The 53,949-nt window shown below is 61.5% G+C and carries 60 protein-coding genes and 1 pseudogene (1 of these 61 only partly in view); 27 read left to right on the forward strand and 34 right to left on the reverse strand.

Annotated features, from left to right (window positions below; all coding sequences use genetic code 11):
- The first annotated feature begins 403 nt into the window (after nt 1-403).
- Nucleotides 404-1,162, forward strand: coding sequence for an SDR family oxidoreductase (locus AA309_RS06705; protein WP_047188243.1), 759 nt, complete (start codon nt 404-406; stop codon nt 1,160-1,162).
- On the opposite strand, the gene pgeF is transcribed toward AA309_RS06705, so the two are convergent.
- The 3 genes from pgeF to lgt are packed head-to-tail and all read right to left on the reverse strand — an operon-like array spanning nt 1,152 to nt 3,862.
- Entirely contained in the window at nt 1,152-1,919 is a 768-nt protein-coding gene (gene pgeF / locus AA309_RS06710) for a peptidoglycan editing factor PgeF (protein WP_047188244.1), read from the reverse strand. The genes AA309_RS06705 and pgeF overlap by 11 nt on opposite strands.
- A gap of 12 nt (nt 1,920-1,931) precedes the next feature.
- Nucleotides 1,932-3,008 (reverse strand): class I SAM-dependent methyltransferase, encoded by a 1,077-nt coding sequence (locus tag AA309_RS06715; protein WP_047188245.1) that lies wholly within the window; start codon nt 3,006-3,008, stop codon nt 1,932-1,934.
- Nucleotides 3,005-3,862, reverse strand: a complete 858-nt coding sequence (gene lgt, locus AA309_RS06720; protein WP_047188246.1) for a prolipoprotein diacylglyceryl transferase — start codon at nt 3,860-3,862, stop codon at nt 3,005-3,007. Before lgt ends, AA309_RS06715 begins: the two co-directional genes overlap by 4 nt.
- Nucleotides 3,863-3,997: 135 nt before the next feature.
- Here lgt and AA309_RS06725 point away from each other — a divergent pair, with 135 nt between their 5' ends.
- From AA309_RS06725 to AA309_RS06745, 5 genes are all read left to right on the forward strand, one after another.
- On the forward strand, nt 3,998-4,276 hold the full coding sequence (locus AA309_RS06725) for an accessory factor UbiK family protein (RefSeq protein ID WP_047188247.1): 279 nt from the start codon (nt 3,998-4,000) through the stop codon (nt 4,274-4,276).
- Nucleotides 4,277-4,523: 247 nt separating this feature from the next.
- Nucleotides 4,524-5,024 carry a type III secretion system chaperone family protein gene (locus AA309_RS06730; protein WP_047188248.1) on the forward strand — a complete coding sequence of 167 codons (501 nt, stop codon included), beginning with the start codon at nt 4,524-4,526 and terminating at the stop codon, nt 5,022-5,024.
- Nucleotides 5,025-5,112: 88 nt separating this feature from the next.
- On the forward strand, nt 5,113-5,940 hold the full coding sequence (proC, locus tag AA309_RS06735; protein WP_047188249.1) for a pyrroline-5-carboxylate reductase: 828 nt from the start codon (nt 5,113-5,115) through the stop codon (nt 5,938-5,940).
- A 55-nt stretch (nt 5,941-5,995) separates the two neighbouring features.
- Nucleotides 5,996-6,697 (forward strand): TetR family transcriptional regulator, encoded by a 702-nt coding sequence (locus AA309_RS06740; protein ID WP_047188250.1) that lies wholly within the window; start codon nt 5,996-5,998, stop codon nt 6,695-6,697.
- A gap of 19 nt (nt 6,698-6,716) precedes the next feature.
- The gene (locus tag AA309_RS06745; RefSeq protein WP_047188251.1) at nt 6,717-7,076 is read left to right on the forward strand and encodes a tRNA-binding protein; all 360 of its coding nucleotides are present in this window, start codon (nt 6,717-6,719) and stop codon (nt 7,074-7,076) included.
- A gap of 132 nt (nt 7,077-7,208) precedes the next feature.
- Here AA309_RS06745 and AA309_RS06750 read toward each other — a convergent pair whose 3' ends face one another.
- The 3 genes from AA309_RS06750 to AA309_RS06760 are packed head-to-tail and all read right to left on the reverse strand — an operon-like array spanning nt 7,209 to nt 9,860.
- Complete coding sequence (locus tag AA309_RS06750; RefSeq protein ID WP_047188252.1) at nt 7,209-8,576, reverse strand: ATP-binding protein; 1,368 nt, start codon at nt 8,574-8,576, stop codon at nt 7,209-7,211.
- Nucleotides 8,573-9,292 (reverse strand): response regulator, encoded by a 720-nt coding sequence (locus tag AA309_RS06755; RefSeq protein ID WP_047188253.1) that lies wholly within the window; start codon nt 9,290-9,292, stop codon nt 8,573-8,575. Before AA309_RS06755 ends, AA309_RS06750 begins: the two co-directional genes overlap by 4 nt.
- A gap of 37 nt (nt 9,293-9,329) precedes the next feature.
- Nucleotides 9,330-9,860, reverse strand: a complete 531-nt coding sequence (locus AA309_RS06760; RefSeq protein WP_425286854.1) for a MarR family winged helix-turn-helix transcriptional regulator — start codon at nt 9,858-9,860, stop codon at nt 9,330-9,332.
- 160 nt (nt 9,861-10,020) lie between these two features.
- Between AA309_RS06760 and AA309_RS06765 the strand changes: the two genes are divergently transcribed.
- Nucleotides 10,021-10,908, forward strand: a complete 888-nt coding sequence (locus AA309_RS06765) for a branched-chain amino acid aminotransferase (protein WP_047188255.1) — start codon at nt 10,021-10,023, stop codon at nt 10,906-10,908.
- A gap of 97 nt (nt 10,909-11,005) precedes the next feature.
- Here AA309_RS06765 and AA309_RS06770 read toward each other — a convergent pair whose 3' ends face one another.
- Nucleotides 11,006-12,250, reverse strand: coding sequence for a Y-family DNA polymerase (locus AA309_RS06770; protein ID WP_047188256.1), 1,245 nt, complete (start codon nt 12,248-12,250; stop codon nt 11,006-11,008).
- 184 nt (nt 12,251-12,434) lie between these two features.
- On the opposite strand from AA309_RS06770, the gene AA309_RS06775 reads away from it, so the two are divergent.
- Nucleotides 12,435-12,710 carry a DUF3072 domain-containing protein gene (locus AA309_RS06775; protein WP_047188257.1) on the forward strand — a complete coding sequence of 92 codons (276 nt, stop codon included), beginning with the start codon at nt 12,435-12,437 and terminating at the stop codon, nt 12,708-12,710.
- 122 nt (nt 12,711-12,832) lie between these two features.
- Complete coding sequence (locus AA309_RS06780) at nt 12,833-13,864, forward strand: Tim44 domain-containing protein (protein WP_047188258.1); 1,032 nt, start codon at nt 12,833-12,835, stop codon at nt 13,862-13,864.
- 74 nt (nt 13,865-13,938) lie between these two features.
- Here the strand turns inward: AA309_RS06780 and AA309_RS06785 are convergent, their stop codons facing one another.
- Entirely contained in the window at nt 13,939-14,520 is a 582-nt protein-coding gene (locus AA309_RS06785) for a type 1 glutamine amidotransferase domain-containing protein (RefSeq protein WP_047188259.1), read from the reverse strand.
- Between the two features lie 137 nt (nt 14,521-14,657).
- Between AA309_RS06785 and AA309_RS06790 the strand changes: the two genes are divergently transcribed.
- Nucleotides 14,658-14,879: a hypothetical protein gene (locus AA309_RS06790; protein ID WP_047188260.1), complete on the forward strand. Its 222-nt coding sequence runs from the start codon at nt 14,658-14,660 to the stop codon at nt 14,877-14,879.
- A gap of 13 nt (nt 14,880-14,892) precedes the next feature.
- Here the strand turns inward: AA309_RS06790 and AA309_RS06795 are convergent, their stop codons facing one another.
- The 4 genes from AA309_RS06795 to AA309_RS06810 form a co-directional block, all read right to left on the reverse strand.
- Nucleotides 14,893-15,615 (reverse strand): metallophosphoesterase family protein, encoded by a 723-nt coding sequence (locus tag AA309_RS06795; protein ID WP_047188337.1) that lies wholly within the window; start codon nt 15,613-15,615, stop codon nt 14,893-14,895.
- Nucleotides 15,608-16,423 (reverse strand): nucleotidyltransferase family protein, encoded by an 816-nt coding sequence (locus AA309_RS06800; RefSeq protein WP_047188261.1) that lies wholly within the window; start codon nt 16,421-16,423, stop codon nt 15,608-15,610. Before AA309_RS06800 ends, AA309_RS06795 begins: the two co-directional genes overlap by 8 nt.
- Before the next feature lie 143 nt (nt 16,424-16,566).
- The gene (locus AA309_RS06805; protein ID WP_047188262.1) at nt 16,567-16,941 is read right to left on the reverse strand and encodes a hypothetical protein; all 375 of its coding nucleotides are present in this window, start codon (nt 16,939-16,941) and stop codon (nt 16,567-16,569) included.
- A gap of 166 nt (nt 16,942-17,107) precedes the next feature.
- Nucleotides 17,108-17,929: a BON domain-containing protein gene (locus AA309_RS06810; RefSeq protein ID WP_047188263.1), complete on the reverse strand. Its 822-nt coding sequence runs from the start codon at nt 17,927-17,929 to the stop codon at nt 17,108-17,110.
- Nucleotides 17,930-18,106: 177 nt separating this feature from the next.
- Here AA309_RS06810 and AA309_RS06815 point away from each other — a divergent pair, with 177 nt between their 5' ends.
- The 3 genes from AA309_RS06815 (at nt 18,107) to infA (ending at nt 19,145) form a co-directional block, all read left to right on the forward strand.
- Complete coding sequence (locus AA309_RS06815; RefSeq protein WP_047188338.1) at nt 18,107-18,367, forward strand: hypothetical protein; 261 nt, start codon at nt 18,107-18,109, stop codon at nt 18,365-18,367.
- Between the two features lie 194 nt (nt 18,368-18,561).
- Nucleotides 18,562-18,771: a cold-shock protein gene (locus tag AA309_RS06820; protein ID WP_047188264.1), complete on the forward strand. Its 210-nt coding sequence runs from the start codon at nt 18,562-18,564 to the stop codon at nt 18,769-18,771.
- A gap of 92 nt (nt 18,772-18,863) precedes the next feature.
- Nucleotides 18,864-19,145, forward strand: coding sequence for a translation initiation factor IF-1 (gene infA / locus AA309_RS06825; RefSeq protein ID WP_047188265.1), 282 nt, complete (start codon nt 18,864-18,866; stop codon nt 19,143-19,145).
- Nucleotides 19,146-19,256: 111 nt separating this feature from the next.
- Here the strand turns inward: infA and AA309_RS06830 are convergent, their stop codons facing one another.
- Both AA309_RS06830 and AA309_RS06835 read right to left on the reverse strand, forming a co-directional pair.
- Nucleotides 19,257-19,805 carry a sigma-70 family RNA polymerase sigma factor gene (locus AA309_RS06830; protein ID WP_047188266.1) on the reverse strand — a complete coding sequence of 183 codons (549 nt, stop codon included), beginning with the start codon at nt 19,803-19,805 and terminating at the stop codon, nt 19,257-19,259.
- On the reverse strand, nt 19,802-20,029 hold the full coding sequence (locus AA309_RS06835; protein ID WP_047188267.1) for a NepR family anti-sigma factor: 228 nt from the start codon (nt 20,027-20,029) through the stop codon (nt 19,802-19,804). The genes AA309_RS06830 and AA309_RS06835 overlap by 4 nt, the downstream gene beginning before the upstream one ends.
- Before the next feature lie 277 nt (nt 20,030-20,306).
- On the opposite strand from AA309_RS06835, the gene AA309_RS32885 reads away from it, so the two are divergent.
- Both AA309_RS32885 and AA309_RS06845 read left to right on the forward strand, forming a co-directional pair.
- Nucleotides 20,307-20,465 (forward strand): DUF3309 family protein, encoded by a 159-nt coding sequence (locus AA309_RS32885; protein WP_047188268.1) that lies wholly within the window; start codon nt 20,307-20,309, stop codon nt 20,463-20,465.
- Between the two features lie 456 nt (nt 20,466-20,921).
- Nucleotides 20,922-21,734 (forward strand): nickel-binding protein, encoded by an 813-nt coding sequence (locus tag AA309_RS06845; RefSeq protein ID WP_047188269.1) that lies wholly within the window; start codon nt 20,922-20,924, stop codon nt 21,732-21,734.
- 23 nt (nt 21,735-21,757) lie between these two features.
- On the opposite strand, the gene uvrB is transcribed toward AA309_RS06845, so the two are convergent.
- Entirely contained in the window at nt 21,758-24,463 is a 2,706-nt protein-coding gene (gene uvrB / locus AA309_RS06850) for an excinuclease ABC subunit UvrB (RefSeq protein WP_047188339.1), read from the reverse strand.
- A gap of 449 nt (nt 24,464-24,912) precedes the next feature.
- Between uvrB and AA309_RS35765 the strand changes: the two genes are divergently transcribed.
- On the forward strand, nt 24,913-25,299 hold the full coding sequence (locus AA309_RS35765) for a hypothetical protein (protein WP_052954517.1): 387 nt from the start codon (nt 24,913-24,915) through the stop codon (nt 25,297-25,299).
- Nucleotides 25,300-25,471: 172 nt separating this feature from the next.
- Here the strand turns inward: AA309_RS35765 and AA309_RS06860 are convergent, their stop codons facing one another.
- From AA309_RS06860 to AA309_RS06880, 6 genes are all read right to left on the reverse strand, one after another.
- Nucleotides 25,472-26,521, reverse strand: coding sequence for a DUF808 domain-containing protein (locus tag AA309_RS06860; protein ID WP_047188270.1), 1,050 nt, complete (start codon nt 26,519-26,521; stop codon nt 25,472-25,474).
- A 117-nt stretch (nt 26,522-26,638) separates the two neighbouring features.
- The gene (locus tag AA309_RS06865; RefSeq protein WP_047188271.1) at nt 26,639-27,451 is read right to left on the reverse strand and encodes a class I SAM-dependent methyltransferase; all 813 of its coding nucleotides are present in this window, start codon (nt 27,449-27,451) and stop codon (nt 26,639-26,641) included.
- A gap of 145 nt (nt 27,452-27,596) precedes the next feature.
- Nucleotides 27,597-27,764: a fasciclin domain-containing protein gene (locus tag AA309_RS37390; protein WP_084730952.1), complete on the reverse strand. Its 168-nt coding sequence runs from the start codon at nt 27,762-27,764 to the stop codon at nt 27,597-27,599.
- Nucleotides 27,765-27,774: 10 nt separating this feature from the next.
- Nucleotides 27,775-27,996 carry a hypothetical protein gene (locus AA309_RS06870; protein ID WP_047188272.1) on the reverse strand — a complete coding sequence of 74 codons (222 nt, stop codon included), beginning with the start codon at nt 27,994-27,996 and terminating at the stop codon, nt 27,775-27,777.
- A 127-nt stretch (nt 27,997-28,123) separates the two neighbouring features.
- Nucleotides 28,124-28,366, reverse strand: a complete 243-nt coding sequence (locus AA309_RS06875) for a hypothetical protein (RefSeq protein WP_047188273.1) — start codon at nt 28,364-28,366, stop codon at nt 28,124-28,126.
- A gap of 138 nt (nt 28,367-28,504) precedes the next feature.
- Nucleotides 28,505-28,894, reverse strand: coding sequence for a DUF3775 domain-containing protein (locus AA309_RS06880; RefSeq protein WP_047188274.1), 390 nt, complete (start codon nt 28,892-28,894; stop codon nt 28,505-28,507).
- Between the two features lie 229 nt (nt 28,895-29,123).
- Between AA309_RS06880 and AA309_RS06885 the strand changes: the two genes are divergently transcribed.
- The gene (locus AA309_RS06885) at nt 29,124-29,951 is read left to right on the forward strand and encodes a C13 family peptidase (RefSeq protein WP_084730922.1); all 828 of its coding nucleotides are present in this window, start codon (nt 29,124-29,126) and stop codon (nt 29,949-29,951) included.
- Between the two features lie 22 nt (nt 29,952-29,973).
- Here AA309_RS06885 and AA309_RS37580 read toward each other — a convergent pair.
- Nucleotides 29,974-30,306 (reverse strand): annotated as a pseudogene (locus AA309_RS37580) (DUF1499 domain-containing protein); the annotation flags it as partial.
- Nucleotides 30,307-30,476: 170 nt separating this feature from the next.
- On the opposite strand from AA309_RS37580, the gene AA309_RS06890 reads away from it, so the two are divergent.
- Nucleotides 30,477-30,818: a DMT family protein gene (locus AA309_RS06890; RefSeq protein WP_047188340.1), complete on the forward strand. Its 342-nt coding sequence runs from the start codon at nt 30,477-30,479 to the stop codon at nt 30,816-30,818.
- A gap of 9 nt (nt 30,819-30,827) precedes the next feature.
- Here the strand turns inward: AA309_RS06890 and AA309_RS06895 are convergent, their stop codons facing one another.
- Together AA309_RS06895 and AA309_RS06900 are read right to left on the reverse strand one after the other, a co-directional pair.
- Entirely contained in the window at nt 30,828-31,967 is a 1,140-nt protein-coding gene (locus tag AA309_RS06895; RefSeq protein ID WP_047188276.1) for a PQQ-dependent sugar dehydrogenase, read from the reverse strand.
- A 495-nt stretch (nt 31,968-32,462) separates the two neighbouring features.
- Nucleotides 32,463-33,443 (reverse strand): Bug family tripartite tricarboxylate transporter substrate binding protein, encoded by a 981-nt coding sequence (locus AA309_RS06900; RefSeq protein WP_047188277.1) that lies wholly within the window; start codon nt 33,441-33,443, stop codon nt 32,463-32,465.
- 121 nt (nt 33,444-33,564) lie between these two features.
- Between AA309_RS06900 and AA309_RS06905 the strand changes: the two genes are divergently transcribed.
- From AA309_RS06905 to AA309_RS06925, 5 genes are all read left to right on the forward strand, one after another.
- Nucleotides 33,565-34,767 (forward strand): pyridoxal phosphate-dependent aminotransferase, encoded by a 1,203-nt coding sequence (locus AA309_RS06905; protein WP_047188278.1) that lies wholly within the window; start codon nt 33,565-33,567, stop codon nt 34,765-34,767.
- A complete protein-coding gene (locus AA309_RS06910) occupies nt 34,767-35,060 on the forward strand; it encodes a hypothetical protein (protein ID WP_052954518.1) in 294 nt (97 codons plus the stop codon). The genes AA309_RS06905 and AA309_RS06910 overlap by 1 nt, the downstream gene beginning before the upstream one ends.
- A 73-nt stretch (nt 35,061-35,133) precedes the next feature.
- Nucleotides 35,134-35,607, forward strand: coding sequence for a DUF992 domain-containing protein (locus AA309_RS06915; RefSeq protein ID WP_047188279.1), 474 nt, complete (start codon nt 35,134-35,136; stop codon nt 35,605-35,607).
- 152 nt (nt 35,608-35,759) lie between these two features.
- Nucleotides 35,760-37,799, forward strand: a complete 2,040-nt coding sequence (locus AA309_RS06920) for an elongation factor G (RefSeq protein ID WP_047188280.1) — start codon at nt 35,760-35,762, stop codon at nt 37,797-37,799.
- 144 nt (nt 37,800-37,943) lie between these two features.
- Entirely contained in the window at nt 37,944-39,668 is a 1,725-nt protein-coding gene (locus tag AA309_RS06925; protein ID WP_047188281.1) for an AMP-binding protein, read from the forward strand.
- 304 nt (nt 39,669-39,972) lie between these two features.
- On the opposite strand, the gene AA309_RS06930 is transcribed toward AA309_RS06925, so the two are convergent.
- The 3 genes from AA309_RS06930 to AA309_RS06940 form a co-directional block, all read right to left on the reverse strand.
- Entirely contained in the window at nt 39,973-40,863 is an 891-nt protein-coding gene (locus AA309_RS06930; protein WP_047188282.1) for a LysR family transcriptional regulator, read from the reverse strand.
- A 114-nt stretch (nt 40,864-40,977) separates the two neighbouring features.
- Nucleotides 40,978-41,940, reverse strand: a complete 963-nt coding sequence (trxB, locus tag AA309_RS06935) for a thioredoxin-disulfide reductase (RefSeq protein WP_047188283.1) — start codon at nt 41,938-41,940, stop codon at nt 40,978-40,980.
- Nucleotides 41,940-42,953: a mitochondrial fission ELM1 family protein gene (locus AA309_RS06940; RefSeq protein ID WP_047188284.1), complete on the reverse strand. Its 1,014-nt coding sequence runs from the start codon at nt 42,951-42,953 to the stop codon at nt 41,940-41,942. Before AA309_RS06940 ends, trxB begins: the two co-directional genes overlap by 1 nt.
- A gap of 151 nt (nt 42,954-43,104) precedes the next feature.
- Between AA309_RS06940 and AA309_RS06945 the strand changes: the two genes are divergently transcribed.
- Nucleotides 43,105-43,611, forward strand: coding sequence for an Lrp/AsnC family transcriptional regulator (locus AA309_RS06945; protein ID WP_047188285.1), 507 nt, complete (start codon nt 43,105-43,107; stop codon nt 43,609-43,611).
- An 18-nt stretch (nt 43,612-43,629) separates the two neighbouring features.
- Here the strand turns inward: AA309_RS06945 and AA309_RS06950 are convergent, their stop codons facing one another.
- The 3 genes from AA309_RS06950 to carB form a co-directional block, all read right to left on the reverse strand.
- On the reverse strand, nt 43,630-44,160 hold the full coding sequence (locus AA309_RS06950) for a twin-arginine translocation signal domain-containing protein (protein WP_052954519.1): 531 nt from the start codon (nt 44,158-44,160) through the stop codon (nt 43,630-43,632).
- A gap of 16 nt (nt 44,161-44,176) precedes the next feature.
- Nucleotides 44,177-44,653 (reverse strand): transcription elongation factor GreA, encoded by a 477-nt coding sequence (gene greA, locus AA309_RS06955; RefSeq protein WP_047188286.1) that lies wholly within the window; start codon nt 44,651-44,653, stop codon nt 44,177-44,179.
- Between the two features lie 108 nt (nt 44,654-44,761).
- Nucleotides 44,762-48,232 (reverse strand): carbamoyl-phosphate synthase large subunit, encoded by a 3,471-nt coding sequence (gene carB / locus AA309_RS06960; protein ID WP_047188287.1) that lies wholly within the window; start codon nt 48,230-48,232, stop codon nt 44,762-44,764.
- Nucleotides 48,233-48,433: 201 nt separating this feature from the next.
- Here carB and AA309_RS06965 point away from each other — a divergent pair, with 201 nt between their 5' ends.
- The 3 genes from AA309_RS06965 to AA309_RS06975 all read left to right on the forward strand — a co-directional run bounded on the left by AA309_RS06965 (nt 48,434) and on the right by AA309_RS06975 (nt 51,044).
- Nucleotides 48,434-49,249: an SDR family NAD(P)-dependent oxidoreductase gene (locus tag AA309_RS06965; RefSeq protein ID WP_047188288.1), complete on the forward strand. Its 816-nt coding sequence runs from the start codon at nt 48,434-48,436 to the stop codon at nt 49,247-49,249.
- 2 nt (nt 49,250-49,251) lie between these two features.
- Nucleotides 49,252-49,647: a GtrA family protein gene (locus tag AA309_RS06970; RefSeq protein WP_047188289.1), complete on the forward strand. Its 396-nt coding sequence runs from the start codon at nt 49,252-49,254 to the stop codon at nt 49,645-49,647.
- Nucleotides 49,648-49,784: 137 nt separating this feature from the next.
- Entirely contained in the window at nt 49,785-51,044 is a 1,260-nt protein-coding gene (locus AA309_RS06975) for an MFS transporter (protein ID WP_047188290.1), read from the forward strand.
- Here the strand turns inward: AA309_RS06975 and AA309_RS06980 are convergent.
- From AA309_RS06980 to carA, 4 genes are all read right to left on the reverse strand, one after another.
- Nucleotides 51,025-51,717 carry a class I SAM-dependent methyltransferase gene (locus tag AA309_RS06980; protein ID WP_047188291.1) on the reverse strand — a complete coding sequence of 231 codons (693 nt, stop codon included), beginning with the start codon at nt 51,715-51,717 and terminating at the stop codon, nt 51,025-51,027. The two genes, AA309_RS06975 and AA309_RS06980, sit on opposite strands and share 20 nt — an antisense overlap.
- Nucleotides 51,718-51,753: 36 nt before the next feature.
- Nucleotides 51,754-52,308 (reverse strand): cupin domain-containing protein, encoded by a 555-nt coding sequence (locus tag AA309_RS06985; protein WP_047188292.1) that lies wholly within the window; start codon nt 52,306-52,308, stop codon nt 51,754-51,756.
- Nucleotides 52,309-52,392: 84 nt separating this feature from the next.
- Nucleotides 52,393-52,767: a hypothetical protein gene (locus tag AA309_RS06990; protein ID WP_047188293.1), complete on the reverse strand. Its 375-nt coding sequence runs from the start codon at nt 52,765-52,767 to the stop codon at nt 52,393-52,395.
- Nucleotides 52,768-52,980: 213 nt separating this feature from the next.
- On the reverse strand, nt 52,981-53,949 hold the 3' portion of the coding sequence (gene carA / locus AA309_RS06995; protein ID WP_047188343.1) for a glutamine-hydrolyzing carbamoyl-phosphate synthase small subunit. It continues 249 nt past the right edge of the window; 969 of the gene's 1,218 nt are visible here — the last part of the coding sequence; its start codon lies beyond the right edge, outside the window; it ends in the stop codon at nt 52,981-52,983.

Below are 53,949 nucleotides of genomic sequence, written 5' to 3' on the forward strand. Positions count from 1 at the left end.
CGCCGCCACGATCGGAGCCGGAGGAGCAGCGCGGACGGGAAGGTCCGCGGCCGAAGCAGCACCGGCGAAGCCGAAGAGAGCGACGCTGGCGAGAAGAATCTTCTTCATGGTTTCTCTTTCCTTATCGATGTCATGCCCCGTCCGAATCAGGGATCCCCTGAATCAAACTGAGCACTATCCATTTATAGAGCGACAACCTGACGAGGGCTGTGACATGACAACCACAGCGACCCAAAGGCACTGTGGCAGCAATGTGGCGTTGAATTTGAGCTTTCCCCTTATGGCCTCGCTGGACTCCAGAACGTACAACTTGGCCGTTTGTTCGCGACGGCGGTCGAAAAATGTCATTTTCGGGGCAACGACCTCAACTGGCGCTACATCTTATCGTTTCAAGAGGTGAATAATGATTAAGAATGTCCTCGTCACCGGCGGTGCGCAGAGAATCGGTCGGAGCATTGTCGAGCGCCTCGCCCGGGAGGGTTATGGCGTTGCCATTCACTGCCGGAGGTCAACCGATGCTGCCGATGACATTGCCGCACGGATAAGATCCGCAGGAGGACTTGCTGCCGTGGTGCAGGGCGATCTTGCGGATGCTTCAGCCGTCGAGCGCTTGATAGACGATGCCGTGAAGGCACTCGGCTCTCCGCTGACCCTTCTCGTCAACAATGCCTCGGAATTCGAGCCCGACGAGATCGAAACCCTCTCGCAGGATCGATGGGATCGGCATTTCGCCGTGAACCTTCGCGCCCCCGCCTTCCTTGCTCGTGATTTCGCGCGCCAATTGCCGCCTGATCGCGAGGGTTCCATCGTCAATATCGTCGATCAGCGGGTCTGGAAACCGACGCCGCAATTCTTCTCCTATACGTTGACGAAGGCTGCCCTGTTCACCGCCACGCAGACGATGGCGCAGGCGCTTGCGCCCCGCATCCGCGTGAACGCCATCGGACCCGGTCCGACCCTCGCCAATGAGCGTCAGGGAGATGGGGATTTCGCCAAGCAGGCGGGCGCTGTGCTCCTCGGTCATGGCGGCACGCCAGAGGAAATTGCGGATGCTGTCGTTTATCTGGCAGGAGCGCGCAGCGTGACGGGCCAGATGATCGCCGTCGACGGCGGCCAGCATCTCGCCTGGGAAACGCCGGACGTAGCCGGCATCAAGGAGTGAGCGTGATCGCCGAGATCAGGCGGCCGTAATCGGGCTCACTGCGATGCGTGGTGCGGCGATAGCTGAAGAACCGCTCTTCGTCGGAATAGGTGCAGAGCCCGAGATCGGTGAAGTCGCCGATCCCGGCTGCGTTCAGGCGCGCGCCGATGAAGCCTGGAAGATTGAACATCGCGTGATCCGGCTTCTCGGAGGGGCGGAAGAAGTGTTCATGCCCAGGAGCTTCTTCCGCAAAGCGCCGCACGAATTCCGGACCGACCTCATAAGCCTCTTGGCTGATTGTGGGGCCGAGCACCGCAACGATCCGGCTGCGCTCTGCGCCGAGCCTCTCCATGGCTTCGATGGTGGATTCGAGAACCCCCGTCACTGCCCCGCGCCAACCTGCATGGGCCGCGCCAATCACGCCGCCCTCAGTATCGGCAAACAGCACCGGGCCGCAATCCGCCGTGGTGATGGCAAGCGCCAATCCCGGCACCTTCGTTACCATGGCGTCGGCTTTCGGGCGCTCGGGCCCCCAAGGGCCTTCCACGAGCACCGCGTCGGGCGAGTGCACCTGATACACGCTGATCAGCGTATCGGGCGTCACATTCAGTGTGTCTGCCATGCGACGGCGGTTTTCCCTCACCCGGTCCGGCTCGTCCGATGAGCCGATGCCCCCGTTGAGAGAGGCATAGATGCCCTCCGACACGCCGCCCTGACGCGTGAAGAATGCGTGGCGGATGTTGGGAAGCGCGGAAAGGGAAGGGGCTTGGATGAACATGGTGCAGAAACTTTAGGAGACTGAAGACAGGGGCGGCAGTCCGGGAACGGCTTGAAGGCTCTTATGAGTAACGGCCAAAACCTTAAAGAGCTCTCCCATGCCTTTCTCCCCGCGCTCCGTCAGGCGAGAGAGTGACGCGTCGATCGCGACGGCTTGAGCCGGCGTGGCGCGCCTTTTCAGTGAGGATGCGCGCGCATCGATGCCGAGCGCCTGAAGGAAATCTCCTTGAGTGCCGAGGCCATGCACTTGGAGGCCCTGGGCCGAGGCGGCCTGCGCCAGCCGGTGAAAATCCACATGGGTCGTCAGGTCAGCTTCGCCCGGTTCCTCCAGCGGATCGACATAGGTGTGCTGCTTCAATGCTTGCAGTGTATCGCCGAAGGCAGGACCCCAGTAGCCGTAATCGATAATGAGCGCCGTGCCATTATCGCGCGCGAGCCTGCGGGAGAGATCCTGCATGATGTCTATGGACAGGACTGGCCATTCGAGCACGTCGCCGATGTGCAGCGGGTTGCCGAGCGATTGTTCGGCCTCGGCGCGTAGGCCGAAGATCAAGCGATTATCTTCAAGCCCAACGAGGCGTTCGCACCAGCCGCGCTCCGTGGCGAGGAACTGGCGGATGGGGAGCGCATCGAAGAACTCGTTGGCGATGAGGAGCATCGGGCCTTCGGGCACATCCTCCAGCCGCTCATGCCAATGGAGGGGCAGGTTTGATGAAGCGAGCGTCGCCTGCTGTCGCTGCTTCAGGACGGGGCTCGTTTCCACGAGGTGTACTTGCGCGGCGCTTCCGAAATCCGGCAGCAGCTTCGTGGCACGCAGGAGATCCGCCATCAGCGTGCCGCGTCCCGGTCCGAGCTCGACGAGATGAACGGGAGCAGGGCGGCCCATGGCATTCCACACCTCCAGCATCCAGAGGCCGATCAGCTCTCCGAACATCTGGCTGATCTCAGGTGCCGTGGTGAAATCGCCTGCCGATCCCAGCGGGTCGCGCGTGGCATAGTAATGCTGCAGGCACAGGCTCATGTAGCGCTCGACCGTGATCGGGCCTTCGAGGGAGATCAGCTCGCGTACATGTTGGCCTAGCGACTTCATGCAGCCTCGACGGTCTTCGCCGGCCGGGTGTAGCCGCGCGCTGCCATGACGATGAAGGCTGCGCCGACAACCGCCATCGGCACGGAAAGCAGCATGCCCATGGTGATGCCGCCTCCCAAGCCCTCGACGGACGAGCCGAAGAGGAAGCCGAGCTGCGCATCGGGCTCGCGGAAGAATTCGCAGACGATACGGGCAACGGCGTAACCCAGCACGAAGATGCCGCCGAGGAGACCCGGACGCTTGAAGCCGAATTTGCGGGCAGCGACCGCCATGACGATGAATAGGATCAGGCCCTCGCCGAGCGCTTCATAGAGCTGGCTCGGATGCCGGGGTTCAGGACCAGCATGGGGGAACACCACGGCATAAGGAAAATCAGGAGCAGGGCGGCCCCACAATTCACCGTTGATGAAGTTGGCAATGCGCCCGAAGAACAGGCCGATGGGCGTTACCACGGCAGCCATGTCGAGTAGCGCAAGCGCATTGAGGCCGCGCGAGCGGGCGAACAGAACGAGCGCCAGCACCGCGCCGAGGAAGCCGCCATGGAACGACATGCCGCCATGCCAGACAGCGAATATCTCGAGCGGGTTCTGAAGATAGGCGCTAAAGTTATAGAATAGCACATAGCCCGTGCGACCGCCGAGGACGACGCCGAGCGCCACCCAGACAATGAGATCGTCGATCTCCGTGGGTTTCGGCTGACGTAAAGTGCCCCAGAGGTCGGCCTTGGCTGCAAGACGCTTGGCATAGAGCCAGCCGCCGAGAAGGCCCGCCACATAGGCAAGCGCATACCAGCGGATCGCGAAGGGGCCGATGGTGAAGGCGACGGGGTCGAGAATGGGAAATGACAGAGGCATGGCAGGCCTTGGATAATCGGTTCGCCATTGGACCCTGTGGGGACGGATCGTCAACCCTGTTGCAGTTTCCCGCAAATGCGCCCACATCTGGCTTTCCTGGGCTTATAGGCCTCTCGAATGGTGTGGACTTCAATCATGACTCAATCCTCCAACCGGATTTTCGATGAACTCGCCCGTCTGGCCACCGATGCTGCAGGCGCCGCGCAGGGTGTCCGGCGAGAGGTCGAAACCGTTGTCCGCAGCCAGTTCGAGCGTTTGATCAAGGACATGGATGTCGCTACCCGCGAGGAGGTGGAGGTGTTGCGCGAGATGGTGCTCGCCGCCCGCGCCGAGAACGAACGCATGGAAGCTCGTCTGAAGGTCCTGGAAGAAAAACTCGCCCAATCCGGCGCAGACACCCCCTCCGTCACCTAACCTTTGGGGGTAGACACCCCCTGCTTCAGGCGCATCCCTCCTGTTGTGGACAGGTCTGGGAAGCGCATTGTGAGCAAGCCCAAAATCTAAGACTGTGATTCATGAGCTGATTCGGGCCTGACGTGACAAGAATCCTGAGTGCCTTCATGTATTCAGGAAGGTCTTCTCAAATATTGCTCGAGTTAACGCAATGATATTGCCTGGTTGTGTTTGCCATAATTCAGGCGTTCAAGCTTTTTGGATCGACATGTCTCAGCATCACATCGAAATCGATCGCCTGGAGCATCCTCTCGACGTGGTTGAGCGGCTTGCTTCCCTGCGCCATTGGATTTTCGATCGTGCGGATGCTGATGAAATGTCGGTCTCGGTCGCCGGGCGCTGGGCCGATTACGATATCGCCTTCACCTGGATCGAGGATGTGGAGGCGCTCCACGTTGCCTGCGCCTTCGACCTGAAGGTGCCGGAGCGTCGGCGCCAGGATGTGCTGCAGCTCATCTCCTTCATCAACGAGCAGCTCTGGGTCGGCCATTTCGATCTGTGGAGCACGGAAAACGTCGTGATGTTCCGCCACTCCCTGCTGCTGGCAGGCGGCGCGGACCCGACCCAGGGCCAGTGCGAGACCATGCTGCGCGTGGCGGTGGAAGCCTGCGAGCGGTATTTCCAGGCCTTCCAGTTCGTGATCTGGGCCGGCAAGTCCGCGCGCGAGGCTCTCGACAGTGTTCTGTTCGAAACCGAAGGCGAGGCTTGAGCCTGAAACAACAGACCAGCCTCGACAGGGCAGGGGGCCTTGTGAATAGTAGCGGCCTTCGCTTCATTCACATGCCGGAAGATATCCTATGCCCACTCATGCTCAGTACCTGCCTTCGTCCCTCATTCTCGTCGGTGCCGGCAAGATGGGCGGCTCCATGTTGGAGGGTTGGCTTAAAGTCGGCATGAAGCCTTCGGGCGTGACGGTCATCGATCCGCGACCGTCGGAAGAGATGACGCGCTTCTGCTCAGAGAAGGGCATTGCGCTCAATCCCGCCAATCCGTCGCCTGCCGATGTGCTCGTGCTCGCCATCAAGCCGCAGATGCTGGAAGACGCCGCACCTGCGCTCAACGGCTATCTTGGGCCCCGGACGCTCATCATCTCCATTCTCGCGGGCAAGACGACCGGGAATTTGAAAGCACGGCTCCCCACTGCTTCCGCTATCGTGCGCGCCATGCCGAACCTGCCCGCCAGCATCGGGCGTGGCGCAACGGGGGCGGCCATCAATGCGGAAGTGAGCGAGGAGCAGCGCCTGATGGCCGATGCGCTGCTGTCCAGCAACGGTATCGTCGAATGGTTGTCCTCCGAGGATCTGATCGATGCCGTGACCGCCGTGTCCGGTTCAGGCCCGGCTTACGTGTTTCATCTCGTCGAGTGCCTGGCGGAAGCGGGTGCCGCGGCCGGCTTGCCGCCCGATCTCGCGCAGCGCCTTGCACGCGCCACGGTGACGGGGGCGGGCGAGTTGCTGTTCCAGAGCGACCTGCCCCCCGCAACGCTGCGCCAGAACGTGACCTCGCCCGGCGGTACTACGGCTGCGGCGCTCGAAGTGCTCATGCGCGATCCCGGCGGCCTCAAAGCACTCATGCGCGAGGCCGTGGCTGCGGCGAAGCGCCGGGCGGAAGAACTCGCGGGCTGACAGATCGAGTAAGGCGCCTAGATCAATCGGCAGATTGAAAGTTCAGGAGAGTGTCATGACGACGGATGCCCCGGTCGATAAACGCAAGGCCATCATCGATGCGTTGATGAGGCTCGCCGCCACGCGCGCCTGGAGCGAGATCGAGATCACCGATATCGCGCAGGAAGCAGGCGTGTCGCTCGCCGAATTCCGTGACCTCTTCCCTTCCAAGGGGGCGGTTCTTGGCGGCCTCTCCCGCCGGATTGATCGCAAGGTGCTGGAGGAGACAACAGACGATCTTGCCGGAGAGCCCGCGCGCGAGCGAATCTTCGATGTCATCATGCGCCGCTTCGATGCGCTTGAGCCCTACAAGGCAGCGCTCCGGCGGATCTATCGTGATCTTCAATACGATCCGCTTCCCCTTGCCGCGCTCCATCAGGTGACCGTCAACTCGATGCGCTTCATGCTGGCGGCCGCCGGCGTAAGTACGGAAGGGCCGCTTGGTACCCTGAAGCTCCAGGGTGCGGTGCTCGTTTACGCCAACACGATGCGCACATGGCTCGAGGACGATGATCCGGCTCTCGCCAAGACCATGGCGCGTCTCGATCGCGAATTGCGGCGCGGCGAGCGCGTGCTGGAGGGAGCCGACGATCTGCGTCGCCTCACAGCGCCGTTTCGCGCTCTCGGACGGGCGCTCATGGAAGGTCGCCGCTCGGTGCGTCGTGAACGGCGGGACACCAACGAGGGCGATGCGGATAATCCTGCAGCCGCGATCTAATTGAAAAACGGGGAATTATATGGATCAGGCACAATCGCTTACTCCGAAGATTACGTTCGACGACTTTCTGAAAGTCGATATTCGCGTCGGCCGCATCGTCACTGCGGAGCCGTTCCCGCAGGCCCGCAAGCCTGCCTTCAGGCTCACCATCGATTTCGGCCCCGAGATCGGTACCAAGCGCTCGTCCGCGCAGATCACGGTGAACCACAAGATCGAGGAGCTCGTGGGCTCGCTGGTGCTCGCAGTGGTCAATTTCCCGCCGCGTCAGATCGGGCCTTTCATATCGGAGGTTCTAACGCTTGGCGTGCCTGATGCGAACGGCGACGTGATGCTCATTCGGCCAGACAGGGAAGTGCCGATCGGTGGGCGGCTTTATTGAAGGCTCGGCATCCAGGACGACACCATCTTCGTCATTACCGGCCTTGTGCCGGTGATCTCGATTGAGAGAAGCGCAGTGCTCTTCTAGATTGAGATGGCCGGGACAAGCCCGGCCATGACAAGGTGGGTGTCGTCAGGCCGGCAGCCGAACCGTCGCTCGCAGACCCCCGAGAGGACTGTCGCCAAGCGTGATATCGCCGCCATGAGAGCGGGCGATATCACGCGCAATTGCAAGGCCTAGACCTGAGCCGCCCTCATCCTGGTTGCGTGCTTCGTCGAGACGAACGAAAGGTTTGAATACTTCCTCGCGCATGGCGGGTGGAATGCCTGGGCCATCATCGTCCACATGCAGAATAAGCCAGCGCGTTTCATGATTGGCGGTGATCGCGATCCGCTCACCGTGGCGTGCGGCGTTGGAGACGAGATTGAAGAGGAGGCGGCGGAAGGCATCGGGGCGAACGATGATGATCGGATCGCCGACGATATCGAGCTCCGTCACATGACCTTGGCGCTCGGCATCGGATTGCGCCTCTTCGAGAAGCTGGCGCAGATCCGTCTCGCTAGCCTGCTCACCCGCATCACCTCCTTCGCCACGCGCAAAGGCAAGATAACCCTCGAGCATGCGGCTCATCTCGTCGATATCGCGCTTGAGGTCCTCGACCTCGGGCGTTTGCTGCATGAGCGCAAGCGATAGCTTGAAGCGCGTGAGGATCGTGCGCAGATCGTGGCTGACGCCGTTGAGCATCGTCGTGCGCTGTTCGATGTTGCGCTCGATGCGCCGCTTCATCTCAAGGAAGGAGTATCCGGCCTGGCGCACCTCGCGTGCGCCGCGCGGACGGAACTCGATCTCACGTCCCATGCCAAGCGCTTCCGCCGCTTCTGCAAGGCGTAGGATCGGCCTGATCTGATTGCGCAGGAACAGGATGGCGATTCCGAGCAGCACGAAGGATGAGCCGCCCATCCACACGAGGAAGATGTGCGAGTTCGAGGCATAGGCCTGGCTGCGCCGTGCGAGCACCCGCATGACGGTATTCTGGTTGAGCTTGATGCGGATTTCCACGTAGTTCGAGCGTCCGACCGTATCGAGCCAATAGGGCCGGTCGATCTGGCGGCGCAGCTCGTTGGAGAGGGTCTCGTCCAGAATAGAGAAGAAGGGCTTCGGGCCAGGTGGCGGCAAATCGGTGTTGTGCAGGATATCCACGTCGAGCTGCAGGCTGTCAGATGCGATGCGCGTAAGCGTCGTTGCTTCCTTGTCCTGCGGATAACTTTCGTAGATCTGAATGAGGGCTGCGATGTCTGCTGTGACGGCCGAGGAGAGACGGCGCGTCACCAGCTCGTAATGCCGCTCCATGAACACGTAAGCGACGACGGATTGAAGCAGGATCACCGGAGCGATGATGATGATGAGCGCGCGCGCATAAAGCCCCTTCGGCAGTAATCGGCCGAACCAGCGTGCCGCGCGATCCAGCGGCGTGTAATGAAGGGCCGCGCCAATCTTCATCGGTCGATCACGAGACGATAGCCGATGCCACGCACGGTCTGCAGGAAGATCGGATTGGCCGGATCGTCCTCGATCTTGCGGCGCAGGCGGTTGATCTGCACGTCCACAGTGCGCTCGTTCGCGGCTGCGCCATTGCCGGCCAGCGCTTCGCGCGGAACGTTGTCGCCGGTTGCTGATCCTAAGATTGTCAGGATCTCGCGCTCGCGCTCGGTGATGCGCACGATGTCATCGCCGCGCCGCAGTTCGCCACGATCGAATCGGTACGAGAACGGACCGAAATAAATGAGTTCAGGCACATTGCCGCTCGGCGCACCCGCCGCAGGCCAGGCGCGCTTGAGGATGTTGCCGAGGCGCAAGAGCAGTTCTCGCGGCTCGAAGGGTTTGGGCAAGTAGTCGTCCGCGCCGATTTCGAGGCCTTTGACCCGGTCGGACGTGTCGGACCGGGCCGTGAGCATCAGGATTGGGATCTGCGAGTTTTCCCGGATGCTGCGCGCGTAGTCGAAGCCCGACTCACCCGGCATCATCACGTCGAGCACGAGGGCGTCGAACAGAAAGCTCTCGGCCTTGGAGCGCGCTTCCGCCGCGCTGGCCGCTGCCGTCACGCGATAGCCGTTCTCGGTCAAGAACCGGGTAAGGAGGTCGCGCAGGCGCCGGTCGTCGTCCACCACGAGAACGTGGGGGGCGTGGTCGGGAATGTCGATGCGGGGTGCTTCCATGGGCTCCGGGGCGCTTGTTCAAGGGCCCCCTGCTTTATCAGGTTTTGTCCGGCCCGAATACGAGGTGCTTCACATGCTCGCGGTCGTCCGGGTCGATGAGGCACAGGAGGTATTGGCTGATCGCCTCCTTGGCTTGCGGTTCCGCACCCGATAGCGCGCGCATGATGCGGCGGGTCTGGAGCTTGGCGAGCTTCAAGGCGAGATCATGACCTTGCGGCGTGGCATGGAGCAGCCGCTGGCGCCGGTCGGCGGTCCCCGTGCGGCTCTCGATGAAATTCTTCTCGATCAGCTCCTTGAGGACGCGATTGAGGCTCTGCTTCGTGATCCTTAAGATATCCAGAAGCTCGGCAATTGTCAGGCCTGGCTGACGGCTGACGAAATGCAGGACCCGGTGATGCGCCCGGCCAAAGCCATATTCGTCCAGGATCCTGTCCGGATCGCTGACGAAGTCGCGATAGGCAAAGAAAAACAGCTCGATCAGGTCATAGGCCGGCATCTCGGCCAGGATGTCCTTGTCGAGGCTCTGTTCGGGGGCTTGGGGTTTGAAAGCCGGGATCGCGTCTGGCACCGTCCTTATCCAATTTTATGTCAGCCTTGTTGACATATCTCAGGACGATTGTTACTCGTCAAGCCGCTTTCGTGAAATGAATGAAACTGAAATGACACGGAAGCGACCGGAAATTACACGGCCCCGGTTGCCACAAAGGTCGACAGTTAAGGAGAAAACGATGTCCGCGACCCCCTTCGATCAACGTGATGGTTGGATTTGGTACGACGGGCAGCTCGTACCCTGGAAGGATGCCAAGCTCCACGTCCTCTCGCACGGCCTCCACTACGGCTCGAGCGTGTTCGAGGGTGAGCGCGCCTATGGGGGCGAGATCTTCAAGTCGACCGAGCATTCCGAGCGCCTGAAGAAGTCCGCTCAGATTCTCGATTTCGAAATTCCCTACACGGTGGCCGAGATCGATGCCGCCAAGCGCCTCGTTCTGGAGAAGAACGGCCAGACGGATGCCTATCTGCGTCCGGTTGCCTGGCGCGGCTCGGAGATGATGGGCGTGGCCGCTCAGACCAACAAGATCCACCTCGCCATCGCCTCCTGGGAATGGCCGAGCTATTTCGATCCGGCCCAGAAGATGAAGGGCATCCGCATCGACATGGCGGAATACCGCCGTCCCGATCCGGCGACCGCCCCGTCGGCTGCGAAGGCTGCTGGTCTCTACATGATCTGCACCATTTCGAAGCATAAAGCGGAGCGCAAAGGCTATGCCGATGCCCTCATGCTCGACTGGCAGGGCCGCATTGCCGAATGCACGGGCGCCAACGTGTTCTTCGTGAAAGACGGTGTGGTCCACACCCCCATCGCCGATTGCTTCCTCGATGGCATCACCCGCAAGACGGTGATCGAACTCGCCAAGCGCCGCGGCCTCGAAGTGGCCGAGCGCCGGATCATGCCGGAGGAGCTCTCGAGCTTCCAGGAATGCTTCATCACCGGCACGGCGGCGGAAGTCACACCCGTGTCCGAGGTCGGCCCCTATACCTACACGCCGGGCAACATCACCAAGGCGCTCATGGACGACTACACGGCCGAGGTGCAGCCCAAGGCTAAGGCTGCCTAAAGCCCCTCATATCGATGCGACTCGTGATGCCCGGCCTCGTGCCGGGCATCCACGTTTCTAAGCCTTGCTGCCCAAAAGACGTGGCTGGCCGTGCTTGTTAAAAATCCTCCGCGTCGGGAATGCGGTTGAAGGCGATCTTCGCTCCCGCATAGCCGCCAGGGATGTCGACCCACGGCCCGAAGTGCAGAAGCGTCTGTCCATGGTTGGTGTTGAGCCGGTCGGCGATGGCGGACAGATATTCCATCCGGCGTTTGAGCTGTGCTTCGGCCGTGTCTCCGAACAGATCCTCCTCAATCTCCTGCAACGGCACGAGATCATGCAGCGCCACATGAACGCTGCGGCTGCGGCGCATGTCCTCACGGTCGGCATGGAGAAAAAGGCGGCTTAGAGCTGCAAGCAGCGAGGGATCATCCCAGGTCGGGGCAAAACGCTCCTCGCCGTACCAACCGGCGCTGTTCTTGTCGGTAAGCCAGAGAGCCAGCGCCTTTGTCGAAAAGCCCGCGCGACGCATGCGCCGTGAGGCTTTCACCAAGAGAACGCGGGCAGCCGCATAGGCGCCGTTCAAGTGCCGCCAATCGGCCGGCAGCACGCGTCCATGGCCGAACATACGCCGCTGGGTCTCAGGCCGCTCGACGGTGTAGCCATGCAGGCCCATCCAGAGCCGCTCGCCCTCGACGCTCCCCCAGAGGCGGCGCAATTCTTTCGGCTGAAGTCGCCAGAGGGCGGCCATGTCGGTGATTCCGGCGCGGGCGAGGCGGGCCGCATTGCCGCGCGCGATACCAGGAATGTCAGTGAGGTCGAGCGAGAGCAGGGGGCCGGGCAGATCCTCCGGATCGATAGCCACAAGCCCGTCCGGCTTGTTCATCTCGGCGGCGATCTTCGCCAGGAGGTCGTTGGGGCCAAGGCCCACGGAGCAGGTGAGGGTGTGGCCGATCCTCGTGGCAATGGCCTCCTTCACGCGCCTGCCAAGGGCCAGCCCCTCGGCCTGCTCGGAGGGCAGGAGAGCGCAGACCGCCTCGTCGATGGAGCACACGGCCTTGACCGGCACGATGCTCTCGATGATGTCGATGATCCTGCGATGAAGCTCCACATAGCGCTCATGCCGCGCATTCACGAAAACAAAATCGGGGAACTGCCGCCGCACGTTGCGCACATAGGCTCCGCGCTTGATGCCGAGCGCCTTCGCTTCGCGGCTGACGGCGATCAGCCCCGTATGCTCGGAATCGACGGGAATAACCCCCATGGGCCTGCCGCGAAGATGCGGCTGCAGGTGCTGCTCGGCGCTGGCGAAGAAGGAATCGAAATCGACATAAAGCCGTTCGAGGCCTGCCGGTTTGCGCATGGCTGCTTACCTGTCTTTGTGTGCATGAACAAACAGAGAACATAAGCTAAGCCGTGAGTCGAGCGCCCGACCTGTGGATAACGGGGACGAGTCGCCGGGAGTAGCTCTTCTTTCCGCAAGGGAACCAAGGACCTGATTCCGATGTTCTCATTTCGGAACAGAAAGAGAACATTAGGAGTCTCACATGACGCCGAAAAACAGCACCTCTCACCATGGCGCTCATGAGCGAAAGCACGCGACCGAGCCCGACAATCCGAAGGTCAATCCTGCTGCGTCCGATAACCGGGTTAAGGATCCGGAGGATTGGGTGACAGGCCATGAGCCCATGACAGGCGCGCAGGCGTCCTATCTCAAAACGCTTTCCGAGCAGGCGCACGATCCGAAGGCCTTCGACCCTGATCTCGACAAGGCAGAAGCCTCGAAGCGGATCGACCAGCTTAAGAAAGGAAAGGGTCATTAAGCATCAGGGACCCATTCGATCCGAATAGCGTTAGGATCAGTGGCCAAGCCCTTCCGCAAGGGCTTGGCCATCCCCACATTAAGGCCTGGAGCGTCGTGCTCCTTTGGGATGAAAACGAAACGATGATGAAATTTGCTTCTCGCCGAAGCCGCGTCATGGTCGCTCTGGCTGCCGCTTTGGTTCTGGCCGGCAGCGCCGCCGAAGCACGCGTCGGCGGGGGACGAGGCAGCTTCGGATCGCGCGGTGCGCGCACCTATACGCCTCCTCCGGCAACCCGAACGGCGCCTGAAGCTGCTGCGCCCATTCAGCGCTCGCAGACCCCGAACCAGGGTCCGACCTACAATAACCCGGGTCTGCAGGGTCCGAACGTGGCGCAGCCGCGCCGGTTCGGCTTCGGCACGGGCCTGATGGCTGGCCTCTTCGGTGCGGGCCTGCTCGGCATGCTCATGGGCAACGGCTTCTTCGGTGGTCTCGCAGGTCTGGCCTCGGTCGTGGGGCTTCTGCTCCAGATCGGCCTGCTCGTGCTGCTGATCTCGTTCGCAATGAAGTGGTTCCGCCGACGCCAGGAGCCGTCCTATGCGGGTCCGCAGGGCTACCAGCGAACCACCACGGGCGGCAGCGTGCCGCCGGCCGGCGGTCGCCCCATGGCGGGTGGCTTGGGCGGTTTGGGTGGTGGCGCTCTTGGTGGGACTCTCGGCGGTGCATTGGGTGGCATGAACCAGTATCGCCGCCGCACCGACGTGCGCGATGAGATCGGCATCGGCGAGAAGGATTATGCTGCCTTCGAGCGCTCGCTTGTCGAACTGCAGGATGCCTATTCGCGCCAGGACATCGAAAAGCTCTGGACATTGGCTACGCCTGAAATGGCGGGCTACATCCAGGAGGAGCTCAACGACAACGCTGCGCGCGGTGTCGTGAACAAGGTCTCGAATGTGCGCTTGGACCAGGGCGATCTCTCCGAAGCCTGGCGTGAGGGCACGGCGGAATATGCGACCGTTGCCATGCGCTTCTCGCTGATCGACGTGCTGACCGACAAGGCAACCGGCCGGGTGTTGGAGGGAGATCCCTCGAAGCCTGAGGAAGCCAGGGAGGTGTGGACCTTCCGTCGCGACCAGGGCGGTCCATGGAAGATCTCCGCGATCCAGCAGGCGTAACGTTTCGATACTGATCAACATCAAAGCGGCCGGTGGGAACCGGCCGCTTTTTTGTTGTCGCGATTGCCCTGCAATCACTCCGCGGCTTGGCGGCGACCGGCGTGAGACCCTTCGCGGACCTCTTCGATGATCTTGCTCACGAAGGCGTCGAGATCGCCTGGGTTGCGGCTCGTGATCACGCCTTGATCTGTCACGACTGTCTCATCGCGCCACTGACCACCGGCATTCATCACATCTGTCTTGATGGAGTGATAGGAGGTGCATCGCTTGCCCTTGATGACGCCTGCTTCGACAAGCAGCCACGGCGCGTGGCAGATGGCGGCAATCACTTTGCCGGATGAGTAGAAGGCGCGGATGATCTCGATGGCCTTCGGCTCAACGCGCAGCTTGTCGGGATTGATCTGTCCGCCTGGCAGCACGAGCGCGTCGCAGGCAGAGGCATCGATCGTCTCGATGTCTTTGTCGACCGTCACGCTCTTGCCCCAATCCCTCTCGTTCCACCCGCGGATCTCGGCTGAATCCATGCGTGATTTGGGCGCTGCGACTTCAACTGTCGCACCAGCTTCCGAGAGTTTCTGCTGCGGAACCATGAGTTCCGACTGCTCGAAACCATCAGTCGCCATAATGAGAATCTTGGCCTGTTTAAGATCCGGCATGACACACTCTCCATCGTCTCACGGGATGGCGGTGGAACGGGTGAGGAGGGCAGGGGTTCCGAAATGTCGCGCATGCGGAACCCGATTTGCATGGGCCGGTTGATCCGATCACGGACAATTCGACAAGGATGAAAAGAATGGTCAATCCAGGAGTGCCGACGAAGGATCCGCTTCCTGGCGGAAACATTCCAAGCGAGGTACCGCCCGGCACGGATCCTGACGATCTGCCGGATACGGGGCCGACAGGTCCGCGCACGCCTTACCCCGTGAACGATCCGGGGATCACCGATCCGAGAGGGCCGGGCTCAGAACCTGATTACCTGCCCGGCAATCCGACCGATCCGGGAACGCGGTTCTGATATTGGCGGAGAGTTAGATTTCGAGAATGGCGTAGGATTTGCCCGTCGGCTTCTCGATGTGTCTGGCCACGTTGTAGACCGGCTGCCCGCCGGGCGTGCGCCCTTCGAAGCGGCCGCGATGCGCGTGGCCGTGCACAATGGCGCTCACCTTGAACCGGTCGATGGTCTCAGCCAAGCGTGAGGAACCTAGGAAGGGATAGATCTCCAGCGGCTCGCTTTCGATGGTATCAACGACCGGCGCATAGTGGAGAATGACCACGGATCGCTTGGCTTTGACATGCCGCATGGCATTCTCGAGCCTCAATGTTTCGTTCATGGTCTCGTTGACGAACTGCTTCATGGCAGGCTCGCCGAAGTAGCCCAGCATGCGTCGTCCAAAACCACCGGCAAATCCCTTCACGCCGACGAAGCCGACGCCGTCGATCTCGACGGATTGCCCGTCGAGCAGTTTCATGCCCGCCTCGCGAAGAATGTGCGCCACCTCTTCATGGGCTCCGCACTCGTAATCGTGGTTGCCGAGCACGCCGACAACGGGGATCGAGCAGGCCTTGAGGTCCTGCGCGAGGAGCTCGGCTTCCTTTGGCTTGCCGAGATCCGTGAGGTCGCCTGCAAGGACGAGGACATCTGCCTCCCGCGAGATTTCGCCAAACAGTTCGCGATAGGATTCCGCATTGTCTTCACGCACGTGAAGGTCGCCCATGGCTGCGACCTTCAGGGTCTTCTCAATGTCACTCATTCCGCCATTCACCTTCGCCACCGACATCGGCGAAACCCCATTGTTTCACGTCAATCTCATAATCGATGCGAGAGAACATCCGTCCCCGGCACACCTTCATCTGCGGCGGCGGAAGATCGAGCTGCTTTGCCAATCTGTCGAGCAGCTCGTCCATGACCCAGCGCGGAACCTTGTCGCGCTCGGACGGATAAATCCAGCGGAAGTTGAGAAGGTGCATGAGCATCACCTCCCAATGCACTTCCATGTAGGCGAGCAGGCCATGCCAGTCGATTTGATCGTGCGCCTTGAGAATGGTGTGCGCTACATCTGCGCCGTCATAGCGGTGGCGAAGCTGGATGAAGCATTTGGACCAGACGAGTTCGGTCGGCCCTACGATGCGGACGGGCGAGCCGAATACCTCGATCTGTCGCGCATTCTCGAACCATTGATCACCAATGGGCATCGTGCCGTTCGAGGAGGCGAAGATCACGTCGAAGAAGTACTGCCCCTTAAAAACTTTACCGAGCCAGCGATCGTCTTCGATCTCGACGGAATATCCGAGATTCTTGAAATGCGATAGCACGCGCGTGTAGTCGCCCGCCTTGCAGAAGATGTCGAGATCCTTCGTGGGGCGCGTGATGCCGGTATAGGCCGAGAGAGCGTAGGTGCCGGCGAGCAGGAAGGGTAGGCCGAGTTGGTTCAGCTCCCGCAGAGCCTCGGCGTAGAACGCCTCCGATTCCGGGTATTTCAGCGTCGGCTCCGCTTTGGCATCCATGATCGGGACGCTCTGGGGAGGATGGGAGGTGAGGTCTGGGTCGTGAGCTACCATAGGCTTTGTCCAAAGCGGAGCCGATGATGACCCGCGTTCGACAACCGTATGGCCGTAATGAAGTTCCGCAGCGGCTCAGCTTAAGCTGGGAGAGCCCGGGTGCTCCCCTGAGCATGCCCGCATCACGATGGACATCGATGTGGCTAATGATCCCCGTGAGATGTGCGGACGTCCCGCGGGCTGTTGAGAATTTCCAGGAGGCTGGTTGCGATGTGCCTGGCCTCGTCATCCTTGAGGCGCAGCAGGAAGGGGGGCATCAGGCCGGCCTGCAGGCCCACCACCGCCAGTCCGTGCTCATCCGTGCCGACATCGATGGTTGAGGAGGTGACCTCCACCAGTTCTTCCGGAGCGTCATCGCCAGTCTCGCCGCTTTCGCCGATGGCGATGAGGAGTTGGCTCAGGGCCTTGACGAGCGAGCGCGCGGCATGCGGGTCCATGACGACCGCCGTTGATTGTTCGCCCTTCTGGAAAGCGAGCTGGATGTTGTCGCCCTCGAGCGTGACGGAAATGCCTGCCATTGCTTGTCCTCATCCTTCCCAATGGCATATGGGGTCCGTGCGCATTCGGGAAAAGGTAAGGCCTTGGTACGACAGATGCGCCTTGTCCCCAAGAGGTAGAGGCGCATCAATGTTAGCAGGGGGCGGCTTTTCAGGGGAAATCTTCCCTCTTGAAAAGCCTCAGAGGTCAGGTGCTGTCCTTGCGCCCCGACGATCCGCCTTCACCTGTTCCTGTCGTGCTCATTTCAGGCTGCCCGACCGTTCCGGCGCCCGCTGCGCCCGCGCCGGAGAGCATGCTGCCGCCCATGCCCATATCGGCATATTGCTGGATGCGCAGGTTGTTCTGCACATGGGTGACACCCGAGACGGTTTCCGCGATGTCCTCCGCATGGCGCTTCTCGAAGCGGCTGTTTACCGTGCCGCTCAAGGTAACCTCGCGATTGGAGACCGACACCTCGATCTCGGAAGCATCGATATGCGGATCGTCCGTCAGGCGATCGTTCACGTCTTCCATGATCCGCGCGTCTGAGCGCTGATAGCCCTTCGGCCCGCGGCCGCGATGGTGGCTTGCCTGGCGCACGTCCTGTTCGCGGCGGCGCTCGGCTTCCTCATCTCCGAACCAGGAGCGGACCTCGTCTCCGGCGCGCTCGAAGAAGCCTCTGTCCTCATGATAATCGCGGGAACCGCGACCGAAGGTGGCCGAGCTGTAGCGGTCCTGGTCCCGGCCATAGACACCTACGGTGCGGGGACGATAGCCCCGATCACGGTCCCAGCTTTTGCCGGAGCTGAAGATCGATGAAGGGTCGTAGTCACGGTCCTCGCCGACGACATCCCGCCAGTCGCGGGCCGAGCCACCCGTGCCGTAGCCGGTGGAATCCCCGTAATCGCGCCTGGGCGTCCTCTCATAGCTGGCGTCCCGGTTGCGGTCAGGGGCATAGCCGGCACGTTCATTGCCGAAGCCTCGACGGGCGATGTAGCCGTCCTCGTCGCGATAACGATCATTGGCCATGGGAGCGCTCCTTCCATTGTTTTTGGGGATAGGCCCGCCATTGAGCGAAAGCCTTGCTCCATCAACGTGAGGCCGCAAAAGCCGTTCCTCACGGTACCTTTTGAGAGGTTGTGCTTGAACGCCTTTGCCGGGATCGCCTTGACGGGGTGGTGCAATCATCCGAAGCCGAGGTTTCCCGTGGCGGATCTATCAGACTTGAGCGACGAGGCTTTGGCGGTCTTCGCCTTTGCGGCCTATCACCAGCTCTCCAGCGGACAGGTGGTGAGGAGCGTAGTCCGGCGCGACGGAGCAGGCCACAAAGCCAGCGACGAGGCCGTTTCCGAGTTGCAGGGCAGGGGGCTTATCGAGGCCGATGGAGATGAGATCCGCTTCACGGGCGAGGGCGAGAAAGCTCTCCAAGCCCTTGTCTCGAGCTTCAGAGGCGCTCGGGCTACCTAACATGGCTTAGCCGTCCTGCCTTGCAATTGCCCTATCCTTACCCTACCTTCTCGCCATCGACATTTGGCCGGACGACTGGGCTACTTCGCTTTGGCACTGCCGGGCGCACGTTCCTTCTCTCTACCAATATCGACTAACGGGCGAATTGGCTTTGAGCCCCCGCCCACGTGCAAGCGACAGTGAAAGGATTTCCCATGGAACAGGGAACCGTGAAGTGGTACAATGAAACCAAGGGTTATGGTTTCATCCAGCCCGACAATGGCGGCAAGGACGTATTCGTGCATGCGACCGCGCTTGAGCGCGCCGGTATGCGCGGTCTGCGCGAAGGTCAGAAGATCTCCTACGAGCTTCAGACTGACCAGCGCACCGGCCGCACCTCTGCAGTGAACCTGCAGAACGCGTAAGGTTTGATACTTGAGAGCGTGTCCGGCACGCTCTCTTGCCTATCGGCCGTTCCGCTTGAGGGGCGGCTTTTTTATTATGAGAAAGGCTTTGCATGGCAAAGGAAGAACTGATCACCTTCGAAGGACTTGTGACCGAGATTCTGCCGGATGCGCGCTACCGCGTGCAGCTCGACAATGGCCATGAGGTCATCGCTTACACGGCCGGCAAGATGAAGAAGAACCGCATCAAGACGCTCGCGGGTGACCGCGTCACCGTCGAGATGTCGCCCTACGATCTCGAAAAGGGCCGGCTCATCTTCCGCCACAAGGACTCGGGTGCATCGTCCGGCCCGCGTCCACCGCAGCGCGGCGGCCAGCAGTTCCGGCGCCGGTAAGCCGATTGCGCGCGCCTTAAGCGGCGCAATTCCTGTCTCGTCGTTCGATGAATGAAAGCCCGGGAGCGGTCTTCCGCTTCGCCGGGCTTTGGCGTTTGGAATCGACGGGGATCAGGCCACCGCGTGCATGACCGAGAGGGTGACGCGATCGGGGCCGATATCCTCATCCATATCCTCGAAGTGCATGAGTTCTGCGAGGCGATTGCGCGCACGGTTCACGCGGCTCTTGATGGTGCCAACGGCGCAGCCGCAGATCTCCGCCGCCTGCTCGTAGGAGAATCCCGAAGCGCCGACCAGCAGCAGCGCCTCGCGTTGATCATGCGGCAGACGTGCGAGAGCCTTCTGCAGATCCTCGAAATCGAGGTGGGGCATCTGGTCCGGCTGCACGGAAAGGGCGGCTGCGTACTTGCCGTCAGCATCCTCCACCTCGCGCCGCCGCTTGCGGTATTCGGAGTGGAAGAGATTGCGCAGGATGGTGAAGAGCCACGCCTGCATGTTGGTGCCAGGCTGGAAGCGATCGATATTGGCGATCGCGCGCATCAATGTTTCCTGAACGAGATCGTCCGCACGGTCCACGTTGTTCGTCAGAGAAATGGCGAAGGCGCGCAGGTTGGGCGTCGCCTTGAGCATGGAATCGCGAAGATCGGTATCGATGCTCATGATTGCTGTTTCTCCGGCTTCCGTTCGTCCAAACGATTGATGATCTCGATGAAACGATCCGGAACCGGCTGCTCTCCGAGCGCTAGTGCTTCATAAAATTGACGCAGACGCTGACCGAGCTGGGACTGAACCGAACGGCTGAGCGCTGGCGACGAGGACTTTCTGAGGCCCGGAACAGGCTCTGGATCGTAGTGGGGCATGTGACTTGGATTCTTTTTCTGCATCGGGTCGTCCTGATCCGTAGAGAGCGGCGACCTCCCGCAGGGGTCGCGCTACACGGCGGCACCCAATCGCCGTGAGTGTAACGCCAAGCCATCTTGATCGTTCCTTTACGGCAGAGATTCATTCCGCGTGATTCCGCGCGGTATTCGGGAACCAAATTCCAACGGCCAAGTTTCCCTGCAACAGCTCAGTTTCGGTTGAGGTCCGCGAACTCTGTTGCGTGGTCGTCCGCGCAGGAAGAAGTGCTCCTCCAGCCGAAGCCAAGATTGGAGGCACATCATGGCCGTCAGCACCATCCTGCTTATTCTCGTTATTCTTCTGCTCATCGGCGCCGTGCCGGCGTGGCCCTACAGCCGCGGCTGGGGCTACGGCCCGAGCGGCCTTCTCGGCGTGATCCTGCTGATCCTCATCATCCTGCTGCTGATGGGACGGCTCTGACGGGCAACGGCGACGATGATAAAAAGGCGGCCTTCGAGCCGCCTTTTGCTTTTGCGCCTAGATCTGTTCTGGCGTCGGGTTGCTCAGCTTGTATCCATCCGCAGATTCCCATCGGCCGTCGCATCATAGTTACAATTCTGCCACCGGCATTCGAGAGCTCGCCTCTGGCGGCAGGCATCGCGTCCCTCGAGCGGTGCAGGCTTCTTGAATGGCAGGGCCGACTCTCATCAAGTCATTGTGCTGAGAAAGAATCCCGTCATTTGCCATCTTGGCGATTAAGGGGGCGCTCTCGAATTCATGCGAGGGGCAGCCGATATGCAACGAGATCTCGCTGTTCATGTCTGGCCAATCCACGCAAGCGCGAGGCATCGCAGGCCCGACCGGTCGCTAAGAGCAAAAGACATTCCGGGTTCTCGCCCAACAGTGTAGATTAGGTCAGGGGCTTCGGAGAAAGCGATGCCCATTTTCCTGGATCGTCATGACCTGAAGGGTTTGACAGCCGCGGATATCGCCGAGGCTCACCGGAAGGATTTGGAAGTGCAGGGGCGCTACGGAGTGCGCTTCCTGACTTATTGGTTCGATGACACCCGCGGCACGGCATTTTGCCTCATCGACGCTCCCGATATTGAGACGGCCATGCGGGTTCATGACGAGGCACATGGAGCGATCGCACGGGACGTTATCGAGGTCGATCTCTCTGCCGTAGAAGCTTTCTTGGGCCGTGTTTCTGATCCGACACCGGCGGCGCGAGGCTCCAAGCCGCTGATCGATCCGGCCATGCGCACCATCATGTTCACGGACATTGTCGATTCGACCGGAATGACGGCTCGTCTAGGCGATGTGCGAGCGGTTGAGATGGTGCGGGCTCATGATGCACTGGTGCGTCGAGCCCTGAACGACAAGGGCGGGCGTGAGGTCAAGCATACCGGCGACGGCATTATGGCGTCATTCGACGATGTGGTCGCAGGCGTGGAATGCGCCCGCGCGATTCAACAGGCCTTCGATGCCTTCAATCTTGCGAGCCGGGAGAAGCTCCAAGTGCGGATAGGGCTCGATGCCGGCGAGCCGGTGGCCGATCATAACGATTTGTTCGGAGCGACCGTTCAGATGGCGGCCCGGCTCTGCCAAAGTGCCGAGCCTGACACCATCGTGGTTTCCGAAGTCGTGTCCGGACTGTTGCCGGATCGGGTCAAGCTCATGAACCTCGGTCAAAAAGCCTTGAAAGGTTTTGCGCGGCCTGTTGCTGCATTCGAAGTGGCTTGGCGCTGACACGCGGGTGGCAGGGGGCAATGTTACCGCCCCTTGCGCCCTTTGTACTTCGGCTTCTGCCCTGCGAACCCTTGCGTCGAACGGCCCGTTGGACGCTCGCGGAAGTTCAGCGGAATCTCGCGGTCGGTGCCGGGGCCCATTTCGTCGAGGCCGGGCTTGCGGATGCGCGTGCCTTCATCCGAGCGGCCCTTGCCGAGCGGACCATAAGTCTCGGAATCCTCGTCGCCCTCGCTCGCATCTTCCGATGAAGCGGGAAGACCTTTCGGCGGCAGGTTGGCGTTGCGGCCGTATTTGCGCGAGCCGCCATACTTGCCGGCATCGCGCTCCACATCGCTCTGGCGCGCCATCGGATCGTCGCTGATAGCAAGCTCCGTCGCCTGAAGACGCTTGAGTTCGTCGCGCAACCGTGCGGCTTCCTCGAACTCCAGGTTCGCGGCGGCTTCGCGCATGCGCTTTTCCATATCCGCGATGACGGCCTTGAGGTTGTGACCCACGGTCTTGTCGGCAAGCCCCGTATCGACGGAAACGTGATCGCGCTCGTAGACGCTCTCCAGAATGTCCGCGATGTTCTTCTTCACCGATTGCGGGGTGATGCCGTGCTCGGCGTTGTAGGCGAGCTGCTTCTCGCGACGGCGGTTGGTTTCCGCAATCGCGCGCTCCATGGATCCGGTGATCTGGTCCGCATAGAGGATTGCCTTGCCTTCCACGTTACGCGCCGCGCGGCCGATGGTCTGCACGAGCGAGGTCTCAGAACGCAGGAAGCCTTCCTTGTCCGCATCGAGAATAGCGACGAGCGCACATTCCGGAATGTCCAGCCCCTCGCGCAGCAGGTTGATGCCGATGAGCACGTCGAACGCGCCAAGACGCAGGTCGCGGATGATCTCAATGCGCTCCAGCGTGTCGATGTCCGAGTGCATGTAGCGCACGCGCACGCCGTTCTCGTGGAGGTATTCCGTGAGGTCTTCCGCCATGCGCTTGGTGAGCGTGGTCACAAGCGTGCGGTAGCCCTTCGCGGAAAGTTCCTTCACCTCGTGCAGCAGATCGTCCACCTGCGAACGGGCGGGGCGGATCTCCACCACCGGGTCCACGAGACCTGTCGGGCGAATGACCTGCTCGACAAAGACGCCGCCGGTCTGCTCCATCTCCCACTTGCCGGGTGTGGCCGACACGTGGATCGATTGCGGGCGCATGGCATCCCATTCCTCGAAACGCAAGGGGCGGTTATCGAGGCAGGAGGGAAGGCGGAAGCCGTATTCGGCAAGCGTCGCCTTGCGGCGGAAGTCGCCGCGATACATGCCGCCGATCTGCGGCACGGTCACGTGGCTCTCGTCGGTGAAGACGAGCGCATTATCGGGCAGGTATTCGAACAGCGTCGGCGGCGGCTCGCCGGGCTTGCGACCCGTGAGATAGCGCGAATAGTTCTCGATACCGTTGCACACGCCGGTGGCCTCGATCATCTCGAGGTCGAACTGCGTACGCTGTTCCAGCCGCTGCGCTTCGAGCAGGCGGCCCATGCGGGCGAGTTCCTGCAGGCGGTGCTGCAACTCGTCCTGAATGCCCTTCACGGCCTGCTGCAAGGTCGGGCGCGGCGTCACATAATGCGAGTTCGCGTAGACCTTCACGAAGGAAAGATCGTTGGTCTTCTTGCCGGTGAGAGGATCGAACTCGACGATGCTCTCGATCTCGTCGCCGAAGAGGCCGATGCGCCAGGCGCGGTCTTCCAAGTGGGCCGGAAAGAGTTCAATGACATCGCCGCGCACACGAAATGTGCCGCGCGCGAAATCGCTCTGGATGCGCTTGTACTGCAATGCCACGAGATCCGCGATGAGCTGGCGCTGCTCGATGCGCTCGCCCACCTTCACGGAGAAGGTCATTGCCGTATAGGTTTCGACCGAACCGATACCGTAGATGCACGATACTGACGCCACGATGATCACGTCGTCGCGCTCCAGCAGCGCACGCGTCGCAGAGTGGCGCATGCGGTCGATCTGTTCGTTGATGGACGATTCCTTCTCGATGAAGGTGTCCGAGCGAGGCACATAGGCCTCGGGCTGGTAGTAGTCGTAATACGAGACGAAGTATTCCACCGCGTTGTCGGGAAAGAACGACTTGAACTCGCCGTAGAGCTGCGCGGCCAGCGTCTTGTTGGGCGCGAGGATGAGGGCGGGGCGCTGCGTCTCCTCGATCACCTTCGCCATGGTGAAGGTTTTGCCCGAGCCGGTGACACCGAGCAGCACCTGATCGCGCTCGGTGCGCCGCACGCCGTCCACGAGTTCGCGGATCGCCTGCGGCTGGTCGCCGGAGGGCGTGAAATCGGATTTGATCTTGAACGGAATGCCGCCTTCCGACTTCTCGGGACGCGGCGGGCGGTGCGGCACCCAGGGCTTGCCGTTCTTGAAGCGGGGATCGCCTTCGGTCAGCAGCTTCGTGAGCGCATCGACCGTGGCCGTGACGCCGGAGCCGGGCGCGAGGTCTCCCAGCTCGTCCGCTACGTCCGGCCCGTCGTCAGGCCCTTTGAGACCCAGCTTCTTGGCCAGTGCCGGATCGACATCCGCGATGTCGCCGTGGATGAAGGTTTCCTGCGCGCGCTCGGCAAAGCCCTCGGCCGCCTCTCGCTCCCGGTTGACGGCGGGATTCAAGAGATCGGCCAGATAGGGATCCAGCGGCTTCAGTTCAGGTTTGGACGCCTTCCCGGTGGAAAGCTTGGGCTTCTTGGGTGACTTGGCCATAGAACGAATATGGTACAAAAAAGTGAAGATTGAAAGGGTCGGAGATCTCTTCCCAACCGTCAGGATGGAAAGACCGGCGAGGTCGAGACACACTTCCCCGCAGGCGAGGCCGATCTGAAGAACGTCGATACCAAGACGGATGGCAAGATCGATCTGAGTGCCTCGCAGGACGGAGCTCTTCGTGAGCCCGACGCCGGGCATTGGCTCGACTCCAGCCGTTTCGCGACGGCCAACGAAGGTGATTGGAAGGGCGGCTCGCGCGGCCTTACCATCTTCAACAGGGACGGCTCCGTTGCCTACGAATCCGCCGCGAGCCTGGAGCACGAGATCGTATCGCTCGGCCACTATCCTGAGAAGCGCAACAAAATGGGCGCGGAAACCGAAGGTGTGGAACTGGCCGCTACGGCAACGAACGCCTAATCTTCGTCGGCTCCGAGCGCGCATCCATCGTGGTCGTGTATCGCGATACGGGCGCAGCACCGGAGCTGCTGCAGGTCCTGCCGACGGGCATTGGCCCCGAAGGCCTGCTCGCCATTCCCTCCCGCAACCTGTTCGTCGCGACGAGCGAAACCGATCTGCACGGCGATGGCGGTGCTGCCCCTCACGTGATGATCTATCAGCGCGCCGAGCGTGAAGCTCCTGCTTATCCCACCATCCGCTCGACCAAGAGCACCGATGGCCTGCCGATTGCTTGGGGCGCATTGTCCGGCATCGCGGCTGACAAGGTGGAGAGCTTCGCCATCAACGCTGCGGGCGATGCCTACATCATCGCGGACAATGATGGCGTGGACAACTCGTCCGGCGAGACGCAGTTCATCAAGCTCGGAGAGCTCTGAGCGTCTGCTGTCAAGGCTTGAACGAGTGCGAGAGGGCTGCTCCTGGGGCCGCGGACCCAAAAGTGGATTCCAGTCTTGGGATTCATCCGATGCTCATTTCCTAGAGTAGCGCATCGTGCGGAAAACCGGGCCCACTTTTCCGCACGATGCGCTAGAGCAGCCCTTGTTCGTTTTAGGCCGTGTGTTTCCGAGCCTTCTTGCCTCCCCGCAGCGCCTTCACCAATGGCACGGCCACATAGTGGATGAGCGGGATCAGCACGGCGCCCAGCAGGAGGCCGAAGAGGCCCGAGCCTGCTGCCGTAACAAGCCATTCCACAGCGCCGCTGAAGGCGGGGAGCGCATGAGCTGCGGCAGCCGCGATGTCGTGGATCGTGTGGCCCAGCCACGCGAAACCGTAACCTTCGAGCCCGTGAACGATGATGCCGCCGCCGACCCAGATCATCGCAGCGGTGCCGACGACCCCGAGAATGCGCAGGAGCACCGGCATCGCGCGCACGAGGCCGCGCCCGAAGCCGCGCGTGATCGGAGCGAGCGCTCTGTCGACGGATGAGGAGCCATTCCCGTTGCGCCGCACGAGGCTGGAGACCGGGCGGTCGTTGGTGGCGAGTGCCACACCCGCATCATCCGCCTTCACAATCAGCGCCACGCCGCCATAGACCAGCGCCGTGATGCCGATGCCGACCGCTGCGAGCACAAAGGCCTGCATCGTTGTCGAGGCCTCGGAGACAGTGCCAAGCGTGATCGCCATGATCTCGGCGGAGAGGATGAAGTCGGTCTTGATCGCGCCGCTGACCTTCTCGTCCTCAACACTCTGGGCCGTCTGCACCGCTTCGCCGACCGCGGCCTCATGCTGATGCGCGCCGTGAGGGAAGAGCGCTTCAAAGACCTTTTCCGAGCCCTCATAGCAGAGATAGGCGCCGCCAATCATGAGCAGCGGCGTGATGGCCCAGGGCGCAACGAAACTCAGGAGCAGTGCTGCCGGCAGCAGATAGATCAGCTTGTTCTTGAGAGAGCCCCAAGCGATCTTGCCGACGATGGGCAATTCGCGCGAGGCCGCAAAGCCCACCACGTAGCGCGGTGTGACCGCCGCATCGTCGATCACCACACCCGCTGCCTTCGCGCCCGCCTTGGCCGCCTGAGCCCCCACATCATCCAGGGAGGCTGCGGCCACCTTGGCCAAACCTACAATGTCGTCCAGCAGGGCGATCAGGCCGATGCTCATGAGGGCTCCTGTCGAAAGGGAGGCGAAGAGGTTAGAGAGGTTAGAATGCCCGGGAGCAGCTAAACCGCTTCTCCCGGTTTCGACAACGCCCGAGGTGCAATTTCGGTGCAAAGGCAATCAGGGCTTCACCGCCTTCAACGAGAAGGACAGCGGGATGGGCACCGAGCCGTCAGGAAGACGGAACAGGAGCTTTCCGGCAGGAACCATCACCGGAAAGAGTTTGTAGGGCAGGAACTCGTGCTCGTGCAGGAATTCCAGATGCAGGCCAGCTTCGAGAAGGCCGCCGATGATGTCGGAGAGCGGGTGGATCCAGTTGTAATCGACCGTCTTCTCCTTGTGCACGTCGCCCGTATAGGAGGTCGCCTCCTCGAACACGTCAGGCTTATCCATGGGCGTGCGCCAGCCATAAGTCGGCTCGAGATGGCCATCCCGCAGATCGAGGACCTGTGCAGATGGATGAGAGTCGAGGAAGTAGAAGCTGCCACCCGGCGCCAGCATGTCGGCCACGACCTTCGCCCAGCGCTTCACATCCGGCAGCCAGCAGATCGTGCCCCAGGTGGAAAAGACCATATCGAAATGGCCGTCGACCATCTTGCGGGCATCATAGACGTCGGCCTCCACGAAGGTGGCGGGGAGATTTGCTTTCTTCGCGAGATCCCGTGCGCCTTCGATGGCCACTGGCGAGAAATCCAGTCCCGTGACGATGGCGCCGCGACGGGCGAGCGAGAGAGTATCAAGGCCGAAATGGCATTGCAGGTGCAGGAGCCGCTTACCTTTTACGTCTCCGATTTCGGAGGCTTCGATGGGATAGAGCTTGTCCTCTCCGGCGAGGAAGCCATCCACGTTGTAAAAACCCGTTGCGTCGCGGATGTGCAGCGCAGCCCGGTTGTTCCAATTCGATAGATTGGCTTTCTGCCAGGGCGCTGCCATGGGGGTTCTCCGAAGGTTATCTCGTTCCTGAGTCTGCGTGCATAGGACACTCGTTGACCTTTGTAAAACCGACGCATGAAAAGGCGGCTTTTGCCGTGGAAAGTCGCCGGAGGAAAGCAACGCATGAAATGTAAGGATCTAAGGATCAGCCCGGCAGCAGCACCATGTCGATCACATGGATCACGCCGTTCGACTGCATGACGTCGGAAATCGTGACGATGCACGGGCTGCCCTTCTTGTCCTTAATGCTCAGCCCGTTGCCGGAGGGTCCATGACTGGCTGCAGGAGAGGAGAAAATTTTTAGCGAGAAGATTTTGAGAGCTTCAAGCCGAGAAGGCCGTTGGCCCTCTCAGGTAGAGTTCGATACGATCAAGTTCGACCTTGGTGTCGGGCGTCTCTTTCGGCTGCGCATTCAGAACCGGTGTGTTTTCCGGCACAGAAACGACCGGAGCTTCCGTGTCATGACTGAGCACTTCGTTGATCGCCTGCAGAACCTCGTCCTGCGTCGTCTCTTCAGGGCTTTCTTCGGGATTGCGCGGAGTCATGGCGTCCTCCTTCGGCAGTCGGCGAGAGTGTTTGCTCAATCCATGTCGCAAATAGGGCACCGTCACAGTGCCGTCGATGCTGTGCCTTTGACGACAGGACCCCTTGGCAGTCCTGTCTGCGAACCGGTCAGGGGCTCGACCGGGATCGCAAAGAGTTGATCCGAATGCGGCGAGGCATGTTCTGCATATTGAGCAAAACCGTCTTGTCCGCGTGGATCATCCCCACGGAAACGGGGGCAGACGGATCCGAAAACGTCCAGACCTGGATGGAGTGAGTGTGCGAGATCTGCATGTCGTCGAGCAGCGTCGGCTCCGCGCCGCCATCCGCAAAGGTGCGCAGCAACGTACCGGGCTCGTTGGCATCGTTCATGAAAACCCGACCAGCACAGGTTGGCGCGATGCCTTCAGTGCAGAGAAGCTTAAAGCCCCCGCGAGAGCGAGTAGCCTTTGCACGCGAGCTGACTGCCTGGATGCACAGGATGGAGAATTATTCTTTGCAGGTCGCCGCTCAGGCGCAGCTGCGGCCCATGGCGTTGAGGCCTTCATCGAGAAGATCGGCAAGGTTTGGGATGCCGATGAGCCAGTCGGCGGTAGAGAGGGAGCTTGCTTCCTCCCGCTCGCGGGCCAAGCGTACGGCATCCCCCCATTCCTCGGGTTCCATATCGCCCCGGCCGATATAAACAAGAGCGATCAGATCCGCGCGCTCATCATCATTGAGGCCTGCGATCACGTCTCGAAGCTCCGCTTCCGTGGCATCATCGGGCGAGGAGGTGAGGGCGTCGACGGCACCATCATCGATAGGGTTCGAGCCCGAGGCAGGATCCGTGGGGCCCTCTTTCACGTCAATGGCCCTGACGCGGAGAATGAGTTCGCATACCTTGTCGAGCGCGATATCCATCGAAATCCTCTTGAAGCAATCTTTGCTGAATCCTGTGACAGGAAAACCCTCAAGACAGCTTTCGGTTCGGCAGGCGGCCAGGCTTTCGGCGCTACGGAGCGCCACCCGTATCCTGCGGTAGGGGGCGCTTGCCGGAAATGCACTCAGCCCCGTCCACATGCACTTGTCAGGGCAATAGGAACATTATTTCATGGTTCAGATGGAGACTGGTTCTCAAGGGGAGAGAGAAATGAGTTTTGAAACGCGTGGCCTGAGGACATTGATTGCCTCTATGGTATTGAGCATCGGGCTCTCCAGCGCCGGTCTGGCTCAGCCTTCCTCCGCCAACCGCCTTGCCCCGTCCCGACCAGGGACTGATGTTTACATCCTCTCCTTCGGCCTATGGGGGCCGCAGAGCGTTTTCGAGAGTGAAGCAAAGGGAGCAGCCCGCGTGCTCGAGGCGAGCCTGCGGAGTAAAGGCCGCACCATCGTGGGCTTCAACACCAAGCGCAGAGCAGGCGCGACCCCGCAGACGATCCGCAATGCCGTGCAGACCGTCGGTCGCGTGATCGACTCAGACGACGTGCTGATCTTCTTCCTCACCTCGCACGGCAGCTCGGAAGGCGCTGCCATCGTGGCTCAGGATGATCACATGATCATCACGCCAGACAACGTTCAGCACCTGCTGCAGGAAAGCGGTGCGCGTTATCGTGTCGTTATCGTCTCCGCCTGTTATTCCGGTGTCTTTGCGAGGAAGCTCGCGGACGAGCGCACGCTCGTCATTACAGCGGCGTCGGCCGACAGGTCCTCGTTCGGCTGCCGGGATGGGGCGACCTGGACCTATTTCGGCGACGCTTTCTTCAACAAGGCCATGCGCAGCGAGAGCCGCCTTGATGTTGCGTTTGAAAAGGCGCGTCTTCTCGTCACCCGGCGCGAGCAGCGTGAGGGGTTCGATTCTTCCAATCCTCAGATTGCAGGCGGTTCCGAGGTGCTGGCGCGGCTCGGTGAGCGTGCGACTGCTCCCGAGCAACAAACGTGCCGAGGGCCGCGAGCCAACGCTCAACCCGCCGCCTGTTGACCCCCAAATCCGAGCGGCCGATCTGGCTGCGGGAGTAGAGCGCGAGCGCTGAGCGGTCCTCATCCAGCGCGACAACCTGCGCCACAACGGTGTCGGGATAGCGCATGAGCTTCGTGCGCACGAGAAAGCGATCCTGCGCCGCGCTCGTTTCCAACAGCGACGTGTTGCGTTCTGATAAGGCTACTTCGGAAACGATGGTGCGAAGGCGGGAAGCTGGCAGGGGAAAGACCGGCGGCTCATCATCAGGCTTCGCAGCCGGGCAGAAGTCCTTTGGGCAGATGAGGGCGTCGTTCGGGGTCTTTCGCCGTCTGAGCGTCTTGAAATCGACCGCGCCGAGATCGGGAGAGCCGAAGATCCATTGCCAGAAGCGATCGAGACCTGCCGTCCAGACGCGTCAGGGGGCGAGGCTTAAGGGATGGGCACTTGTCTTCTTCGCCATGCCTTGGCCTTGCACGCTTGACACCACGCTTCAGAAGACTAGGGCAGGGAACAGTATTCTCCCACTCGTCCTGCCTCGTGATCCTCATGAATCCTCAGACCGCACCTGTTCTTCTGCTGATCGCCTCGAACGTCTTCATGACCTTTGCCTGGTACGGGCATTTGAAGTTCAAGACGTCACCTCTCTGGATCGCGGTGATCGCGTCCTGGTGCATCGCCTTCATCGAATACTGGTTCGCCGTGCCGGCCAATCGCATCGGCTCGGCCGTCTATTCGGCAGCCGAGCTGAAGACCATCCAGGAAGTGATCACGCTGCTGGTCTTCGCGGGCTTTTCGGTGCTCTACCTGAAGGAGCCGCTGAGCTGGAATCATCTCATCGGCTTCGTGCTGATTGCTTCAGGCGCAGCCTTCATCTTCCATGGGCGGTAGGCCCCACGGCTACCCCGCAGGCCTCATGCGGAGAATGCGGCCCTGCCGGGAATCTGTCAGGAGATAGATCAGGCCGTCGGGCCCCTGGCGCACGTCGCGGATGCGCTCGCCCAGGTTCTGTAGCATGCGCTCCTCACCGGTCACCCTGTTTCCGCTGATTTCAAGTCGTGAGACGAGCTTGCCGGCGAGCGCCCCCACGAGAATGCTGCCGCGCCAAGCCGGGAACTTGTCTCCCGTGTAGAAGGCCATGCCGGAGGGGCCAATGGACGGGTCCCAGTAATAGATGGGCTGTTCCAGCCCCGGCTTTCGCGTACCCTCGCCGATCTTCTGGCCGGAATAGTGCACGCCGTAGGAGATCACGGGCCAGCCGTAGTTCCTGCCCTTCTGCGGAATGTTGACTTCGTCACCGCCCCGCGCGCCGTGTTCCACGGTCCAAAGCTCTCCCGTCGTCGGGTGAAGCGCCGCCGATTGGATATTGCGATGGCCCAGAGACCAGATCTCGGCACGCGCATCCTCGCGGTTGAGGAAGGGATTGCCGGGGGCCGCGCCGCCTGTCGGCCTGATGCGGACGATCTTGCCGAGATGGTTGCTGAGGCTCTGCGCCTGATCGCGCAGATCGTTCCGTTCGCCCAAGGTCACGAAGAGGTTGCCGTCGCGATCGAAGTTCAGGCGCGAGCCGAAATGATGGGTGCCTGCATAGGAGGGTTCCTGGCGGAAGATGACCCGGGTGTCCTCAAGCGCCGCTCCATCCTGGCTGAGGCGTGCGCGCGCCACGCTCGTGCCGTTCCGGCCTTCGCCCCTATCCTCGGCAAAGCTCAGGTAGATAAGGCGATTTTGCGCAAAATTCGGATCGAGCGCCACATCAAGAAGGCCGCCCTGGCCACGAACCGAGATGTCGGGAAGACCCTTGATCGGCTCCGAGAGCTTGCCTTCCGTATCGACGATGCGCAGCCGCCCGGACCTTTCCGTCACCAGCATGCGGTTATCGGGGAGGAAGGCGAGGCCCCACGGATTCTGGAGATTGCGGGCCACAGTCTCGACGATCACCTCGACCTTGTCGGTGCGAAGGCGCTGCGTGTCCTGCGCAAAAGCAACCGGAGCTGCGGCAAGAGTCAGGACGCAGGCAAGAGCAAGGCGAAGGTCATTCATGAGGGCTCTCCGTCAGTTCAAGGCCGAAGAGCTAACCTCTCGGCACGAGGCGTCAACCTCGCTGCCGTTCACTCACGTGTTACCTGATGGAATAGGCGTGGACAGTATTGGTATCCCGTGCCGACAAAGTCTTCGTAGTCGCCAATACAGAAAGCGTGGCGAGTCCCATCAGCATGATCAACGCCAGTGAGCAGCGGCTTTGCTGACGAAGATCCATCCGATGAGCCCGTGACGCGACATGATTTCTAGGACGGTAGGTCTTCATGGGTACTTTCCCCAGGAGGGCCAGGGTGGGTCTGGAGAAAAAACCCATTCATTTCAAGAAAGTTCCGCCGGGTGCTGAAGTCTTTCTTTCGAAGATCTTTTCAAGTGCTGTCGTTAACATATCGTTAACCAATATTAACGCATCGAGGTGTGGGTTAAGAAAGAAGATCAGGCAATGAAAATGGCCGGGACTAAGCCCGGCCGCACAATGAGAATGAGCGTTCAGCAGGGTTACTCTGCCGCGATATTGGCCGTCTTGATGATCTCGGCCCAGGTCTGAATTTCCTTAGCCAGATAAGGTTTGAAGGCCTCAGGATCGCGCACGTTCAAAGTAAAGCCGAGCTTCGTGATGCGCTCTTTCACATGCGGCTTGTTGAGGATTGCGATGATCGTGCCAGAGAGCTTGTCGAGGAGGGGCTTGGGCGTGTTCACAGGGGCGAAGAAGGCAGCCCAGGATTCCGCATCTGCATTGGTGATGCCCTGTTCGCGCAAGGTGGGCACGTCGGGAGCCAGAGGATTGCGCTGCGGGCTCGCCAATCCGATAGCGCGCATCTGTCCGGCCTGGAACTGGGATAGCACGCTCGGCAGGGTCGAGTTCGACACTTCGATGCGCCCGGCCATCAGCTCCGTCACCAGAGGGGCTGCGCCCCGGAAGGGCACGTGCGTCATCTTGATGCCTGTGCGGGTCATGAACAGCTCGGTTGCCAGATGCGAGCCGGAGCCGATGCCGGTCGAGCCGTAATTGAGTCTGCCGGGGTCCTTCTTCGCCAGTTCGATCAGCTCCGGAATGGACTTCACGGGCAGATCGTTCTTGACCACGAAGACGTGCTCAAAAGCGCCGGCGCCCGCGAGAGGCGCGAAGTCCTTCACCGCGTCATAGCCCGGCTCTTTGAGCAGGAACATGTTGTTCCCGTGGGTCTGGTTGTTGCCGAAGACGATAGTGTAGCCGTCGGGCTCGGCGCGGGCGACGGCCCGGGTGCCGATGGCGCCCGAGGCGCCTGCCACGTTCTCGACGATCACGTTCTGGCCAAGGTCCTTTCCCATCTCCTCCGCCACAATGCGGGCGATCACGTCGGTCGGGCCACCCGCCGGGTAGGGCACCACCATCTTGATGACATGGTTGGGATAGGGCTGGGCGATGGCCGCCTGAGAGAGCAGGGTGGCTCCAGCGACGAGGCCGAGAGCCATGCGGCGGGTGATGGAAAAGGTCATGAAAAGGTCCCTCCTGAAAATCCCGGGCTAGCGGGCCTGTTTTGCTTGCTTGGACAGCTTGAGCGGATTAGGGTCCGCCCCCGTCACATTCCCTACCTAACGCCCCGACTGGAGGTTTCCCATGGGCTTTTTGTCTGATGCCCTCTCGCGCATCAAGCCGTCTGCCACGATCGTCATCACGCAGAAAGCGCGGGATCTCAAAGCCCAGGGCCGGGATGTGATCAGCCTCTCCGTCGGCGAGCCTGACTTCGATACCCCCGACAACATCAAGGAGGCGGCCATCGCCGCCATCCGGCGCGGCGAGACCAAGTACACCCCCGTCTCCGGCATCGTGCCTCTGCGCGAGGCCATTGCCCGCAAGTTCAAGCGCGAGAACGGCCTGGACTACAAGCCCTCGCAGACCATCGTTTCCACCGGCGGCAAGCACGTGATCTACAACGCGCTGCTCGCCACCCTGAACCCGGGCGACGAGGTCATCGTCCCGGCCCCGTACTGGGTGTCCTACCCTGAGATGGTGGCGCTCTGCGGAGGCACGCCGGTGTTCGTGGATTGCACGATGGAGCACAATTTCAAGCTCCAGCCGGAGCCGCTCGAGCGCGCCATTACGCCCAAGACGAAGTGGATCATCCTCAACTCTCCGTCGAACCCGACCGGCGCAGCCTATAGTTATGCCGAGATGAAGGCCATCACCGACGTTCTGATGCGTCATCCGCATGTGTGGGTGTTGACCGACGATATGTACGAGCACCTGACCTATGGCGATTTCGAGTTCGTGACCCCCGCCCAGGTCGAGCCGAACCTCTATGAGCGCACGCTCACCATGAACGGCGTCTCCAAGGCCTATGCCATGACCGGCTGGCGTATCGGCTACGCTGCCGGTCCCGAGCACCTCATCAAGGCGATGGATTTCGTCCAGGGCCAGCAGACCTCCGGCACGAGCGCGATTTCCCAGTGGGCAGCCGTCGAGGCCCTCGACGGTCCGCAGGATCATTTGAAGGTCTTCAAGAAAGCCTTCGAGGAGCGCCGCGACCTCGTGGTTTCCATGCTGAACCAGACGAAATACCTGAAGTGCCCGATGCCGGAAGGCGCCTTCTACGTCTATCCGTCCTGCGCCGAAGCCATCGGCAAGACCGCCCCGTCGGGCAAGGTCATCAAGACCGACGAGGACTTCGTCTCCGAGCTTCTGGAGACTGAGGGCGTAGCCGCCGTGCACGGCTCATCCTTTGGCCTCGGCCCGAACTTCCGCATCTCCTACGCCACGTCGAACGCGGCCCTGGAGGATGCCTGCCACCGCATCCAGCGGTTCTGCGGCAGTTTGCGCTGATGGATCTGCCTCGGACATTCCACCCGAATCCCGAGGCGGAGCCTTATCGGCTCAACCAGCAATCCGCCTATCGGGTGAAGTCGGATTTCCGGGTCGACTTCACCAATGGCGGCCATGTCGAGGCGAAGGGTTTTCTCCTCGACATCGAGGGCGACAGCGTCACTCCCGAGCGCTTGGCCGAGATGATCGTCTCGGCCATGAACCTTCTCCGCGCAGGGCCGGTGACGATCTTTTCCATGACGATCGTGCGCCGCGGCGAGCATCAGGATTCCTGGCCGGCTCCCCTGAAATAGCAGCCCGGTCGTGGAACGGGACCACCGGGAGAGCTGTTGATCGCCAAGCTTCATCCAAGCTCAGGAGATCTCCATGTTTCGCGCAGCTCTCCCAGTTGCGGCCCTCGCCATCGCTTCCCTGTTGGACTCTTCCGATGCACAGGCGCAAAGCCAGACCCAGATCGGCGTCCTGACCTGCAATCTCACAGGTAGCCTCGGCCTCATCCTGACCTCACAAAAGGGCACGGCCTGCACTTTCGATTCTCGGAAAGGCTATAGCGAGCATTACTTAGGCGTGATCCGCAGATTTGGTCTCGATATCGGCGCGACCAGCGGAGGGGTCCTGACCTGGGCCGTCTTCGCCGCGGGACCTGCGGTTCCCGGAGTGCTCGCCGGCAACTATGTCGGCGCCACCGTCGAAGCGACGGTCGGGGCGGGACTTGGCGCCAACGTTCTGGTGGGCGGATCGAACCAGTCCATCGCTCTCCAGCCTCTTTCGGTGAATGGCCAAACGGGTCTCAACTTGGCTCTGGGCGTCGGCAATTTCGAATTGAGCGCGGCCCCGTGAGTCTCTGATCGGGCGCCCTGAGAGAGCGGCCAAGCTTGGCGTGACTGTTTATCCGGCTTAAAAAGCCCCTTGCCAACTCCTCCTGACAGGCAGAGCATTCTCCCTAACGCGACCGCCAAGAGCGCGCTGACGGGGGCAGGGAGGAGACTACCATGGCACCCAACGGCAGAGGACCTGCGGGCCCGCGATGCATTGCCATCGTTGGCCCATTTCAGAGCGGCAAGACTACGCTCCTTGAAGCGATCCTGGAGCGCACCGGCGCGATCTCTCGCGCGGGGCGCGTAGCCAACGGCGACAGTGTCGGCGATGCGAGTGGAGAGGCCCGCGCCCATGGCATGAGCATCGAGCCGAATGTGGCGACCGTTCAATTCCTCGGCGAGACGATGACCTTCGTCGACTGCCCCGGTTCAACGGAATTCCTGCACGAGATGCGCAACGTCACCCCGGTGTGCGATGCGGCCATCGTGGTGTGCGAGTCGGACGAGCGAAAGATCCCCGCGCTTGAGGTCATTCTGCGGGAGCTGGAGGAAGCGGACATTCCGCGCTTTCTCTTCATCAACAAAATCGATACGGCGGCGCAGCGCGTGCGCGAAACCCTGAGCCTTCTGCAACAGGCATCGCGCACACCGTTGCTGTTGCGCCAGATCCCGCTCTGGAAAGATGGGATTGCGGTAGGCTTCATCGATCTCGCATTGGAGCGCGCTTTCATCTATCGCGAGCATGCTCCGAGCGAAGTGGTGGAGATGCCCGATGGCGAAAGCCTCCGCGAGCGCGAAGCACGCTTTGCGATGCTCGAGAAGCTTGCTGATTACGACGACGAGTTGATGGAGGAGTTGATCTCCGAGATCGAGCCACCGCGCGATCGTATCTTCGACGACCTCTCAAAAGAGTTGCGCGAGCGGCATGTGGTACCTGCTCTCATTGGGTCTGCCGAGCGCGGCAATGGCGTCACGCGCCTTTTGAAGGCCTTGCGCCACGAAGCGCCGACACTTACGGAAACTTGCGCTCGTCTTGGGGTTTCTGAAGAGGGCGCACCGCTCGCGCACGTGATGAAGACATTGCACATGGGGCAGGGCGGCAAGCTCTCCGTCGCTCGCGTGATGCGCGGCACCTTCCATGAAGGCGACACGGTGGTGGGCTCGCACGGCGCTGAAAGCCGTGTTGGCAGTCTCATGACGATGATCGGCAGCAACACCACGCGGAAAGCCGATGCGGTTGCTGGCGATACGGTTGGCTTCGGACGGCTTGAAGGCATTGCGACAGGCGACAGTTTCGCAGCAAACAAGCACAGGCCCGAAACCATCGTCTCGTCAGCTCCACCCGAGCCTGTCTATGCGGTGGCTCTCAAGGTGAAGGATCGCAAGGACGATGTGCGCCTCTCGAGCGCGCTTGCGAAGATCACAGAGGAGGACCCGTCGCTTGTGATAGAAAACCGGCCTGAGATGGGCGAGATCCGCCTGCTCGGGCAGGGTGAGATGCACCTGCGCGTTGCGGTGGAAAAACTCGCTTCGCGCTTCCAGGTCGGTGTGGACATCGCCAAGCCGCGCGTGGCTTATTGCGAGACGATCCGCTTGCCGGCTTCCGCCCGCGGGCGCCATCGCAAGCAGACCGGAGGTCACGGCCAATACGGGGATGTGATGATCGAGATCAAGCCGCTGCCGCGCGGCGGAGGCTTTGCCTTCGAGGATCGGATCACGGGTGGAGTCGTTCCACGCCAATACATTCCCTCCGTGGAGACCGGCGTGCGCGATGCCCTGAAAAGCGGCCCGCTGGGCTTTCCGGTGGTCGATCTCGCGGTGAGCCTCACCGACGGCTCCTACCACACGGTCGATTCCTCCGATGCGGCCTTCCAGGCTGCAGCGAAGCTCGCTTTGGCGGAAGCCTTGCCGAAGGCTAAGCCCGTCCTGCTGGAGCCTATCCTGTCGGTGGAAATCACCATCCCCACTGAGGCCCTGTCCAAGGCTACCAGCCTTGTAACCGCAAGGCGGGGTCAGATCCTCGGCTATGACGGGCGGCCCGGCTGGGCAGGTTGGGAGGTGCTGAACGCCACTATCCCGGAATCGGAGATCGGCGACCTCATCGTCGAGTTGCGCTCCGTCACGGCTGGCGTCGGCACATTCTCGACCCGCTTCGATCACATGGCTGAACTCAGCGGCAGGCCCGCCGATATGGTCCTGCAGAAGGCCCATTGAGCATTTCTAGATCTGAACGATCTCCACGAGATCGTTCAGGTATAAACTATTCCATCGACAAACACGCTCTTCCGCGCCAAGTTAAGTTTCGATGGAGACGCCATCTCCTATGAAACAAACTCGCCTTGGAGCGGGAGGATAAGAATGAACGCCACGACCCAACCGGCCTCCGTTACGGATCCGGCAGGCCAAGCCTCGAATAGGCCTTGGCTCAAATCCTATCCGCCAAACGTGCCTCAGGTCATTGAAGACGCGAAGATCGGCACCCTCAACGACATCTTCCGCAACGCCGTCACGGAATACCCGAACCGTGTCGCCGCCGAGAGCTTCGGCAAGCGCATCACGTATACGCAACTCGGCCGGAGCGCTGATGCCGTCGTCTCCTGGCTCCAGCAGCAAGGCCTGAACAAGGGCGATCGCGTCGCGATCATGCTGCCAAACGTGATGGCTTATCCGGCGATCCTCTATGGCGTGCTTCTGGCCGGCGGCACGGTGGTCAACGTCAACCCGCTCTACACGCCACGCGAGTTGGCCTACCAGCTGAATGATTCCGGAGCGCGCTTCCTGTTCGTGCTCGAAAATTTTGGAGAGACGGTGGAGGAGGCTCTGCCTGATCTCAAGCTTGATCGTGTGATTCTCGTGGCACCAGGCGATCTGCTGGGTCTTAAGGGCGTCATCGTCAATTTCGTCTCACGCCATGTGAAGAAGGCCGTCAAACCTTTCCGCCTGCCGAAGACCGTGCCGTTTAAGGCAGTGTTGAGCGAAGGCGCGCGCAAGAAGCCGCAAGCTGTCACCGTCACGCGTGATGACATCGCCTTCCTGCAATATACCGGCGGCACGACAGGCGTTGCGAAAGGCGCGGTGCTGCTTCACCGCAACGTGGTAGCCAATGTGCTGCAATGCGAAGCGTGGATGCGGCCGTTCTTCGGTGAGCGTGAAGACCACGTGATGGTCACGGCACTGCCGCTCTATCACATCTTCGGTCTTACTGTGTGTTCACTCCTCATGACGAGGATTGGTGGTTGTCAGCTTCTCATCGCCAATCCGCGTGACATTCCGGGCTTCGTGACGACGCTCAAGAAGAGCAAGATCACGCTCTTGTCCGGTGTGAACACACTCTACAATGCGCTCGCGCACGCTCCAGGCATCAGGGAGGTCGATTTCTCGCAGCTGGTCTTTGCCGTCTCGGGCGGCATGGCAACTCAGGAAGCTGTTGCGAAGAAGTGGAAGGAGATTTCCGGCCAGCCCATCGTCGAAGGCTATGGCCTGTCGGAAACATCGCCGGTGGTCTGCGCCAATCGTCTCGATATCGAGGAGTTCACCGGCACCATCGGCTATCCGTTGCCGTCGACCGATGTGACGGTCCGCGCGAACGACGGCACCATCCTGCCTCTGGGCGAACGTGGCGAACTGTGCGTGAAGGGACCGCAGGTGATGGCGGGCTATTGGCAGCGCCCTGACGAGACCGCACGCGTGATGACGCAGGACGGCTATCTCCGTACCGGCGATGTGGCCGTGATCCTGCCTGACGGGCAGGTGAAGATCGTGGACCGAATGAAGGACATGATCCTGGTCTCCGGCTTCAACGTCTATCCCAATGAGGTCGAGGACGTGCTCGTGAGACATCCGGGTGTGATGGAAGCCGCGGTCATTGGGTTGCCCGACGAGCAATCGGGCGAGGCGGTCGTCGCTTACGTGGTGCGCAAGGATCCCAATCTCGACCCGGAGGAATTACGCCGTTTCTGCCGGGAGAACCTCACCGGCTACAAGGTGCCCCGTCGGATCGAGTTCCGCGAGACGCTGCCGAAGACCAACGTGGGCAAAGTTCTGCGCCGCGTCCTCAAGGACGAGGTCGCTTCAAACCGCTAAGGCATTGCAGAGCCGAAAAGAAAAAAGCCGGGCCAATGGCCCGGCATAAAGTGAGGTCCGACAAATAAAGTCAAAACCTTCCAGAGGGAACGGCCGACACGGCAGCGCCGGGAGGAAGAAAAGCGATGCCGCGTTGAAATCAGCCAATGCCCATATCGGCTGCATTCGACTTATTTGCAATGCAACATGCCTCATGAAAGGGCTGCACTGCACGCATAGCTTGGGCAGGAACATGACATAAAACTGCCACGCCTGCTGACGGGCGCGGCGATTCAGGGCCGTTAAGGGGTTACCCGGTAAGGGTTTAGTAGGTCCAGCGCTGGGCCTTGGAGATCAGGAAGTCGCGGAAGGCCTGGACACGGGCGACAGAGCGCATCTCTTCCGCATAGACCAGATAACTGTCGAGGGAAGGCATCTCCACATCGCGTAGGATCTGGACCAGGTTCGGATTGCCCACGGCTGCATAATCCGGCAGCACTGCAATGCCGGCCCCGGTTTCGACAGCGAGTTTCAGGGCCGTGATGTTGTTGACAACGTAATGGTACTGACGCGGCTCGCTGCCCTCTCGTCCAGCGGTCGAGAGCCAATGCACGGACATCAGGTAGGACGGCTGGTCGCCGCCGAACGAGATGATGCGGTGCTCGTCGAGCTCCTCCAGCGTTTTCGGCTCGCCGAAGCGCTTGATATAATCGGTCGATGCATAGACATGAAAATGCACCGTGAAGAGACGGCGCTGGATCAGGTCCGGCTGAGCTGGGCGGCGCAGGCGGATGGCCACATCCGCCTCGCGCATGGCAAGGTCCAGCTCCTCATTGGAGAGGATCAGCTCCACCCGCACATCCGGATAGAGATCCATGAATTCGGCAATGCGCTGGGCGAGCCAGATGGACCCGAGGCCTACGGTGGTCGTCACCTTCAGCTCACCGGAGGGGCGTTCGCTCGTTTCGACAAGGCGGGCCTTGGTAGTCTCCAGGCGCATCCGCATGTCGCGGGCGGCGCGGAACAGCAGGTCGCCCTGCTCAGTGAGGATCAGACCGCGGGCATGACGGTGGAAGAGGGGGGCTTTCAGCTCGCGCTCCAGGGCGCTGATCTGGCGGCTGACGGCGGACTGGCTCAGGCCCAGATCGTCACCGGCGCGGGTGAAGCTGCCCGCTTCCGCGACGGTGTAGAAAATCCGGATTTTATCCCAGTCCACGGCGTTCCCCTGCTGTCCTGCATTCTCCTGATGCAGGACACCCTTATCTCTTATGAGCTGGGCGCAGGATGCAATAGGAATCCTGCTCAAGGGATAACCAGTTGTTAACAAACCCTATTCAGCGGCCTCTTGGGTGGCCTCCAGGGCCGCCAGATAGCGCTCAGCATCCAGGGCAGCCATGCATCCCATGCCTGCCGATGTCACGGCCTGGCGATAAACGTCGTCCGTTACGTCGCCAGCGGCGAAGACACCAGGGATGTTGGTGCTGGTCGAGCCTGGCTTCACCTGGAGATAGCCGCCCGGCTTCATGTCGAGCTGACCGGAGAATAGTTCCGTAGAGGGCTTGTGGCCGATGGCGATGAACACGCCGTCGGTCTTGAAGTCGGAGACTTCGCCCGAAACGAGGTTCTTCAGCTTCACATGGGTAACCGACGAAGGGTTCCCCGTACCGCAGATTTCCTCGACGGCGCTGTTCCAGAGCACCTCGATCTTGGGGTGCTTGAACAAGCGATCCTGCAGGATCCGCTCGGCACGCAGGGAGTCGCGGCGGTGGACCAGGGTGACCTTCGAGGCGAGGTTCGCAAGGTAGAGCGCCTCTTCGACGGCGGTGTTGCCGCCACCGACCACCACAACCTCCTTGTTGCGGTAGAAGAAGCCGTCACAGGTGGCGCAGGCCGATACGCCGAAGCCCTGGAACAGGCCCTCGGAGGGTAGGCCAAGCCACTTGGCCTGGGCGCCCGTCGCAACGATCAGGGCATCGCAGGTGTAGGTGACGCCGGAATCGCCCTCCAGGCGGAAGGGGTGCTGCTTCAGGTCCACCTTGGTGATGTGGTCCGAGATCATCTTGGTGCCCACATGCTCGGCCTGAAGGCGCATCTGCTCCATGAGCCAGGGGCCCTGGATCACCTCGGCAAAACCCGGATAGTTCTCCACATCCGTGGTGATCATGAGTTGCCCGCCGGGCTGGAAGCCCGAAATCATGACGGGTTCGAGCAGGGCGCGCGCCGCATAGATCGCCGCCGTATAGCCTGCAGGCCCCGAGCCGATGATGATGAGCTTGGCGTGAGAATGGGCCATCAGGAAATCTCCAGAGAAAAAGCCAGGTCCGGCAAGCCGAGCGAGCGGCGGTGAAGGCTGAAGCCCCGGACAATGGCAGCAGCAATCTTGGGTGTTGAATTTAAGGGTTCGTAGGGCTGCCCTACAAGACGTCCCTCGAACGGATGCACAATTCCATGGGCTTTCAGGTCCGCCATGTAAACATCAAGTTTCGGATGCCCGCCGGAGGGTTGGAAGACCAGGAGCGGTCTGCCGGTCGCTGCAGCTTCGCCGATCATGTTGAAGGAATCGGATGTAGCGACAATGAAGTCGGCAAGACTGAGCAGGGAGACGTAAGGGTTCCCGCCGGTGCCGTCCCAGAAATAAGCGTTGTGCCGCACGGCGAGGTCGATGAGGGCCTCCTGCAAAGCCGGAGGTGTGCGGCGGGAGGCTGTGATCATCAGTCCGGCCCCTGATTCCGCAAGAGCCGTCAGGTTCTCAACAAAGCGGGCAACATCTTTATCCGTAAACCGATGATGACGGCTGTCGCCTCCCACAAGCACTGCGACGCGAGGATGGGGCAGGGAGGCTAGGCGAGGATCGGGCTGCGCGCGCGCAGCCGCAATCTTGTCTGGAGAGACACGGTGCGGGGGCGTCAGGGTCGTCAGCACGTTGGGGCCGCGCAGGCGGTCATAGTCCGGCGACCAGATGAAATCGGCGGTCTTCGGTCCCGTCCTCGGGTCCTTCAGGAAAACTGTGAAAGTCCGCCCGCCCGAAGCGCGTTTGATGAAGCGCAGATAGGGGACGGCCCTGCGCCCGGAGGCGATGAGTAGGTCGGGGTAGGGCGGGGTGACGGGGCTGTGGGGAGCGCTGGGTCGTTCCCGGAAATCAATATGCCCCCAGGGCATTGCCCAGGTGAAAGGCGCTCTTGGCTTCACCCGGCGGATCTGGGGCTGAAGGCCCAGAGCCTCAGCTACGCTCAAAGCCTGAAGCTCGTCCCCGGCCTTGCCATCGGTCAGAACCCAGGTGATAAGGCCGGTATTGTCGCGCAACATTCGATCAATGAGCCTGTGGAGTTCATGTGGTTCGTTGCGACTTAACCGCCCGTCCCGCTTGTGTCGACCCTTTACACGGTCTACTCAGCCAAGACGAGTTTTTTGACTAAGGTCGCATGATCCGGGCCGCAAAGGTTTTCCCAGGCTGGACATGCGCTCTACTGGAGTGACCGTGCGCGGACGCCTCGATTCCATTGACTGGGCTATCCTGAAGGAACTGCAAGCCGACGGCAGCATCACCAATGTGGAGCTGGCCCGCCGTGTCGGCCTGTCGGCGCCGCCATGCCTGCGCCGGGTGCGGGCCCTTGAGAGTGCAGGCATCATCAAGGCCTATCGCGCCATTCTGGATCCAAAGGGCTTGGGATTCGAGATCGTATGCTTTGCCATGGTGCAACTCGATGTTCAGGGCAAGAAGGAGCTCCAAGAGTTCGAGCAGCGGGTGAAGGACTGGTCCATGGTCCGCGAATGCTGGACCCTGTCGGGCGATATCGACTTCATCATGAAATGCGTTGCTCCGAACTTGGCCTCCTTCCAGGGCCTCGTCTCCGAGCTCACATCCCTGCCCAACGTCCGCAACGTCCGGACTGCGCTTACCCTCGACCTGATCAAGGATGAGCCATTGGTGCCGATCGAGGATATCGCGGAAGTGACCGAATAAGGCCCTAGCCCTAATCCTTCATCCGAGCCTGCGCCGCAGCCACCAGACGTAATGCTGGGCCATGGCCACTGCGCGACCTTGCTCGTCCGGATCCAGGCTGCTGGTGTCGGGATCGCGAGCCGCATGCTGCGGATGGCGTGCCAGAATTTGTCCTCTGGGCCCCACGGCCAGGGCCTCGCCGTCCATGCCGTCGCTTCCGCCTCCGCCTCCACCACGGCCTCTCCAGCGAGCGCCGCCGCCATCGGGGAAGGGCGTGAGGAAGATCCCCGTAATGACGAGGACAAAGCGGGGACCGCGCGGATCTACCCGATCAGCGAAGGAACGGCGCAGCTGTTCGAGGGCTGCCTGGCCGACGAGATCGGCAAAGGGGCCGAGACCCTTGGCCTTCAAGGGGCTGACATCGACGGAGAATGAAGAGAAATACTGGGGAAAGGCTTGGGCCTGTGCCGGGACATGCGCCAACGGGCCTGCACCGGCAAGGCCAGCGCAGGCGAGGCCCGTCAGAAAGGAGCGGCGGGATAAGGAGGGCATGGCCTGATCTCTCGTCATATACCCCCTCATCATATTAGACCCGGAACTGAACGCCCACGACTTCGTAGGATTTCCCACCACCGGGGGTCGACACCTCGACCGTGTCGCCGATGGTCTTGCCCATCAGGGCGCGGGCAATGGGGGAGGCCACGGAGACCCGGCCGGAGCGGACGTCAGCCTCGGGCTCGCCCACGATCTGATAGGTCTTTTCTTCCTCGGTATCCTCGTCCACCAGCTTGACGGTTGCCCCGAACTTGATCCGGTCGCCCGAGAGCTTGGCGATGTCGATGACTTCCGCACGGGAAATCAGGCTTTCCAGCTCCAGGATACGACCCTCGTTGAGGGACTGGGCTTCCTTGGCGGCATGGTATTCGGCATTTTCCGACAAGTCGCCGAGCGCGCGGGCTTCCGCGATCGCCTGGATGATCCGGGGGCGCTCAACCTGTTGCCGGTGCTTGAGTTCTTCCTCGAGCGCCGCAAAACCCTTGATCGTCAGAGGGACCTTGTCCATCGTTTGTCTCGTCCAAAAAGAGGTACGAGGCCGCTGTTTCCAGCGCCCTCGCATGTCAACGAAAACTTACCAGAAGCTTCGCAGTTCCATTGTGCAGGCAAGAACACCTCAGGCGAAATAGTCCTGAAGCGCCCTGACCTCGAGATCACCGCCGAGATAGGCCTTGATGCCCTCGGCTGCAGCGATCGCTCCTGCAAGAGTGGTGTAGTAAGGTATCTTATGCAAGAGGGCAGCTTGTCTTAAGCTGCGGGAATCTGACAGAGCACCCGCCCCTTCGGTGGTATTGAACACCAGCTGGATGTCGCCGTTCTTCATGGCATCCACCACGTGGGGGCGGCCTTCCAGCACCTTGTTGATGCGCTTTGCCTTGACGCCCTGCTCCTCGAGATACTTCTGGGTGCCAGCCGTCGCCACGATCAGGAAGCCGATTTCCTCCAGTAGCCGGACGGCAGGAAGGATACGGGCCTTGTCCGAGTCGCGGACCGAGACGAAGAGGGTACCGGTCTTCGGCAGCTGGCTGCCAGCGCCGAGCTGACTCTTGGCGAAGGCCACGCCGAAGCCCCTGTCGAGGCCGATGACCTCGCCCGTGGAGCGCATTTCCGGGCCAAGCAGCACATCCACGCCCGGGAAGCGGGCGAAGGGGAAGACGGCTTCCTTCACGCCGATATGCGGCAGCTCCTTCGGGGTCAGAGCGAACTTGGCCAGGGTCTCGCCGGCCATCACGCGAGCCGCGATCTTGGCGATAGGCTCGCCGATGACCTTGGCCACGAAGGGCACGGTACGCGAGGCGCGGGGGTTCACCTCCAGCACATAGATCGTGCCGTCCTTGATGGCGTATTGCACGTTCATCAGGCCGCCCACGTCGAGCGCCAGGGCGAGCGCCTTCGTCTGGCGCTCCAGCTCGGCTACGGTCTCCTTCGAGAGCGAGCGCGGCGGCAGTGAGCAGGCGGAATCGCCCGAGTGGATGCCTGCTTCCTCGATGTGCTCCATGATGCCGGCGATGAACACGTCCTTGCCGTCGCAGAGGCAGTCCACGTCCACTTCGATAGCATCCGAGAGATAGCGGTCGAAGAGGAGCGGGTTCTTACCGAGCACCGTGTTGATCTGGCCCGTCTTGTCGTTGGGGTAGCGAGCCTTGATGTCGGACGGGATCAGGCTAGGCAGGGTGCCGAGCAGGTAATCCTCGAACTGGCTCTCGTCGCGGATGATGGCCATCGCGCGGCCGCCAAGCACGTAGGATGGGCGCACCACGAAGGGCAGGCCGAGATCGGCGGCGATCAGGCGGGCCTGCTCCACGGAGTAGGCGATACCGTTCTTCGGCTGCTTCAGGTGCAGCTTGTCCAGGAGGCGCTTGAACCGGTCGCGGTCCTCGGCGAGGTCGATGGCATCCGGCGAGGTGCCGAGGATCTGCACATTCGCCTCTTCCAGCGCGCGGGCGAGCTTGAGCGGGGTCTGGCCCCCGAACTGCACGATCACGCCATGGAGCGTGCCCTTTGAACGCTCGGTCTCGATGATCTCCAGCACGTCTTCCTGCGTCAGCGGCTCGAAGTAGAGCCGGTCGGAGGTGTCGTAATCGGTCGAGACCGTCTCCGGGTTGCAGTTGATCATGATGGTTTCATAGCCCGCGTCTTTCAACGCGAAGCAGGCGTGGCAGCAGCAATAGTCGAATTCGATGCCCTGGCCGATGCGGTTCGGGCCGCCGCCGAGAATGATGACCTTTTTGGCGTCCGACGGATTGGCTTCATCGGCGGGCTGGCCCGCGAACGGAGCGGTGTAGCTCGAATACATGTAAGCCGTGGGGGAGGCGAATTCCGCCGCGCAGGTATCGATGCGCTTGAAGACCGGGCGCACGCCGAGTGCTCGGCGAGCCTCGCGCACTTCCGCTTCGGTCTTGCCCGCAAGGACCGCCAGGCGCGCATCGGAGAAGCCCAGCGCCTTGATCTGGCGGAACGCACCGGGTGTCGTCGGCAGGCCGTGGGCCTTCACCCTGGCTTCCATATCGACGATGTCCTGAAGCTGCTCCAGGAACCAGCGGTCGATCTTGCAAGATTCATAGACCTCGTCGTGGCTGATGCCGAGACGAAGGGCTTGCGCGACCGTCAGGATACGGTCCGGGGTCGGCGTGCCGAGTGCGGCCTTGATGGCGTTCTTGTCGTCGCCCTTGCCGAGTCCCTCGATTTCGATCTCGTCGAGGCCGGTGAGGCCGGTCTCCAGCGAGCGCAGAGCCTTCTGCAGCGATTCCGGGAAGGAACGGCCGATAGCCATCGCCTCGCCTACCGACTTCATGGCCGTGGTGAGTGTGGGCTCGGCGCCGGGGAACTTCTCGAAGGCGAAGCGCGGAATCTTCGTGACCACGTAGTCGATGGTGGGCTCGAAGGAGGCGGGCGTCGCGCCGCCGGTGATGTCGTTGGCGATCTCGTCCAGCGTGTAGCCAACAGCGAGCTTCGCCGCGACCTTGGCGATGGGGAAGCCCGTGGCCTTGGAGGCGAGAGCGGACGAGCGCGACACGCGCGGGTTCATCTCGATCACGATCATGCGCCCGTTCTCAGGATTGATCGCGAACTGCACGTTCGAGCCGCCGGTCTCGACGCCGATCTCGCGCAGAACCGCCAGCGAGGCGTCGCGCATGATCTGGTATTCCTTGTCGGTGAGCGTCAGCGCCGGCGCGACCGTGATCGAGTCGCCCGTGTGCACGCCCATCGGATCGAAGTTCTCGATGGAGCAGATGATGATGCAGTTGTCCGCCTTGTCGCGGACGACCTCCATCTCGTACTCCTTCCAGCCGAGCACGCTTTCCTCGATCAGCACCTCGTTGGTGGGGGAGGCGTCCAGGCCGCGCTCGACGATGTCGAGGAACTCCTCGCGGTTATAGGCAATGCCGCCGCCCGTGCCGCCCATGGTGAAGGACGGGCGGATGATCGCGGGCAGGCCCACTTCCGCGAGCGCCAGCAGAGCCTCGCCCATGGCGTGTTCCTGGTAGCGCTTGCGGCGGTCGTTCTCGGCCCCATCCCACTTCAGCTTGTAGGCCGCGATCATCCGCTTCTTGTCGCCTGGATGGATATCGAGGGCTTCGAGGCGCGCGAGCTCGGCGAGATAGGCTTCCTTGTCAGCCTTCTTGAGAGCCGAAGCATTGGCGAGGCGGGATTTGGGGGTATCGAGGCCGATCTTGGTCATAGCCTCGCGGAACAGCTGGCGATCCTCGGCCTTGTCGATGGCTTCTGCCGTCGCGCCAATCATTTCGACGCCAAACTTCTCCAGAACGCCCATCTTCTTGAGAGAGAGGGCGCAGTTCAGCGCCGTCTGGCCGCCCATGGTGGGCAGGATGGCGTCCGGACGCTCCTTCTCGATGATCTTGGCGACGATCTCAGGGGTGATCGGCTCCACGTAGGTGGCGTCCGCGAGATCGGGATCGGTCATGATCGTCGCGGGATTCGAGTTCACCAGAACGACGCGATAGCCTTCCTCCTTGAGGGCCTTGACGGCCTGCGTGCCCGAATAATCGAACTCACAGGCCTGACCGATGATGATCGGTCCTGCGCCGATGATGAGAATCGAGGAAATGTCTGTCCGCTTCGGCATAGGCCCACCCAGGCGTGTCCAGCCGCACGGCCGCTCTATGCGGCGCTTCAAGCGCAGCCGGGATGTGTCAGATTGAAGGTTGAGAGAGGCTCTTACACGGAGACGTCACAAATTCAAAGGCCTGAGCCATGATTTGGCGACAGGTCTCCCCATGCGGCATGATCGCCCGCATCGATGGGGAAAGTCTAGAGGAGGCAGAGGATGGCTGAGGAACCACGCTGGGCCGTCATTACCGGCGCATCGAGCGGAATCGGCGCGGAACTGGCGCGGGTTCTCGCGGCCAGAGGCTATTCCCTCGTCCTCACGGCCCGGCGGCACGAACGGTTGGAAGCTCTGGCTGAGGAAATCCAGTCGGCCCACAGGGTTCAGGTGGAAGCCATGGCCCTCGACCTCGAGGACAGGGAGGCGCCCCAGGACCTCGCGGAAATGCTCCGAGATCGGGGTATCCAGGTCCATACTCTTGTGAACAACGCCGGATTCGGCCTGAGGGGGAACTTTGCATCCCTGCCGTTCGAGCGGCAGATCGCCATGATCGATCTCAACGTCAGGGCGCTGACGGCGCTTTCCCGTCTCATGCTGCCCGGCATGCTGGAGCGAGGGCGGGGCGGTATCCTGAACGTGGCTTCGACAGCCGCCTTCCAGGCTGGGCCCTATATGGCAGTGTATTATGCTACGAAGGCTTTCGTGCTCTCTTTCTCCGAGGCCCTGCACGAGGAGGCCAGACCTCACGGCGTAACCGTGACGGCCCTCTGTCCAGGACCGACCGAGAGCGAATTTTCCGCAACGGCTGACCTCGAAAGCTCCAAGCTCTTCAAGCAAGGCACGATGTCTGCCGCAGAGGTCGCGCGGATGGGGGTCGACGGCTATGAGACCGGCAAGGCCATCGTGGTGACTGGCGTGACCAATCGGCTGGGAACGTTCGGGGCGAAGTTCCTGCCTCGCTCAGTAATTCGCAAAATTGCCGGGGCTCTTCAAAGAGGCGAGGTGACGCGATCCGCAGAAGAGGCTAACGGGTAGGCGTGACCGCGTTATCTCCCTTCCACCGTCTCAGCCGCCAGTTTGCAGCCTTCTTCGGTGTCGGGCTCGCCGCGGCCGTGGCTCATTACGGCCTGCTCATCCTTCTCGTCGAAGGAGGAGGGTATCATCCTGTCCCGGCGACTCTCGCCGGCTACATAGCCGGCGGCCTAGTGTCTTATGTGCTCAATCGCAGGCATACTTATCAGAGCAGCCGCCCCCATCGCGAGGCGACGTGGCGTTTTGCTGCGGTTGCCTTCGTGGGCTTCCTGCTGACCTGGTTTCTCATGCATGCCTTCACGGTTTGGATTGGCGGACCATACCTGCCGGCGCAGGTCATCACGACGGGCGTCGTGATGCTGTGGAGCTTCCTGGCGCACAAGATTTGGACATTTGCATAAGCAAGCGGCGCTTTCAGCCTGCCTCTGAAACGTTCCAGGATTCTGCTGCAGGTCAGGGCTGCGTCCCGGCGGGTCGCCAGTATCTTTTTGCAGTGCAATAAGAGCGCCTTCTCCTTTCAGGATTCCCCGAGGTTTTGATGTCCGATCTGGCGATTGCAGAGGAAGCGCGCTCGGCTGCGGCAAGTCATGGGCATGCCGCTGCCAAATCGCGCCTCACTATTGCTCTCATTGAGCTGGCGCTCGCCGTCGGCAGCTTCGGCATCGGCACGGGCGAGTTTGCCATCATGGGGCTGTTGCCCAATCTCGCGCAGGAATTCGCCGTCACGACACCGCAGGCTGGCTATGCCATCAGCGCTTACGCCCTCGGTGTCGTCGTCGGTGCTCCCATCATTGCCGTGCTCGCGGCAAAGCTCCCGCGCCAGACGCTGCTGCTTCTTCTCATGGCGATCTTCGCAGTTGGAAACGTGGTGAGCGCGATTGCCCCGACTTTCGAATCCTTCGTACTGGTGCGCTTCCTGACCGGCCTTCCACACGGCGCCTATTTCGGCGTGGCGGCATTGGTAGCGGCATCTCTCGTCGAGCCTAAGAAGCGCACGCAGGCTGTGGCCCGCGTGATGATGGGACTGACGGTGGCAACCCTGATCGGCACACCCATCATGACTTTCTTCGGCCAGATCCTGAACTGGCGGATTCTGTTTGCCGCCGTAGGCTTCACGGGGGCGCTGACGGTTATTCTCATCTGGTTGTTCCTGCCGAAGGATCGGGTCGAGGAGGGCGCAAGCCCGATGCGAGAACTCGGAGCCTTCAAGCGCAGGCAGGTCTGGTTCACGCTCGCCATCGGCGCCGTTGGTTTCGGCGGTCTGTTTTCCGTGTTCTCCTACATCGCTTCGACAGCCACCCATGTCGCAGGCATGCCGGAGAGCGCTGTGCCGTTGATGATGGCTCTGTTCGGTTCCGGCATGATCGTCGGCAATCTGGTTGGTGCATGGTTCGCCGACAAGAACCTGATCGGCACCATCGCAGGGACCTTGGCCGGCAGCGCAGTCGTCATGACGCTGCTCTGGCTGACGGCTGACAATCCTTATCTGCTGTCTGTTTTCGTCTTCCTCGTCGGTTGCAGCGTTGCCCTTGGCCCTGCTCTGCAAACCCGGCTGATGGACGTTGCGGCCGATGCGCAGACGCTCGCTGCCGCCTCCAATCACTCTGCCTTCAATATCGCGAATGCGCTGGGTGCCTGGCTCGGTGGTCTTGCGATCGCGGCAGGCTATGGCTTCGAGGCGACCGGCTGGGTTGGTGCCGCTCTGGCCGTGGCCGGACTCGGCGTGCTCGCCTGGTCGATCGCGAGCGAAAAACGCTCCCTCGCAAGAGCCCAAGAGCCTAAGCAACCTGTCCGATGAAGGTCATCCGCGCCGGGTTATGACCGAGATTGCGTTCGGCGCGTTTCGGCTCGAACCCGGCATCCTGAAGGATATCAACAATTTCGTCCTCGCTGTATTGCGAAAGGCCGATCTCCTCGCGGATCTTACGATATTCGGAAAAGGCCGTGCGGGCGAGGCCGAGAAGGGCCGATGTCAGAAAGCCGCCCTGCCAGGCGAATGCGAGAAGCGCTTTCGCATCCGTGACCGGGCTCACATCGGGCGGGATCACATCGGCGATCACGAGCTTTCCTCCGCTCTTCAGTTTCGAGCGCCAGAGTTTGAGCAGAGTGCGCAGCTCATCGAGGGAGAGGTATTGCAGAAGCGAGTTCACCACGATGAGATCGAGCGATGCGTCCACAAGATTGGCGACCTCATCGGGGGTGAGGATCACGATACGCTCATTCGCGCCGAACTTCTCCTGCAGACGTTCTCGCACGAGAGGAGCGGCATCGCTCAAATAGAGCTTCGCGCATTTCGCCGCGACCCGATCGGCAAAGAGGGCTTCTCCGCAGCCATAGTCAAGGACGACCGCCTCACGGGAAGGAGTGAGGCCGATAATGTCGTTCGCCACGAGCTTGTAGTGCAGAAGCTTGTGCCGCTCGCCCGAGTAAATCGGTGTGTCTTGGTTCCAGTAGTCTCGCCAGTTCAACATGAAGGCGAGTTCTAGCCCAAGCTAAAGACCGCGTCATCATGCTTGAGCCCAGAGCTTCGTCAGCGGTCCATCCGCGCCATCGACAGGGTCCATGCTGGGCAGGGGCACCTGGGCGATCCGCTGCTGTGAGACGGCAAGCGCGTTGGGATCGTCACGCACGGTGTCATAGCTGCGGCCGTCCGGATAGGCGCCCACGACGGCGAAGTCATCGCTCGAGTTGATGAGGGCATGGGCCACACCCGCCGGAACGATCACCACATCGCCTGTCGATACGGCAACGGTCTCGCCGTCCTCGCCGCCGAAGCGGACGGAGGCCGAGCCTGAGAAAACGCCAAGCACCTCATGGGTGTTGGGGTGGTAGTGATGGAACTGGAAGATGCCGTTGCGCCACGAATTGGTCCAGCCATTCCTGGCGAAGGTGGTCTCGAACGCTTTCGCCGGATCGTTCTGATCCGGCGTGACGGCACCACGGCGGACGATCAGCGGCAGAGAGTTGTTAGGCACGATGCCGTTGCTTTGGAAGACGTAAGTCTCCGTGCCCAGCGGCGTGTTGTAGCCTCTTGGATCACCGTATCCTTTTGTCTGAGCCATGCATGATCTCCCTTCTCGATGGGGAGGGAACGCGCGGCTCAGGCGAAAGATCGAGCTGGAGCGTCAGGCTTGAAGCTCTTGCCCTCACATGCCCAGCAGCATCGCCGCAACGGCGCGGTCGATGGAGAGATAGAACATGACGAAGGCGACAGCTGCCGCAATGCCGAATTCGATGGCCTGGCTCTTCAGAATACGGAACTTGGCGAAGATGTTCTGGCCGAAGATGGAGATCAGCCAAGCCGTCGTGAGCACGACGGGGAAAATGAACAGATAAGACCAGGTGCTTTCGACCGTGCCCACGTTGGTGGGATCGATCAGCGGACGGATGTTGCGCACCCAGGGCGCATAGACGGCGGCATAAAGCGAGGTCAGCCAGGACAGCGTGACGGCAATGCCGAGGTGGAAGGTGAACAGGTTGTGCAAGCGGCCGAAATCGCCGGACTCGTGATCAAAATCCATCGGAGAACCCCCAAAAGATAACCCGGAATCATTGGTTTTTATGATTAATGACTGGTTAACGTGATTTGGGGGAACGAGGCAACGTTCGCGTTTGTCGCGGCTACACTCGCGTGTGAAAAAAGCACGTCCTGAAAGCCTGTGCGACGACCAAAAAGAAAGCGCCGTCACCTGGTGCGAGTGACGGCGCGATCTGAGCGAACCCGAAAACAAGCCTTATGCAGACTGCTTCGTCTTGCCCTCGTCCATCAGCTTCACGAAGCGATCGAAGAGGTAGTGGCTGTCCTGCGGGCCGGGCGAGGCTTCCGGGTGGTATTGCACCGAGAAGGCCGGACGGTCGGTGAGCGCGATGCCGCAATTCGAGCCGTCGAACAGGGAGACGTGCGTCTCCACGGCGTTCTTCGGAAGCGTCGCCGGATCTACCGCGAAGCCGTGGTTCATGGAGGTGATCTCCACCTTCCCGGTGGTCTTGTCCTTCACCGGATGGTTTGCCCCATGGTGGCCCTGGTGCATCTTCTGGGTCTTGGCGCCCACGGCCAGGCTCAGCATCTGGTGACCGAGGCAGATGCCGAAGGTCGGGATCTTTCGTTCCAGCACCTTCCGGATCACCGGAACGGCATATTCGCCGGTCGCCGCCGGATCACCGGGACCGTTGGAGAGGAAGACGCCGTCGGGCTTCAGCGCCAGGACCTCGTCAGCGGTCGCCGTCGCGGGAACGACCGTGACCTTGCAGCCGGCGCGGGCGAGCAGGCGCAGGATGTTGCGCTTCACGCCGTAATCGATGGCGACCACGTGGTGCTTCGGCTCGCCGTCCTGGTGGCCGTAGCCTTCGCCCTTTGTCCAGGTGGTCTCGTCCCAGTCGAAGCGCTGGGTGCTGGTGACCAGGGGTACGAGATCCTGGCCGTCCATGGACGGGAGGGCGGCAGCCTTGGCCTTGAGGGCGGGGATATCGAACTCGCCTCCGGGGTTATGGGCGATCACGGCGTTCGGCATGCCCTTGTCGCGAATGAGGGCGGTCAGCGCGCGGGTGTCGATGCCCGAGAGGCCGATGATCTGGCGGGCCTTCAGCCAAGCGTCCAGATCGCGGGAGGCGCGCCAGTTGGAGGGCTCGGTGATGGAGGCCGCCAGCACCACGCCGCGCACGCCGGAGGACGAGGCGGCATTGACGCTCTCGATGTCCTCCTC

This window comes from Microvirga vignae (genome assembly GCF_001017175.1).
Taxonomy (GTDB): Bacteria; Pseudomonadota; Alphaproteobacteria; order Rhizobiales; family Beijerinckiaceae; genus Microvirga; species Microvirga vignae.

Bases quoted from the DNA above. Each gene is read 5' to 3' on its own strand.
- AA309_RS06965 (WP_047188288.1), top strand. From the start codon at position 48,434: ATGGCTGAGGAACCACGCTGGGCCGTCATTACCGGCGCATCGAGCGGA.
- AA309_RS06900 (WP_047188277.1), bottom strand. From the start codon at position 33,443: ATGACCTTTTCCATCACCCGCCGCATGGCTCTCGGCCTCGTCGCTGGA.
- AA309_RS06845 (WP_047188269.1), top strand. From the start codon at position 20,922: ATGCCCATTTTCCTGGATCGTCATGACCTGAAGGGTTTGACAGCCGCG.
- carB (WP_047188287.1), bottom strand. From the start codon at position 48,232: ATGCCGAAGCGGACAGACATTTCCTCGATTCTCATCATCGGCGCAGGA.
- AA309_RS06810 (WP_047188263.1), bottom strand. From the start codon at position 17,929: ATGGCCAATGATCGTTATCGCGACGAGGACGGCTACATCGCCCGTCGA.
- AA309_RS06870 (WP_047188272.1), bottom strand. From the start codon at position 27,996: ATGACTCCGCGCAATCCCGAAGAAAGCCCTGAAGAGACGACGCAGGAC.
- AA309_RS06715 (WP_047188245.1), bottom strand. From the start codon at position 3,008: ATGAAGTCGCTAGGCCAACATGTACGCGAGCTGATCTCCCTCGAAGGC.
- infA (WP_047188265.1), top strand. From the start codon at position 18,864: ATGGCAAAGGAAGAACTGATCACCTTCGAAGGACTTGTGACCGAGATT.
- AA309_RS06835 (WP_047188267.1), bottom strand. From the start codon at position 20,029: ATGCAGAAAAAGAATCCAAGTCACATGCCCCACTACGATCCAGAGCCT.
- AA309_RS06915 (WP_047188279.1), top strand. From the start codon at position 35,134: ATGTTTCGCGCAGCTCTCCCAGTTGCGGCCCTCGCCATCGCTTCCCTG.
- AA309_RS06755 (WP_047188253.1), bottom strand. From the start codon at position 9,292: ATGGAAGCACCCCGCATCGACATTCCCGACCACGCCCCCCACGTTCTC.
- AA309_RS06890 (WP_047188340.1), top strand. From the start codon at position 30,477: ATGAATCCTCAGACCGCACCTGTTCTTCTGCTGATCGCCTCGAACGTC.
- AA309_RS06990 (WP_047188293.1), bottom strand. From the start codon at position 52,767: ATGGATTTTGATCACGAGTCCGGCGATTTCGGCCGCTTGCACAACCTG.
- AA309_RS06830 (WP_047188266.1), bottom strand. From the start codon at position 19,805: ATGAGCATCGATACCGATCTTCGCGATTCCATGCTCAAGGCGACGCCC.
- AA309_RS06980 (WP_047188291.1), bottom strand. From the start codon at position 51,717: ATGTTGAACTGGCGAGACTACTGGAACCAAGACACACCGATTTACTCG.
- AA309_RS06765 (WP_047188255.1), top strand. From the start codon at position 10,021: ATGTCCGCGACCCCCTTCGATCAACGTGATGGTTGGATTTGGTACGAC.
- AA309_RS06805 (WP_047188262.1), bottom strand. From the start codon at position 16,941: ATGGCAGGCATTTCCGTCACGCTCGAGGGCGACAACATCCAGCTCGCT.
- AA309_RS06905 (WP_047188278.1), top strand. From the start codon at position 33,565: ATGGGCTTTTTGTCTGATGCCCTCTCGCGCATCAAGCCGTCTGCCACG.
- AA309_RS06795 (WP_047188337.1), bottom strand. From the start codon at position 15,615: ATGAGTGACATTGAGAAGACCCTGAAGGTCGCAGCCATGGGCGACCTT.
- AA309_RS06940 (WP_047188284.1), bottom strand. From the start codon at position 42,953: ATGTTGCGCGACAATACCGGCCTTATCACCTGGGTTCTGACCGATGGC.
- AA309_RS06910 (WP_052954518.1), top strand. From the start codon at position 34,767: ATGGATCTGCCTCGGACATTCCACCCGAATCCCGAGGCGGAGCCTTAT.
- AA309_RS06885 (WP_084730922.1), top strand. From the start codon at position 29,124: ATGAGTTTTGAAACGCGTGGCCTGAGGACATTGATTGCCTCTATGGTA.
- uvrB (WP_047188339.1), bottom strand. From the start codon at position 24,463: ATGGCCAAGTCACCCAAGAAGCCCAAGCTTTCCACCGGGAAGGCGTCC.
- AA309_RS06985 (WP_047188292.1), bottom strand. From the start codon at position 52,308: ATGGCTCAGACAAAAGGATACGGTGATCCAAGAGGCTACAACACGCCG.
- AA309_RS06775 (WP_047188257.1), top strand. From the start codon at position 12,435: ATGACGCCGAAAAACAGCACCTCTCACCATGGCGCTCATGAGCGAAAG.
- AA309_RS06950 (WP_052954519.1), bottom strand. From the start codon at position 44,160: ATGACGAGAGATCAGGCCATGCCCTCCTTATCCCGCCGCTCCTTTCTG.
- AA309_RS06740 (WP_047188250.1), top strand. From the start codon at position 5,996: ATGACGACGGATGCCCCGGTCGATAAACGCAAGGCCATCATCGATGCG.
- AA309_RS06875 (WP_047188273.1), bottom strand. From the start codon at position 28,366: ATGAACGATGCCAACGAGCCCGGTACGTTGCTGCGCACCTTTGCGGAT.
- lgt (WP_047188246.1), bottom strand. From the start codon at position 3,862: ATGCCTCTGTCATTTCCCATTCTCGACCCCGTCGCCTTCACCATCGGC.
- AA309_RS06725 (WP_047188247.1), top strand. From the start codon at position 3,998: ATGACTCAATCCTCCAACCGGATTTTCGATGAACTCGCCCGTCTGGCC.
- AA309_RS32885 (WP_047188268.1), top strand. From the start codon at position 20,307: ATGGCCGTCAGCACCATCCTGCTTATTCTCGTTATTCTTCTGCTCATC.
- greA (WP_047188286.1), bottom strand. From the start codon at position 44,653: ATGGACAAGGTCCCTCTGACGATCAAGGGTTTTGCGGCGCTCGAGGAA.
- proC (WP_047188249.1), top strand. From the start codon at position 5,113: ATGCCCACTCATGCTCAGTACCTGCCTTCGTCCCTCATTCTCGTCGGT.
- AA309_RS06865 (WP_047188271.1), bottom strand. From the start codon at position 27,451: ATGGCAGCGCCCTGGCAGAAAGCCAATCTATCGAATTGGAACAACCGG.
- AA309_RS06785 (WP_047188259.1), bottom strand. From the start codon at position 14,520: ATGCCGGATCTTAAACAGGCCAAGATTCTCATTATGGCGACTGATGGT.
- AA309_RS06820 (WP_047188264.1), top strand. From the start codon at position 18,562: ATGGAACAGGGAACCGTGAAGTGGTACAATGAAACCAAGGGTTATGGT.
- AA309_RS06880 (WP_047188274.1), bottom strand. From the start codon at position 28,894: ATGGATATCGCGCTCGACAAGGTATGCGAACTCATTCTCCGCGTCAGG.
- pgeF (WP_047188244.1), bottom strand. From the start codon at position 1,919: ATGTTCATCCAAGCCCCTTCCCTTTCCGCGCTTCCCAACATCCGCCAC.
- AA309_RS06770 (WP_047188256.1), bottom strand. From the start codon at position 12,250: ATGCGCAAACCGGCAGGCCTCGAACGGCTTTATGTCGATTTCGATTCC.
- trxB (WP_047188283.1), bottom strand. From the start codon at position 41,940: ATGGCCCATTCTCACGCCAAGCTCATCATCATCGGCTCGGGGCCTGCA.
- AA309_RS06790 (WP_047188260.1), top strand. From the start codon at position 14,658: ATGGTCAATCCAGGAGTGCCGACGAAGGATCCGCTTCCTGGCGGAAAC.
- AA309_RS06800 (WP_047188261.1), bottom strand. From the start codon at position 16,423: ATGGTAGCTCACGACCCAGACCTCACCTCCCATCCTCCCCAGAGCGTC.
- AA309_RS06975 (WP_047188290.1), top strand. From the start codon at position 49,785: ATGTCCGATCTGGCGATTGCAGAGGAAGCGCGCTCGGCTGCGGCAAGT.
- AA309_RS06705 (WP_047188243.1), top strand. From the start codon at position 404: ATGATTAAGAATGTCCTCGTCACCGGCGGTGCGCAGAGAATCGGTCGG.
- AA309_RS06780 (WP_047188258.1), top strand. From the start codon at position 12,833: ATGATGAAATTTGCTTCTCGCCGAAGCCGCGTCATGGTCGCTCTGGCT.
- AA309_RS06945 (WP_047188285.1), top strand. From the start codon at position 43,105: ATGCGCTCTACTGGAGTGACCGTGCGCGGACGCCTCGATTCCATTGAC.
- AA309_RS06895 (WP_047188276.1), bottom strand. From the start codon at position 31,967: ATGAATGACCTTCGCCTTGCTCTTGCCTGCGTCCTGACTCTTGCCGCA.
- AA309_RS06745 (WP_047188251.1), top strand. From the start codon at position 6,717: ATGGATCAGGCACAATCGCTTACTCCGAAGATTACGTTCGACGACTTT.
- AA309_RS06750 (WP_047188252.1), bottom strand. From the start codon at position 8,576: ATGAAGATTGGCGCGGCCCTTCATTACACGCCGCTGGATCGCGCGGCA.
- AA309_RS06925 (WP_047188281.1), top strand. From the start codon at position 37,944: ATGAACGCCACGACCCAACCGGCCTCCGTTACGGATCCGGCAGGCCAA.
- AA309_RS06920 (WP_047188280.1), top strand. From the start codon at position 35,760: ATGGCACCCAACGGCAGAGGACCTGCGGGCCCGCGATGCATTGCCATC.
- AA309_RS06730 (WP_047188248.1), top strand. From the start codon at position 4,524: ATGTCTCAGCATCACATCGAAATCGATCGCCTGGAGCATCCTCTCGAC.
- AA309_RS06860 (WP_047188270.1), bottom strand. From the start codon at position 26,521: ATGAGCATCGGCCTGATCGCCCTGCTGGACGACATTGTAGGTTTGGCC.